We start from the raw sequence: 57671 nt of genomic DNA, 5'->3' as shown, positions 1-57671 counted from the left end.
TTCCAGCCAGATCTTTTCCGAACCCCAGTAGACGTCGTCCGGCTCCCACGTGTCGACGCGGCCGCCGGCGAAGCCGAAGGTCTTGAAGCCCATCGATTCGAGCGCGACGTTGCCGGTCAGGATCATCAGGTCGGCCCACGAGATGTTGCGGCCGTATTTCTGCTTGATCGGCCACAGCAGCCGGCGCGCCTTGTCGAGGTTGCCGTTGTCCGGCCAGCTGTTCAGCGGGGCGAAGCGCTGTTGCCCGCCGCCCGCGCCGCCACGGCCGTCGGCGGTCCGGTACGTGCCGGCGCTATGCCAGGCCATCCGGATGAACAGGCCGCCGTAGTGACCGAAGTCGGCCGGCCACCAGTCCTGCGACGTCGTCATCAGCGCCTGCAGGTCGCGCTTCACCGCCGCGAGGTCGAGCTTCTTGAACGCTTCCGCGTAGTCGAAATCCTTGTCCATCGGATCGGACAACGCCGAGTGCCGGTGCAGGATGTTGAGATTGAGCTGGTTCGGCCACCAGTCCTTGTTCGACGTGCCGCCGGCCGCCGTGTGGTTGAACGGACATTTCGATTCGGTCGACATGCTTTTTTCTCCTTTACTTGCTCGTAAGCCCCCACTTGCCGGGCGCGGTTCGTGGAGCATTGCAGGGGGATGAAACGGAACAGGTTGGTCCTGTCGTACTACGGGGTGTCAGGCGGCGTTGCCTTCGATGCGGGCTGCGGGACTTCGGACATGCAATGCTCCCTCATGGCTGAATGGCGGTGAGTCGGGGGAACCCGGAACCGGGATGCCGCGGCAGTCATCCGCCATACACACGGTCCGCCAGATACGCGAACGCAATCGGGCGCAGGCTACGGGCCGCGGCCCTCGCGCGATTTACGACCTCGTCGCGCGACGGGATGTTCCGCTGCGCGTGCTGCAATACCGACCGCATCATGACATCCTCCTTTGACATCTGCATTCAGTGTGTAAATCGGACCGCCGATCCAGCGCAATCCATGGAAATGATTCTATTTATTTCTATCATTAATTTGAATTTGATAAATTTCATCTATTCGATAGGCAAAAATAAACGGGGTCGCTAGACCCCGTCCCTTGCCTGCCTCAGATGCACCGCCCCCTGCTCAATTCATCGTCGCCGGCATGTCGAGCTTCGCGACGCCCGGCAGGTCGCACGCGGCGATCGCCTCGCTGATCGCGTCGATCGCCGGCATCCGCGTAAAGCTCTTGCGCCACACCAGCACGACGCGACGATCCGGCACCGGTTCGTTGAACGGCACGTACGACAGCAACTCGGCGTCGGGGCCGTTCGCGCGCGGGCCGACTTCGGCGACCGACATCCGCGGCAGCACCGTGATGCCGACACCGCTCGCGACCATATGGCGGATCGTTTCGAGCGACGAGCCCTCGAAGGTCTTCTGGATACCGTCGGCCGTCTGCGAAAAGCGCATCAGCTCCGGGCACACGCCGAGCACATGGTCGCGGAAGCAGTGACCGTTGCCGAGCAGCAGCATGGTTTCCTGCTTCAGGTCCTCGGCGTCGATCTCGTGACGCTTCTCCCACGGATGGCCGGCCGGCAGCGCGACGACGAACGGCTCGTCGTACAGCGGGCGCACCATCAGGCCGGTTTCCGGGAACGGCAGCGCCATGATCGCGGCGTCGATTTCGCCCTGCTTCAGCAGTTCGAGCAGCTTCAGCGTGTAATTCTCCTGCAGCATCAGCGGCATCTGCGGCACGCGCTGGATCATCTGCTTGACGAGCGTCGGCAGCAGGTACGGCCCGATCGTGTAGATCACGCCGAGACGGAACGGGCCGACGAGCGGGTCCTTGCCCTGCTTCGCGATCTCCTTGATCGCGAAGGTCTGCTCGAGCACGCGCTGCGCCTGCGTGACGATCTGGTCGCCGATCGGGGTCACGCTCACTTCGCTCGCGCCGCGCTCGAAAATCTGCACGTTGAGCTCGTCTTCCAGCTTCTTGATGGCCACCGATAGAGTCGGCTGGCTCACGAAGCATGCTTCGGCCGCGCGACCGAAATGCCGTTCGCGCGCGACCGCGACGATGTACTTCAATTCAGTCAGGGTCATTGTGGGTCAATCAGGGTTATACAGGCGATAGGTTTAATTTATACACCCGTTGGCACCGGTTCGCCAAGTTTCTCTGCATCGCGATGCGCCGATTCACCGCTGAATGACGGTTTCGTATCCGTCCCTGAATGCGCGAATCAGGCCTTCAGATACTGCTCCCGCCCGCCGAGCCAGCGAGCGAGGTGCTGCGTGACCACGTCGGGATACGCGGCGATCAGCCGCGCTGCCGCATCGCGGGCCGGGTCGATCAGCCAGCCGTCGGTCTCGAGGTTCGCGAAGCGCAGCATCGCGGCGCCGGACTGGCGCGCGCCGAGAAATTCGCCGGGGCCGCGAATTTCGAGGTCGCGCCGCGCGATCTCGAAGCCGTCGGTCGTCTCGCGCATCGTCTTCAGCCGCTCACGGCCGGTCAGCGACAGCGGGCCCGAGTACAGCAGCACGCACACCGACGCCGCGGTGCCGCGCCCGACGCGGCCGCGCAGCTGATGCAGCTGCGCGAGGCCGAAGCGCTCCGCGTGCTCGATCACCATCAGGGACGCGTTCGGCACGTCGACGCCGACCTCGATCACGGTCGTCGCAACGAGCAACTGCACGTCGTTGCGCGTGAAGGCTTCCATCACGGCCGCCTTGTCGGCCGGCGACAGCCGCCCGTGCACGAGCCCGACCTTCAGTTCGGGCAGCGCCGCGGCCAGCGTCTCGTAGGTCTCCACGGCCGTCTGCAGCTGCAGCGTCTCGCTCTCCTCGATCAGCGGACACACCCAATAGACCTGGCGGCCGGTCAGCGCGGCCTCGCGCACGCGGGCAATCACCTCTTCGCGCCGCGCATCGCCGACGAGGCGCGTCAGCACCGGCGTGCGGCCCGGCGGCAACTCGTCGATCGTCGACACCTCGAGATCCGCGTAATACGTCATCGCGAGCGTGCGCGGAATCGGCGTGGCCGACATCATCAGCTGGTGCGGCTGGAAATCGCGCGCGCCGTTGGCCGCGTTCGCGGCCTTCGCGCGCAGCGCGAGACGCTGCTCGACGCCGAAGCGGTGCTGCTCGTCGACGATCACGAGGCCGAGCCGCGCGAATTCGACCGTGTCCTGGATGATCGCGTGCGTGCCGATCACGAGCTGCGCGGTGCCGAGCGCCGCGGCCTCGATCGCCGCGCGCTTCTCCTTCGCCTTCAGGCTGCCCGCGAGCCAGGCGACCGATACGCCGAGCGGTTCGAGCCATGCGCGCAGCTTGCGCGCGTGCTGCTCCGCGAGGATTTCGGTCGGCGCCATCAGCGCGGCCTGGTAGCCGGCGTCGATCGCCTGCGTGGCCGCCAGCGCCGCGACGACCGTCTTGCCGCTACCGACGTCGCCCTGCAGCAGCCGCTGCATCGGATGCGCGAGCGTGAGGTCATGCGCGATCTCGTCGACGACGCGCGACTGCGCGCCCGTCAGCGTGAACGGCAGCGCCGCGTAGAGACGCGTCGTCAGCGCGTCGGCATCGGTCGCGGCGCGGCGCGGCATCGCTGGCGCCGCGCGCGTGCGGCGCTCCTCGTGCGCACGCTTGAGCGACAGCTGCTGCGCGAGCAGTTCCTCGAACTTGATGCGCGTCCACGCCGGATGCGAGCCGTCCATCAGCGCGGCTTCATCGGAATCGACGCCCGGGTGGTGCAGGATGCGCACGGCCTGCGCGAGCGTCGGCACGCCGAGCGGCTTCAGGTAGTCGCGTTCGATCTCGGGCGGCAGCAGCTCGGGCAGCGGCGTGCGCTCGACCGCGTTCTCGATCGCCTTGCGCAGATAGGCCTGCGACACGCCGGCCGTGCTCGGATAGACGGGCGTGAGCACCTGCGGCAGCGGCGCATCGGCTTCGACGACGCGCACGGCCGGATGCACCATCTCCATCCCGAAGAAGCCGCCGCGCACGTCGCCGCGCACGCGCAGCCGCTGGCCGACCGCCATCTGCTTGACCTGCGAGCCGTAGAAATTGAGAAAGCGCAGCACGAGCTGCTCGCCGTCGTCGTCCTGGATCTTCACGACGAGTTGGCGCCGCGGCCGGTATGCGACTTCGTTGTCGAACACCACGCCCTCGGTCTGCGCGACGCCGCCCGGCAGCAGTTCGCCGATCGGCGTGAGCGTGGTTTCGTCCTCGTAGCGCATCGGCAGATGCAGCACGAGATCGATCGAGCGTGTGAGGCCGAGCTTCGCAAGCTTGTCGGCGGTCTTCACGGGCTTGTCGGCGGCCAGCTTCTTCTTGCGCTTCGCGCCGGGCGTACCGGCTGCCCCCGCGTCGTCGCTGCCCGCGCCCGGTTCGACGTCGGGCGCGGCGGCGGCCGGCTGCGCGAGCCGCCCGTCGGCGCCGCGCTTCGGGCCCGCGCGGCGCGGCGCGGCACCGCGCGGTTCCACACTTTGCGCGTGTAACGCGGCATCGTCCGCGTCGAACGGATCGGCGGAATCGGCAACAGCGGCAGAGGAACGGCGTGGTGACACAGGCATCGGATCGTCTGGGTGCTTCGCAAGGCAAGTACAATAGCGGCTTTCACGTCGTCCGAACGAACGACGCCGGCCAGGCCGCGCATCCCGCCATCATAGCGGCTTGCGCGCCCCATTCATGCGTTTCCGCCCTGTCGGCGGCGCCCGCCGGCCGTTTCGAACCAGCCCGCATGTTCACGCTTTCCGATTTCGATTTCAATCTGCCCCCCGAGCTGATTGCGCAAACCGCACTGCCCGACCGCACCGCGAGCCGCCTGCTCGAGGTCGATGGCACCGTCGACCCCACGCGCCTCGTCGACCGCCGCTTCGCCGAGCTGCCGTCGTGCATCGCACCCGGCGACCTGCTCGTGTTCAACGATACCAAGGTGCTGAAGGCGCGCTTCTTCGGCCAGAAGGCCAGTGGCGGCAAGATCGAGGTGCTGATCGAGCGCGTGACCGGCACGCACACCGCGCTCGCGCAGATCCGCGCGAGCAAGTCGCCGGGCGCCGGCACGACGCTGCGCCTCGCCGACGCGTTCGACGTGACGGTCGGCGAGCGCGTCGAGCCGTTCTTCACGCTGCATTTCCCGGAGCCGTGCCTCACGCTGATCGAGCAGCACGGCCGCCTGCCGCTGCCGCCGTACATCGAGCACGACGCCGACGCGAACGACGAGACGCGCTACCAGACCGTCTATGCGAGCAAGCCGGGCGCGGTCGCGGCGCCCACGGCCGGGCTCCATTTCGACCAGCCGCTGCTCGACAAGCTCGACGCGATGGGCGTCGAGCGCGCGACGCTGACGCTGCACGTGGGCGCCGGAACGTTCCAGCCGGTGCGCGTCGAGAACATCGCCGAGCACCGGATGCACAGCGAGTGGTACGACCTGCCGCAATCACTCGTCGACAAGATCGCCGCGACCCGCGCGCGCGGCGGCAACGTGATCGCGGTCGGCACGACGTCGATGCGCGCGCTCGAAGCCGCGGCGCGCAGCGCCGACGAAGCGGGCCACCCGCTCGCGGCGACGCAGGCCGAGACCGACATCTTCATCACGCCGGGCTACCGTTTCCGCGTCGTCGACCGGCTCGTCACGAACTTCCACCTGCCGAAGTCGACCCTGCTGATGCTGGTGTCCGCGTTCGCGGGCGTCGAGACGATCCGCGCCGCGTACCGGCACGCGATCGACGAACGCTACCGCTTCTTCAGCTACGGCGATGCGATGCTGCTCACGCGGCGCGACACGCCGGAGGCGCCGCGCGCGTAAGCGCGGCAGGTGCGAAGACGCACGGGCCCGCGACCGCGCAGCCGCCGTGGCTCCCGTTGTCCCGCTGCGCGCGCTCTGATGGCGCGCGCCCGCTTTTCCCCACCGCCGGCTTGCCGGCGGCGTTTCCAACATGCGCCGGACTGTTCTCCGGTGGCAAGGAGAATGACGCGATGACCGAAGGTTCATCCCACGATACGCACGCTCCCGTGCAGGACCGCCCGGCCAACGGGCTCGAATTCGAACTGCTGACGACCGACGGCCATGCGCGCCGCGGCCGCGTGAAGCTCAACCACGGCGTGGTCGAGACGCCGATCTTCATGCCGGTCGGCACGTATGGCACCGTCAAGGCGATCCAGCCGCGCGAGTTGCACGAGATCAAGGCGCAGATCATTCTCGGCAACACGTTCCACCTGTGGCTGCGCCCCGGCCTCGAGACGATCGACGCGCACGGCGGCCTGCACGGCTTCATGGGCTGGAACAAGCCGATCCTGACCGACTCGGGCGGCTTCCAGGTGTTCTCGCTCGGCGACCTGCGCAAGATCACCGAGGATGGCGTGACGTTCGCGTCGCCGATCAACGGCGACAAGCTGTTCCTGTCGCCGGAAGTGTCGATGCAGATCCAGAAGGTGCTGAACTCCGACATCGTGATGCAGTTCGACGAATGCACGCCGTACGCGACCAACGGCGTGCCGACCACGCACAAGGAAGCGGCCGACTCGATGCGCATGTCGCTGCGCTGGGCGAAACGCTCGCTCGACGAGTTCGACCGGCTCGGCAACCCGAACGCGCTGTTCGGGATCGTCCAGGGCGGGATGTTCGAAGACCTGCGCGACGAATCGCTCGCGGGCCTGTCGGAGCTCGGCTTCCACGGCCTCGCGATCGGCGGGCTGTCGGTCGGCGAGCCGAAGGAAGACATGATGCGCGTGCTGCGGCACGTCGGCCCGAAGCTGCCGGCCAACAAGCCGCACTACCTGATGGGCGTCGGCACGCCGGAGGATCTGGTCGAGGGCGTCGCGAACGGCGTCGACATGTTCGACTGCGTGATGCCGACCCGCAACGCACGCAACGGGTGGCTCTTCACGCGCTTCGGCGACGTGAAGATCCGCAACGCGACGCACAAGAATTCGCTGAAGCCGCTCGACGCGAGCTGCACGTGCTACACGTGCCAGAACTTCTCGCGCGGCTACCTGCACCACCTGCACCGCGTCGGCGAAATTCTCGGCGCGCAGCTCAACACGATCCACAACCTGCACTACTACCTGAAGCTGATGAGCGAGATCCGCGACGCGATCGAGACCCATACGTTCGACGCATTCCGCCAGCGCTTCGCGGAGGATCGCGCGAGAGGGGTCGACTGACCGGCCGGCGGGCCGCGTGGCTGTGCACCGCCGCCCGCACCGCGCCACGTCACATGGGACGTGTACTAAATATCGCGTCCCGGCCGCCAGTTGTGGCCGCCGAATATTACAATTGCCTTTCCAAACGCGTCGCGACGGTGCCGGTTCATGCTTTAACAGCTTGATCCGAAAGCGCATTTGCTGCGCCGTTTGCACATGGGGCCGGTGGTAGAATAACCGGCTTAATTTTCGATCTTCCCCTACGGAGAGACCAACGTGCCGTTCATTTCCAATGCCTTCGCGCAAGGTGCCGGTGGCGCCGAATCGAGCCTGATGAGCTTCCTGCCGCTCATCCTGATGTTCGCGGTGCTGTACTTCATCATGATCCGTCCGCAGATGAAGCGCCAGAAGGAACACCGCAACATGCTCGCGGCCATGGCGAAGGGTGACGAAGTCGTCACGAGCGGCGGCCTCGTCGGCAAGGTGACGAAGGTCACCGAAGGCTACATCGGCGTCGAAATCGCCGAAGGCACCGAAATCACCGTGCAGAAGGCTGCCGTCACGACCATTCTGCCGAAGGGCACGATCAAGTCGCTGTAAGGCTTTCACCGAGCGTCCGGCTCCCCGCGTCGTGCCCGCCTGAGAGAGCGGGCCGCCGCGGCGCCGGACGCGACGCTTTCACGCCAACCACCCGTTCGGCCCCCTCATGAATCGTTATCCACTCTGGAAATATGTCGTGATGGTCGTGGCGCTCGCCATCGGCCTTCTGTACACATTGCCCAACTTCTTCGGCGAAGCGCCGGCGGTGCAGGTGTCGAGCGGCAAGGCCACGGTCAAGCTCGACTCGACCACGCTGACCCAGGTCGAATCCGCGCTCGCCTCCGCGCAGATCACGCCGGACGACGTCACCTTCGAGAACACGGCGTCCAACGCGAACATCCGCGTGCGCCTGAAGGACACCGATACGCAGCTGCGCGTCAAGGACCTGCTGCAGAAGTCGCTGAACGCCGATCCGAACGATCCGCAGTACGTCGTCGCACTGAACCTGCAAAGCGCGTCGCCGCGCTGGCTGACCGCGCTGCACGCACTGCCGATGTATCTCGGCCTCGACCTGCGCGGCGGTGTCCACTTCCTGCTCCAGGTCGACATGACGGGCGCGCTCACGAAGAAGCTCGACTCCGACGCGTCCGACGCGCGCACGCTGCTGCGCGACAAGAACATCCGCGACGGCGGCGTGAGCCGCGTCGACCAGTCCGTCGTCGTCAACTTCAGCGACGCGCAGACGGCGGAAGACGCCCGCAAGGTGCTCGCCGCGTCGGTCACCGAACTGCAATGGGCGACCCAGCCCGGCGGCGGCGGCACGCAAGTCGTCGGCACGTTCACGCCGGCCGTGCAGAAGTCCGTCGAGGACGCCGCGCTCAAGCAGAACCTGACGACGCTCCACAACCGCGTGAACGAACTCGGCGTGTCCGAGCCGATCCTGCAACAGCAAGGCAGCGACCGCATCGTCGTCGAACTACCGGGCGTGCAGGACACCGCGAAGGCGAAGGACATCATCGGCCGCACCGCGACGCTCGAGGCGCGCCTCGCCGATCCGATCAACACGCATCCGAACCCGAACGACCCCGTGCCTCCGGGCGAGGAGCTGTTCACGCAGGGCAACCAGGCGCCCGTTCTGCTGAAGAAGGAAGTGATCTTCACCGGCGACCGCATCATCGATGCGTCGGCCGGCTTCGACGAACACCAGCGTCCGTCGGTCAACATCCGCCTCGACTCGGCGGGCGGCCGCTCGGTGCGCGCGGTGTCGCGCGAGAACATCGGCAAGCCGATGGCAATGGTGCTGTTCGAGAAGGGCAAGGGCGAGGTGCTGACGGTCGCGACGATCCAGTCCGAACTCGGCGACCGCTTCCAGATCACGGGCCAGCCGACGCCGCAGGCGGCGGCAGACCTCGCGCTGCTGCTGCGCGCCGGTTCGCTCGCCGCACCGATGGACATCATCGAGGAACGCACGATCGGCCCGAGCCTCGGCGCGGACAACATCAAGATGGGCGTCCACTCGGTGATCTGGGGCTTCTGCGCGATCGCCGTGTTCATGATCGCGTACTACATGCTGTTCGGCGTGATCTCGGTGATCGGCCTGTCCGTGAACCTGCTGCTGCTCGTCGCGGTGCTGTCGCTGATGCAGGCGACGCTGACGCTGCCCGGTATCGCGGCAATCGCGCTCGCGCTCGGCATGGCGATCGACTCGAACGTGCTGATCAACGAGCGCGTGCGTGAAGAACTGCGCGCCGGCCAGCCGCCGCAGATCGCGATCCAGGCCGGCTACGCGCACGCGTGGGCGACGATTCTCGACTCGAACGTCACGACGCTGATCGCCGGCCTCGCGCTGCTCGCATTCGGCTCGGGCCCGGTTCGCGCGTTCGCGATCGTGCACTGCCTCGGCATCCTGACGTCGATGTTCTCCGCGGTGTTCTTCTCGCGCGGGATCGTCAACCTCTGGTACGGCGGCCGCAAGAAGCTGAAGTCGCTCGCGATCGGCCAGGTGTGGAGGCCGGAAGGCGCCACGGCCGGCGCGTCGTTCGCCGCGGCCGACGAATCGACCGACACCGCGCGCGCCGCGAAGCTCGCCGCACCCGCGAAGGGCAACGCACCGCGCGCCGGCAAGCCGCAACTGCGCAACCGCGCGCAGCAAGGCGTGTCGCCGAAGAAACCGGGCTCGACCCAATAAGGCCCCGGAGACGAAGCCATGGAATTTTTCCGCATCCGTAAAGACATTCCGTTCATGCGGCACGCGCTGGTGTTCAACGTGATCTCGCTGGTCACGTTCCTCGCCGCCGTGTTCTTCCTGTTCCACCGCGGGCTGCACCTGTCCGTCGAATTCACCGGCGGCACGGTGATCGAGGTGCAGTATCAGCAGGCCGCGCAGCTCGAGCCCGTGCGCGACACGCTCGGCAAGCTCGGCTACGCCGACGCGCAGGTGCAGAACTTCGGCACGTCGCGCAACGTGCTGATCCGCCTGCAGCTGAAGGAAGGCCTCACGTCCGCGCAGCAGAGCGACCAGGTGATGACCGCGCTGAAGGCGCAGAGCCCGGACGTGACGCTGCAGCGCGTCGAGTTCGTCGGCCCGCAGGTCGGCCGCGAACTCGCGACCGACGGTCTCCTCGCGCTCGCGTGCGTGGTGATCGGCATCGTGATCTACCTGTCGATCCGCTTCGAATGGAAGTACGCGGTCGCCGGCATCATTGCGAACCTGCACGACGTCGTGATCATTCTCGGCTTCTTCGCGTTCTTCCAGTGGGAGTTCTCGCTGGCGGTGCTCGCGGCGATTCTCGCGGTGCTCGGCTACTCGGTCAACGAGTCGGTCGTCATCTTCGACCGGATCCGCGAAACGTTCCGCCGCGAACGCAAGATGAGCGTGTCGGAGGTGATCAACCACGCGATCACGACCACGATGTCGCGGACGATCATCACGCACACGTCGACGGAAATGATGGTGTTGTCGATGTTCTTCTTCGGCGGCCCGACCCTCCACTACTTCGCGCTCGCGCTGACGGTCGGCATCATGTTCGGCATCTACTCGTCGGTGTTCGTCGCGGGCTCGCTCGCGATGTGGCTCGGCATCAAGCGCGAAGACCTCATCAAGGAAAAGAAGACGGCACACGATCCGGACGATCCGAACGCAGGCGCGCAGGTTTAAACACCGCGTCGTTTCGGCGGATACCAGAAGGCCGGCCCTGTTGGACCGGCCTTTTTTCATGCGCGAGCCGCGCCCGCTTCCTCCGGCGCGACCGCACGGACCGTCGGCTACAATCGCTTCACCATCCCGCCCAGCCACCCGTCCAAGCCGCGGTCCTCATGATGCCTGCCACGCGTGTCGTTCATCGCATCGTCGCCTGGAGTACCGGTGCCGCCGCCGCGGCTGCGTTCGTTGCATGCGCATCGGCCGCCCGCGCGCAATCCGCGTCCGCCCCGCCCGCCGCTGCTGCTGCCGCGGCCTCACAACCGTCACCCTGCCCGCCCGACTGGGAACCGCAGCTCTGCGAGCTGAAGGCCGCGGTCGAAGTGCTGAAGAAGCAGCACCTGACCGACGTCGACATCGGCGCGTTGCTCGACGCCACCGTGCACGACGGAATCAAGACGCTGCCGTACGCGCGCTTCTTCAACGCAAAGGAGGAACAGGAACGGCGCGACGACGAGCGCCGCGCACGCGACGGCACGCCGGGCATCGGCATCGTGTTCGAGACGCGGCCCGACGGGCTGCACATCATCGACGTGATCCCGGACGCGCCCGCCGAACAGGCCGGCGTGCGGCCCGACGATCTCGTCGTCGCGATGAACGACCGGAGCGTCGTCGGGCTCGACAGCAGCGAGGTCGTGAATCTCGCGAAGGGCGACGCGGGCGTGCCGCTGAAGCTCACGATCCGGCGTGGCCCTGACCATGCGACGCTGACCCTCGCGCCGGTGCGCGCAATCGTCCGGCCACACCCGGCGACCGCCAAGCGGCTCGCCGGCGACATCCTGTACACGCGGCTGTCGAGCTTCCCGGAGCCCGCGGTCGGCAACTATATCGACGCGGTGCAGGCCGCGCGCCGCGCGGGGCCGCCCGTGAAAGGCGTGATCTTCGACCTGCGCATCAACGGCGGCGGCGCACTGAATGCGGCGATCGGCATCACCGCGCTGTTCGCCGGGCGCGACCGCACCGCGATGGTGACGCTCGAGCGCGACGGCACGAAGCGCCGCCGCTTCACGACCAACTGGCCCGACTACGAACTGCCGGTCATGCACGGCCAGGATCCGCTCGCACCGCTGCAGGCAGACGACTGGTGGCGCACCGTGCCGCTCGTCGTGCTCGTCGACGGACAGAGCGCGTCGGCCGCCGAAGCGACAGCGGCGGCACTGAAGGATCTCGGCCGCGCGCGGCTGCTCGGGATGCCAACCTACGGAAAGGGGCTCGCGCAAACCGGCGTCGACCTGATCGACGGCACGCGCATCAGTTTCACGTTCGCGCGCAACCTGCGGCCGAACGGCTGCCCGATGGACGGTTACGGCGTCGTGCCGGACTGGCTCGTGCCGCCGCGCCACGACTCGGACGTCGATGGCGTGCTGCTGTGGTACCGCGAAGTCGATCTCGCCCGCGCGCCGTATGCGGACCGGCTGGCACCCGATCCGTTCGCCCTGACACGCAAGGCACGGCAGAAACTGCGCGAAGCGCGCGTGCGCGAGAAAATCGATACGTCGAAGAGCGCGGCGCTGCCGCAGCGGGAATTCGGCACGGAGGCCGACTGGCAGCTCCGGCAGGCGCTTGACGCACTCGCCGGCCGGCCGGTGCAGACCGTCGCCGCGCCCGCGCAACTGATGCCGGCGCAGCCGGTATGTGAGCACGGCAGCGACTGACGCGCCGCCGCGCCCCCCGCGTCACCGGAACCCGAACCGCCGGCGCAGCACGATCAGCGCCGCGAGGCTCAGCACGGCCGCGAACATCAGGTAGAAGCTCGGCGCGGTCTTCATCCCGGTGGCGCGGATCAGCCACGCGATGATGAACGGCCCGAAGCCACCGAAGATCGTCACCGCGACGTTATACGCAAGCGACATCCCGGTCGTGCGCGTCTGCACCGGAAACACTTCGGACAGCAGCCCGGGCAGCGCCGCGAAATAGCCGGTCATCAGGAACGCGAGCAGCACCTGCAGCGCGATCAGCGTGCCGAAGCCCGGATGGGCGACCAGGTACGCGAACGCCGGATAGATCAGCACGAGGATGCCGACGGCCGGCGCGAGCATCACGCGCACGCGTCCGTAACGATCCGACCAGTGGCCGACGAGCGGTGCGAACGCCATCTGGATCACGCCGACGACGAGGATCGCGGCAAACGCGGCCGACGGCGCAAGGCCGAGCTGCTTCACGCCGTAGGTCGGCATGAACAGCACGAGATAGGTCGCGACGGTGCCGAGCACCACCACGCCCATCGCGGCGACGAGCCGTGCCTTGTGCGACGCGAGCGTGTCGCGCAGCGGGCTCGCGGTGCTTTCGGCGGCGAGGAATTCGGGCGTCTCGTCGACCTTCGAGCGGATGTAGTACGCGACGGGCCCGAGCAGCAGCCCGAAGAAGAACGGGATACGCCATCCCCACACGGCCATCTGGTCGGCCGTGAGCTGTGCGTTCAGCACGGTGCCGAAGCCGGCGGCGAGCAGCGTCGTGAGCCCCTGGCTCGCGACCTGCCAGCTCGCGAAAAAGCCGCGCCGGCCCGGCACGTGCTCGGCCAGGAACGCGGTCGCGCTGCCGAATTCGCCGCCGGCGGAGAAACCCTGCATCAGCCGCGCGGCGACGAGGATCAGCGGCGCCGCGACGCCGATCGTCTGGTAGGTCGGCAGCACCGCGATCACCAGCGTGCCGGCCATCATCAGCAGGATCGACAGCGTAAGCGCGGCCTTGCGGCCCGCGCGGTCGGCGTACGCGCCGAGCACGATCGCGCCGAGCGGGCGCATGAAGAACGACACGCCGAACGTGCCGAGCGTGAGCAACAGCGACACGGTGTCGTTGCCGGCCGGAAAGAACAGCTTCGAGATCGTCACCGCGAAGAAGCCGTAGACGACGAGGTCGAACCACTCGAGCGCGTTACCGATCGACGCGGCGACCACCGCGCGCCACACGCGCGGCGACGAGGCAATGGAGCTGGACTGCGTGACGGCATGCATCGGCGATCTCCTTGTCGTTGTACGTTGTGTCCGGCGCGCCGATTCTCGCGCCGCGCGCTGCGCCGACGATTATAGGCGCGTAAAAAAAGCCGCCGCGCCCCCTGAAAACGGGAGCGCGGCGGCTGGCTCGCGACGGGCCGGCGGCGTAACGCGGCGGCCAGCCCGGCCGCGCGCGTTACTGCTGCTTGACGGCTTCGGCCGTGATCAGCAGCTTCGTCTTCATCTTGAAGCCGTACTGCTTGCCGTAGTCGAGGCCAAAATCGTCGCGGCTGAATTCGCCGACCGCGTCGACGCCGCACACTTCGCGCTTGAGCATCGGATGCGGCATGCACTTGAACGAATCGATCTTCAGCGTGACCGGCTTCGTGACGCCGTGCATCGTCAGGTTACCGACCACCGACACCGGCTTGTCGCCGTCGAACTTGATGGTGCCCTTGTAGTTCGCCTGCGGGAACTTGGAGACGTCGAAGAACTCAGCCGTCTGCAGGTGCTCGTCGAGCTTCGCGCTGCCCGTGTGGATCGACGCGATGTCGGTCGTCACGTCGACCGTACCGGTCTTCGCCGCGCGGTCGAGCGTCACGGTGCCGCTCGACTTGTCGAACTTGCCGCGCCAGACCGACAGGCCGCCGAAGTGGTCGGCCTCGAAGCTCGGGTACGTGTGGCTCGGGTCGAACTGGTACGTCGCGCTGTCAGCGAATGCCGAGAACGACAGCGAAGCGGCCAGCGCGCCCGCGGCGATGATCAGATGCTTTTTCAAACGCTTTCTCCTTGAAACAGCGCCGCGCCCTCGCGCGGCATTCGGGGTGATGCGACAACCCGCCGCTTACTTCGTGGCGACGAGATGAAACTTGATCTGCACTTCGTCGGCGACGATCGACGTGTCCTTCCACTCGCCGGTGCCGACGTTGAACGCCGAACGCTTGATCGGCAGCACGCCGTCGAAGGTCTGCGTCGAGCCGCTCTGCGTGACCGTGACGGGCACCGTGACGGTCTCGGACTTGCCCTTGATCGTCAGCTTGCCGGTCACGTTGTATTTGTTGCCGCCCGCCGGCGCGATCGCCGACGACGCGAAGGTCGCCTGCGGATACGTCTTTGCGTCGAACCAGTCCTTGCCCGCGACCTGGTCGTTGTACATCTTGTCGCCGAGGTCGAAGCTCGCGACGTCGATCGTCATTTGCGCGCTGCCCTGCGCGGCCTTGGCCGGGTCGAACTTAACCTGCGCGGAGAACTTCCTGAATGCGCCTTCGGTCGGCACGTTCATCTGCTTCGACACGGCGGACACCTTGCTCTTCGCGAGATCGACGTCGGCGTGCGCCGCGGCCGACGCGAGAAGTGACACCGCAGCGAACGCGGTCAGCATGGAGCGGGAGAAAGACACTTTCATGGGATCCTTCATTTGGCAAAGGGATGCATCCGCGACAGCAGGCCGTCGCGGTCCAACAACTGGTGCTTGAGCGCCGCGAGCACATGCATGGCGACGAGCGCAAGCAGAATGTAATTCAATGACACGTGCAGCGTCTTGAAGGTTTCCTTCAGCACAGGATCGGGATCGATCAGGCGCGGCAGCGGCACGATGCCGAGATAGACGACCGGAATGTTCGACGCGGAGCTATACAGGTAGCCCGTCACCGGAATCACGATCATCAGCACGTACAGCAGCATGTGCACGCCGTGCGACACCGCACGCTGCCACGCCGGCGTGCCGCCCGGCAGCGGCGGCGGCCGGTGGGTCGCGCGCCACAGCACGCGCACGACGGCGAGCGCGAACACCGTCACGCCGATCCACTTGTGCCACGAGAAGTACTTGAGCTTCGTCGGCGTGAAACCGGGAATGTCGGTCATCACCCAGCCGAGTGCGAAGCCGCAGACGATCAGGAGCGCGATCAGCCAGTGCAGCGCGATCGCGGTGTGACCGTAGCGTGCCGGCGAGGCCGGCGGCGATTTCGATGCCATCATGGATTCCTCAGTTGAGCGAACGGCTGCGCCGGTAAATTCGTCCGACGCTTGTCAAGGGCGCCATGCTACCGCAACCTTTTGTCTCGCGCGGACTCCGAGGACAGGCGAGTCATCCTGCTGCCAGGTTTGCGTTATGTTACCGCCCAGTCACGCGGTAACGGGGCGTTGACACGCCGAAAAAGCTGTTTTGGTAAGATTGGCGCGGGTTCCGGCCCCGTCGACGCGTTCCCCGCCCGTCGCACAACCGCCTTTTCCATGCAACGACACGACCTGATTGCCTGCCACGAATGCGACGCACTGTTGCATAAACCGCGCCTGAGCGGTCGCGAAATCGCGCGCTGCCCGCGCTGCGACGCACTGCTCTATCGCAACAGCACCACGCAGATCGAGCGCATCAGCGCGCTTGCGGTCGCGGCACTCGTCACGTTCGTCATCGCGCAGGCGTTCCCGATCCTCGAAATGGACCTGAACGGCACCCGCGTGCAGACGACACTGATTGGCGCGATCGACGCGCTGTGGCATCAGGACATGGAGATCGTCGGCGTGATGGTGTTCTGCTCGACCGTGCTGTTCCCGCTCGTCGAGATGGCCGCACTGCTTTACGTGCTGCTGCCGATCCGGCGTGGCGTCGTGCCGCCGGGCCTCAATTTCGTGCTGCGCACGATCCAGTTCGTGCGGCCGTGGGGGATGATCGAGGTGTTCATGCTCGGGATCGTCGTGACGATCGTGAAGATGGTGAGCCTCGCGCGCGTCGTGCCCGACGCGGCGCTGTTCGCGTTCGGCGCCCTCACGCTGATGACCGCCGTCGTGCTGATGTTCGATCCACGCACGCTGTGGGACATCGCCGACGACCTGCGCGCCGGGCGCACGCCCGCCACATCCGCCACATCCGCCACGCCCGACGGCACCGCGCCGCCGCAAGCGCCCCGCCAATGACGATGCCGACCGCCGCCCGCGAGGGCTACGCCAGCTGCCACGCATGCGGGCTCGTGCAGACGATCGACCATCCGCACGCGCATTGCGCGCGCTGCGGCAGCACGCTTCACTTCCGCACGCCGAACAGCATCATGCGCACCTGGGCGCTGCTGATCGCGGCCGCGATCCTCTATATTCCGGCGAACCTGCTGCCGATCTTGCGCACGTCGTCGATCGTCGGCTCGCAGGACGACACGATCATGAGCGGCGTCATCTATTTCTGGACGTCCGGCGACTGGCCGCTCGCGGTCGTCGTATTCGTCGCCAGCGTCCTCGTGCCGATGCTCAAGCTCGGCGTGCTGACGATCCTCGTCGGCACCGCGCAGCGGCGCACCGTGTGGCGGCCGCTGCAGCGCACGCTCCTGTACCGGATCGTCGAGCGGATCGGCCGCTGGTCGATGCTCGACATCTTCGTCGTGACGCTCACCGTCGCGCTCGTCCATTTCCGTTCGCTCGCCGTCATCACGGCCGGCCCCGGCGCGCTCGCGTTCGGCTCGGTCGTGATCCTGACGATGCTCGCGTCGATGCAGTTCGATCCCCGCCTGATCTGGGATCCAGTCGAAACCTCAGGGAAACACCATGAATAGTCCGCAAGGCCCGCAACAAGACGCGTCCCGGCCGCCCGATCCGGCGATCTCGACGAAAAGCGGCTGGCTGCCGTCGCTCGTCTGGCTCGTGCCGCTGATCGCCGCGCTGATCGGTATCGGCCTCGTGATCAAGTCGGTGCGCGAGCGCGGCCCGGAAATCTCGATCAGCTTCCACAGCGCGGAAGGGCTCGAGCCGGGCAAGACGCAGGTGAAGTACAAGGACGTCGAGATCGGCATGGTCAAGACGATCAAGCTGTCGAAGGACCTGTCGCGCGTGCTCGTCCAGGTGCAACTGAAGAAGGAAGCCGAGGACTTCGCGGTCAAGGGCTCGCGCTTCTGGATCGTGCGTCCGCGCGTCGGCGCGACCGGCGTGTCGGGGCTCGGCACGCTGCTGTCGGGCGCGTACATCGGCGTCGATGCCGGCCACGGGCAGGACACGCAGACCGACTTCACCGGCCTCGAGACGCCGCCGGCCGTGACCGGCGACCAGAAGGGCACGCAATACGTGCTGCGCGGCGATTCCCTCGGCTCGGTCGACATCGGCTCGCCCGTCTACTACCGCCGCGTGCAGGTCGGCCAGGTGGTCGGCTTCTCGCTCGACAAGGACGGCACGGGCGTCACGTTCAACGTGTTCGTGAACGCGCCGTACGACCAGTACGTCGGCGTGAACTCGCGCTGGTGGCAGGCGAGCGGCGTCGACCTGCGGCTCGATTCGAGCGGCCTGAAGCTGAACACGCAGTCGCTCGCGACCGTGATCCTCGGCGGCATCGCGTTCCAGACGCCGCCGAACCAGGGCAGCGGCGCGACGGCGCCGAACAACACGACCTTCCGCCTCGGCTCCGACGAGGCAGACGCGATGCGCGATCCGGACGGCCAGCCGCTGCAGGTCGTGATGAACTTCAACCAGTCGCTGCGAGGGCTCGCGGTGGGCGCGCCGGTCGACTTCCGCGGCATCGTGCTCGGCGAAGTGACGAACATCGGCATCGACTTCGATCCGAAGACCAAGAACTTCCTGATGCCGGTGACGATGAACGTGTATCCGGAGCGGCTCGGCCCGCGCTTCCGCGAAACGATCGAGAGCAAGGGCGAACCGGGCCGCCGCGAGATCGTCACGCGCCTCGTCAGGCACGGGCTGCGCGGCCAGCTGCGCACCGGCAACCTGCTGACGAGCCAGCTTTATGTCGCGCTCGACTTCTTCCCGAAGGCACCGGTCGTGGAGATCGACGCGGCACGCCAGCCGCTCGAGCTGCCGACCGTGCCGAACACGCTCGACGAACTGCAGCTGCAGGTCGCCGACATCGCGAAGAAGCTCGACAAGGTGCCGTTCGACCAGATCGGCGCGAACCTGAACAGCGCGCTGTCGAACGCCGACAAGCTGTTCAAGCAGCTCGACACGCAGGTCGCTCCGGAAGCGCGCGACACGCTGTCGGCCGCGAAGCAGACCTTCTCGACCGCCGAAGCGACGCTGCAGCAGGATTCGCCGCTGCAGTCCGACGTGCGCGGCGCACTGAAGGAACTCACGCGCACGCTGCAATCGCTGAACGCGCTCGCCGACTATCTGGAGCGCCATCCCGAATCGCTGCTCAAGGGCAAGCCAGGAGATCAACAATGACGACGACACGCGCGAACATCGTCGCGAGCGGCGCGGCGGCAGTCTTCGCCGCGCTTGCACTCGCCGCGTGCAGCTCGCCGCCCGCGCGGTTCTATACACTGAGCCCGGCCGACGCAGCCGCGCCCGTGCGTAGCGCGCCCGCCAACCCGTCGTTCCTGATCGAGGTGCCGTCCGTCGGCGTGCCCGAGCAGGTCGCGAAGAACCAGCTCGTCGTGCAGAAGAACGCCGCGCAGGTCGACGTGCTCGAACAGGAGCGCTGGGCCGCGCCGCCCGCCGACGAAATCCGCCGCGCGTTGTCCGACGACCTCGCCGCGCAGCTCGGCACGATCGACGTCGCGAATTCCGCGTATCCGGCCGGCGTGCCCGTCTATCGGATCAGCGTGAACGTGCAGCGCTTCGAGTCGTGGCCCGGCAAACGCGCGGCGATCGATGCGGTGTGGAGCGTGCGCGCGCTCGGCACGCAGGCCGTGATGACGTGTCGCACGAGCGTCGCGGAGCCGGTCGCCGATGGCTACGACGCGCTCGTCGCGGGCCACCGGCGCGCGCTCGACGTGATCGCATCGCAGGCCGCGTCCGGCGTGCGCGCGATGGCTGCGCGGCGCGGAGCCGCGGCTGCGTCGGCCACCCCGACGACCACGTCCGGCAAGGCGACGGCCGCCGCGCCCGTCGTGCCTTGCCCGGCCAGTCCGACGCCCGGCGACAACGCGGGCGCGACCGGCAAGCCGGGCGCGTAAGCGCGACACGCGGGCCGGCGTCCGATGCATGCCGCGGTACGGCTGCATTCGGCACACACCGCCCGACACACGCCGCCCGATAATCATCGTCGGCATCGATCCGCGTGCGCGTGCAACCGCGCACGCGTACCTGCCGCCCTCGCCGCCACTGCCCACGCCGCCCACGCCGCTCTGCATCCATCGGCCGGACGGCGGCTTTGCATTGTTTGTCAAAATCCGCCGGAACCGGCACCATGCAACGCGGTCGGCTTGCGTTTTCGCGCCCGATTGACGATCCTACGCACTTTCCGGCTCGCGCCGCTCGTCGTGCGCGCACGCCGGCGGCGATCCGCCAGGCGCGTCCGGTCCGATCGCCGCGTCTGCCGGGGCGCGCATGCGATCCGCGTGGTCCGCACCGGGGCAGCCGCATCGCGGGTCGCCGCGCATCGTCCGCGGCACCCGACCAGCCTCACCGTTCTCCCCGGCGCCGTGCCGTGTTCCGGCCGGCATCCCGAACCCGCCCGTCCAGGGCTTTCGCTATTCCGTTTATGTTTCGTTCCCTGACGACCCTGATCAAGAAGTGGCGCGCGTCGCGCAATGCGGGCCACCAGCTCGATGCGCTGCTTGCGCATGCCGACGCGGACGCGTCGTACGCCGAACGCAGCGAATGGCTGATCGAACTCGCGCACTGGCTGCGCCGCAACGGCGCGATGCAGGTCGCGCACGACACGCCGGCCGAACGCGACGCCGACGCGCGCGCGTATCCGGCGCACGCGCGGCTGCGCTACCTGTTCCACGTGCTCGACCGCAATCCCGCATGGAAATCGCACGCCGCGCGCATCCTGCGCGGGATCCTGCGCGAATGCGACGGCATCTCGTTGCTGTGCGACGCGGGGATGCCCGTGCATTCCGGTTTCTTCGGCGCGCTGTTCGAGCGCATCGACGCGTCGCTGATCCCGCCCGCGCCGAACCGCCGCGAACTGACGGCGCTGTTCACGCTGATGTTCCCGGCACCCGATGACGCGCAATGGATCGAGGCGCTGCCCGACGATCTGCTCGCGCGCCTCGCCGAGCTGTTCTCGTTCGACGTCACCGACGAAGAGCGCCACGAGCCCGGCTCGTTCTCGCGCGACCTGCTGGCCGCGCTGCACAACCTGACCTGCCAGATCAGCTCTACCGGCCTGTCGCAGACGGTGCGCAGCCGCCTGTCCGACGACGACGCGCGCAAGCCGCTCGAAACGCAGCCGTTCTATCGGCTCACGCGCGCGATGCTCGCGGTCGAGACCGCGCACGCGGCCGTGGAGGACGGCGGCGACCCGAGCAAGCTGCTTCATGAGGTGAACTACCTGCGCGTGCTGCTCGACGAATGCCGGATCGCCGTCGACGATGTGTTCGCGCACCTGTACCGCAACGGCGTGTCGGTCGACATCGTGTTCCAGGTCGAACGGATGCGCATGCGCATCCTGCGCGCGGAAATGCTGCTCAACGCGTGGATGGCACGCGAAGACCTGCACGGGATGGCGCGCCTGACGGCCGAACTCGTCGACGCGAACCAGAACAGCCAGAGCGTGGCGCACCTCATGCGCAGCAACTTCTCGCTGTTCGCGCGCAAGCTCGTCGAGACCAACGCGGACACCGGCGAGCACTACATCTCGCGCGGCCGCGCCGAGTACCTGAAGATGCTGCGGATGGCCGCGGGCGGCGGGCTCGTCACCGTCGTGACCGTGTGCGTGAAGTTCGCGATCACCGGCGCGCACCTGCAGTCGATGCTCGAAGGGTTGCTCGCGGGCGTCAACTACGCGGCGAGCTTCATGCTGATGCACTTCCTGCATTTCACGCTCGCGACCAAGCAGCCCGCGATGACCGCGCCGACGCTCGCGCGCGAGCTCGACGACACCGGTCACGAGGAAGGCGTGAAGGCGTTCGTCGCGTCGGTGATCGCGCTGATCCGCACGCAGGCCGCGGCGATTTCCGGCAACGTGCTCGTCGTGCTGCCCGTGTGCCTGCTCGTGCAGTTGTGCGCCGGCAACCTGCTGCACGCGAACCTGATCTCGCCAGAGAAGGCGCACGCGACGCTGCACTCGTTCTCGCTGCTGGGCCCGACGCCATTCTATGCGGCGCTCACGGGCGTGCTGCTGTGGGCGTCGAGCCTGCTCGCGGGCTGGGCCGACAACTGGTTCGTGCTGCATCGGGTCGGCGACGCGCTCACGTACAACCGGCGGCTGCGGCTCACGCTCGGCGCGTCGGGTGCCGCGAAACTCGCGCACTTCTGTCGCTCGAACGTCGCGGGCGTCGTCGCCAACGTGGGTCTCGGCCTGATGCTCGGCCTGATCCCGGCGATCGTCACCGTGTTCCTGTTCCCGTTCGAGGTGCGCCACGTGACGCTGTCGGCCGGGTCGATCGGGATCGCGCTCGGCGTGCTCGGCAAGGGCGCGCTCGGCACGCCCGAGCTGTGGTGGGCCTGCGCCGGCGTCCTGAGCATGGCGATCCTCAACGTGCTCGTGAGCTTCGCGCTCGCATTCACGATGGCCGTGCGCTCGCGCAGCCTGCGCCGCACCAAGGTGCGCGCGCTGGTCGGCGCGATCGTCCGCACGGTGCTGTCGAAGCCGTCCGCGCTGTTCTGGCCGGCCGGCGCGCCGGCCGCGCGGGCCGGCCAGCCAGGCGCTCACTGACCGTCCGACGGCGGCGCGCAGCCCGAGGCATGCGTCGCCGCGCGGGCCTGCCGGCTCGCCGTCAGGCCCGGCGCACCGGCACCGGCGTCCCGAATCGGATGCAACGCCGGCTCCGGCCGCTCGCGCCGCGTACAATAGTGGACTTTTGCACGTCCTCACCCGCCTTTATGTCCTCGCCCACCCTGTACGAATTCTTCGCTCCCTGCCCGCGCGGCCTCGAAGCGGCGCTTGCCGCCGAGCTGGCCGAAATCGCCGGCCGACATCTGGACGGCGCGCCGTTCACCGCGGGCGCGCAGGTGCCGGGCGGCGTGCATTTCCGCGGCGGCTGGACCGCCGGCATGGCCGCAAACCTCCATTCGCGAATCGCGAGCCGGATCCTGCTGAAGATCGCGCACCGCGCGTACCGCAACGAACAGGACGTCTACGCGCTCGCGCTCGAGCAGCCATGGGAGCGCTGGTTCGCATCGACGCAGACGCTGCGCGTCGACATCACCGCGATCAAGTCGCCGCTGAAGAGCCTCGAATTCGCGACGCTGCGCGTGAAGGACGCGATCTGCGACCGGATGCGCGACAAGACCGGCGCACGCCCGAGCATCGACACCGGCGCGCCGGACGTGCGCGTGTTCGCGTTCCTGACGGCCAACGAATGCACGCTGTACCTCGACACGTCGGGCGAGCCGCTGTTCAAGCGCGGCTGGCGCCTCGACAAGGGCGCGGCGCCGCTGCGCGAGAACCTCGCGGCCGGCATCTTGCGCCTGACGGGCTGGACGCCCGGCACGCCGCTGTATGACCCGATGTGCGGCAGCGGCACCTTCCTCGCGGAAGCCGCGCAGATCGCGCTCGGCGTCGCACCGGGCGTCGAGCGCCGGTTCGGCTTCGAAAAGCTCAAGCAGTACGACATCACCGCATGGCAGGGCCTGAAGGTCGCGGCGCTCGACGCGAAGCGCGCGGCGCGCGGCAAGCGCGATTCGCTCGGCGTGTACGGCAGCGACATCTCGGGCGACATGCTCGAGAAGGCGCGCGCAAACCTCGAGCGCGCGGGCGTGCCGTCGGTGTGGCTCAAGCAGGTCGATGCGCGCGGGATGACGCCGCCGTGCGACGGCCCGGGCATCATCCTCGCGAACCCGCCGTACGGCGAGCGGATCGAGGTGCGCGGCCGCAGCGCGCGCGGCGAGGTGCGCGAGACGGGCCGCAACCGCGGCAACGACGACGCATTCCGCCGCACGCACACCGACGCACCGGACAGCGAATTCTTCAACGCGCTCGGCGATGCGCTCAAGCAGCGCTTCACGGGCTGGCAGGCATTCCTGCTGACGTCGGACCGGTCGCTGCCGGGCCAGCTGCGCCTGCGCGAATCGGCGAAGACGCCGCTGTTCAACGGCGCGCTCGAATGCCGGCTGTTCCGCTTCGACCTGATCGCCGGCAGCGTGAAGGCACGCCCCGCCGCGCCGGAAGGCGACGCCTGACACGCGAGCCGGCCGCCGCGGCCGCCTGCTGGCACCCAGACGACGCCCGGCCTGAGCCGGGCGTTTTTCTTTCCACCGCCCCCACGCGGGCAGTGCCCGCGCGCCGCGCCGCCACCCGCGCGCCGATGCGGCTCGCGCACCGCCCTTGCCCGCCGAAGCCGTCAGCCCCCTCCCTTTTGTCAGCACCGCCACGACTACTGACAGCACGCTGTCAGCAGCCCGCGATCACACTGCAATCCCGGCGCAATGCAAGGCTGGTTTCCATCAAGAACCCGAACAACAAGGAGCTCGTCATGACGTCCGCAACTGCAGCAGCAACCGAATCCGCAACCCTGGAACGCGCGATCGCGTGGTTCGACATCCCGTCCCTCGATTTCGACCGGGCGATCCGTTTCTACGAAACCGTGCTGCAGACGACGCTGCAGCGCGAAGTCATCGGCGGCGTGCCGATGGCCGTGTTCGATCACGAAGCGTCGAGCACGGGCGGCAGCATCGTGTTCGATCCGCAGCAGATGAAGCCGAGCGCGAACGGCGTGCTCGTGTACCTGAACGCCGGCGAATCGGTCGTCGCGGCGCTCGAGCGCGCGAAACGCGCAGGCGGCGTCGTGCAGGGCTCGGTCGTCGAGTTGCCGAACAACTACGGTTACATCGGCTACCTGATCGATACCGAAGGCAACCGCGTCGGCCTGCACGCACCGAAATGCCACTGAGCGCGTCTACGATCCGGCCGGCGCGGCGCTATCATCGCGAAGTCCCCGTAGCCGTTGGAGTCGAGGTTCAGCCATGACGCGCCGTGCCGACCGCCTGTTCCAGATCGCCGAGCTGCTGCGCGGGCGTCGTCTCACGACCGCGCAGCAGCTCGCCGACTGGCTGTCGGTGTCGCCGCGCACGGTCTATCGCGACGTGCGCGACCTGCAACTGTCAGGGGTGCCGATCGAAGGCGAAGCCGGCATCGGCTACCGGCTGAACCGCAACGCGAGCCTGCCGCCGCTCACGTTCACCGCCGAGGAGCTCGCGGCACTCGCGGCCGGCGCGCGGATGCTCGAGACCTGGGGCGGCGCGCGCTTCGCGGGCGGCGCGCGTTCGGCGCTCGCGAAGATCGCGTCGGCGATGCCAGCCGACAAGCGCACCGCGCTCGATCGCCTGCCGGTGTTCGCGCCCTCGTTCCACATCGACGAGACATTCTGCGCGAAGGTCGACGCGATCCACCAGGCGGTCGACACGCATCACGTCGTCAGCTTCGACTACCGCGACCGGCTCGGCGCGCACACGAAGCGCCGCGTGTGGCCGCTCGGGCTCGTCTACTGGGGCGGACGCTGGACGATCGGCGCGTGGTGCGAGCTGCGCGACGACTTCCGCACCTTCGACATCGCGCGGATGGGCGACATCACCGTGCACGAGCAGTTTCCGGACATGGAAGGCCGGCGCATCGCCGACTACATGCGGATCGCGGAAGCGCCGATGCGCTGACGCGCGCCGCCGCCGTTCGCATGCCGCGGGCGTCCGCGCCCCGGCAACGCCCGTCATTCCCCGAACACGACTGACCGCTTCGGCCGCTCGTCGACGTGCAGCGAAAACACGTCGGGGCGCGCATAGTGTCCGACCACGTCGAAGTCGTAACGCGCACGCACGAGCTCGTCCGTGTCGATACGCGCGGTCACGAGCCCGGCCTCGCCGATCAGCGGCTCCGTCAGCAGGTCGCCGAGCGGCCCGACGATCACGCTGCCGCCGCGGATCAGCGGCCGCTCGGGATCCCAGCCCGGCACGTCGATGCCGAGTGCACGCGGCGACGGCTGCACCTGGCAGGCGCTCACGACGAAGCAGCGCCCTTCGTGCGCGATGTGCCGCATCGAGATTTGCCACAGGTCGCGCTCGTCGACGGTCGGCGCGCACCAGATCTGCACGCCTTTCGCATACATCGCGCAGCGCAGGAGCGGCATGTGGTTCTCCCAGCAGATCGCGGCGCCCGCACGGCCCGCGGCCGTGTCGACCACCGGCAGTGTCGAGCCGTCGCCCTGCCCCCAGATCAGCCGCTCGGTGCCGGTCGGCATCAGCTTGCGGTGCTTCGCGACGAGCCCGTCGCACGGATCGAAGAACAGCGCAGTGCAGTACAGCGTGCTGCCGCCGCGCTCGATCACGCCGACCACCAGGCTCGCGCCCGTGCGCTGCGACAGCGCGGCCAGCTCGTCGGTTTCCGGGCCCGGCACGTCGATCGCCTGCGCGGCGTAGCGCGCATACGCGTCGCGGCCCTCGGGCAGCCGGTAGCCGAGCCGCGTGCCGAAGATCTCGCCCTTCGGATAGCCGCCGAGCACGGCCTCCGGCAGCACGACGAGCGACGCGCCGCTGTCGCGGATCGCGGCTTCGTAGCCGAGGATCGTGTCGAGCGTGGCGCGCGTGCCGGCGGGCGATGCGCCGATCTGCAGCGCGGCGATAACTGAGGTGGACATGAAAGCGTCTCCGGTGACTGGGTGACGCCATCTTTATCGATATCATTTCATCGATCAAATCGATAAAACGATAACTGACATGAATGCGGATGATATCGTCGGGCTCGACCTGAACCTGCTGAAGGTGTTCGAGGCGCTGTACGAGGAAGGCGGCGCGAGCCGCGCGGCGCTGCGGCTCGGCCTCACGCAATCGGCGGCGAGCGCGGCGCTCGCGCGGCTGCGCGTGATCTACGCCGATCCGCTGTTCGTGCGCACCGGCCGCGGGCTCGCGCCGACGCCGCGCGCGGACGAACTGAAGCCGATCCTCTCCGATGCGCTCGACCGCTGCCGCGCAAGCCTCGCGATCGCGGCCGACGGCGGCGAACGGGTCGGCCGTACGATCTCGATCGGCCTGTCGGACGACTTCGAGATCGCGCTCGGCCGCGCGCTGATCGACGCAGTCGCACGCGAAGCCCCGGGCATCCGGCTGATCTTTCGGCAGACGCACAGCGGTATCGCCGGCGACGCGCTGCTGCGGCACGGCGTCGATCTCGCGATCGCGTCGGGCGGCTTCTCGGCGAACGGGCTGAGCCGGCGCGCGGTCGCGACGGGCGGCTACGCGTGCCTCATCGATCCGGCCGGCCGCGCGCACGCGCCGCGCACGCTCGCGCTCGCCGATTTCGTGCAACGCGATCACCTGCTCGTGTCGTCGGGCGGCGTGATCGGGATCGTCGACGAAGCCCTGGCCGCGCTCGGCCACAAACGGCGCGTCGCGGCGTCAACCACGCATTTCGCGGCGCTGCCGTACCTGCTCGCCGGCTCCGACGCGGTGGCGACGATACCGGCGCATGCGGCTCGCGCGATCGCGCAGTCGACGTCGCTGCGCGCGCTCGCGTGCCCGGTCGAGCTGCCGGTCTACCCGGTGGAAATCGGCTGGCGCACGAGCACGCAGCGCGACCCGGCGATCGTGCGCGTGCGGGACACGATCGCCGCCTGCGTCGCGACGATCGTCGCGCCGTGAAAAACGGGGCGTGATTCGACACGTGACGATCGGACCTTCCGCCCCTCGGCGGGCCGCCAACCGAGGCGGGCGGCGCCGATGCGCATCGCGGCAATCGGGAAGACCTGTTGCCGCCGCATAGAACGACCGGGGTCGGATTCGTCTAACCTGACGGCCGGCAGCGTCCGGGCGCAACCGGTAAAATGCCGAACCATGAAACCCGAAATCTGGACCCCGCATGTGACCGTCGCGGCGCTCGTCGAGCGCGCCGGTCGCTTTCTCGTGATCGAGGAAGAAACCTCGACGGGCCTGCGCATCAACCAGCCGGCCGGCCATCTCGAAGCCGGCGAGACACTCGCCGACGCCGTGATCCGCGAAACGCTCGAGGAAACCGCGCATCCGTTCGTACCGGACGCGCTCGTCGGCGTCTATCTCGCGCACTACGAGCGCCCCGACAGCGCCGGCGCGACCTACCTGCGCTTCACGTTCTGCGGCACGGCGGGCGAGCCGCTGCAGGGCCACATGCTCGACCACGGCATCGTCCGTACGCTGTGGATGAGCGCGGACGAACTGCGCGCGTGCAGCGAGCGCCATCGCTCGCCGGCGGTGATGCGCTGCGTCGACGACTATCTCGCCGGGCGGCGCATTCCGCTCGATTTCGTGCACACGCATTCGGTCGCGCCGCGCCCGGAAGCATTCGACCGTCAGGCGGTAAACAAATGAGCAAGCGCCGTGTAGTAGTGGGCATGTCGGGCGGCGTCGATTCGTCGGTGACCGCGTGGCTGCTGAAGGAACAGGGATACGACGTGGTCGGCCTGTTCATGAAGAACTGGGAAGACGACGACGACGGCGAATACTGCTCGACGCGCCAGGACTGGATCGACGTGGTGTCGGTGGCCGACCTGATCGGCATCGACGTGGAAGCCGTGAACTTCGCGGCCGAATACAAGGACCGCGTGTTCGCCGAATTCCTGCGCGAATACTCGGCCGGCCGCACGCCGAACCCGGACGTGCTGTGCAACGCCGAGATCAAGTTCAAGGCGTTCCTCGACCACGCGATGTCGCTCGACGCGGAAATGATCGCGACCGGCCACTACGCGCGCGTGCGCGAGCGCGACGGTCGCTTCGAACTGCTGAAGGCATTCGATCACACGAAAGACCAGTCGTACTTCCTGCACCGGCTGAACCAGGCGCAGCTGTCGAAGACGATGTTCCCGCTCGGCGAGATCCCGAAGACGAAGGTGCGCGAGATCGCCGCGCAGATCGGCCTGCCGAACGCGAAGAAGAAGGACTCGACCGGCATCTGCTTCATCGGCGAACGGCCGTTCCGCGACTTCCTGAACCGCTATCTTCCGACGAAACCCGGCCCGATGAAGACGCCCGACGGCAAGGTGGTCGGCGAGCACATCGGCCTCGCGTTCTACACGTTCGGCCAGCGCAAGGGCATCGGCCTCGGCGGCAGCAAGGACGGCAGCGGCGAACCGTGGTTCGTCGCGGCGAAGGACATCGCGTCGAACACGCTGTACGTCGTACAGGGCCACGACCACCCGTGGCTGCTGTCGCGCGAGCTCGTCGCCGGCAACGTGAGCTGGGTCGCGGGCGAGCCGCCGGCCGAAGGCTTCTCGTGCGGGGCGAAGACGCGCTATCGGCAGGCCGATGCGGCCTGCACGTTTAGCCGGGCCGCGCTCGGCCGGGCCGCGCTCGGCGGGGCCGACGGCGAGCGCTTCTCGCTCGCGTTCGACGACGCGCAATGGGCGGTCACGCCCGGCCAGTCGGCCGTGCTGTACGACGGCCAGATCTGCCTCGGCGGGGGCATCATCGAGTTCGCGGCCACCGGCCAGCCCGGCCAGGCCGTGCCGGCGGCAGCCCACGCGAGCGCGTTCGCCGACGCACGCTGACATCCATTCGGTTTAGACTTGCGGCACGCCGCGCCCGACGGAACACGATTCCGTCGCGGCCGGTGCGCCGCCGCGCAGCGTACGCATGGCGGCATTTCAAGATTCTTGCGGAGCCCCCCATGCTTTCCAGACGCTACCTCGCGATGTGGTGCGCCGTGCTGCTGCTCGTTGCCGTGGCCGCACTCGCGTCGATTCACATGCTTTCCTGGCTGTGGATCATCATCCCCGCCGCCCTCGTCGCCCTCGGCCTGTACGACCTGAACCAGGACCGTCACGCGATCCTGCGCAATTACCCGCTCTGGGGTCATTTCCGCTTCCTGTTCGAGTTCATCCGCCCCGAGATCCGCCAGTATTTCGTCGAGGACGACACCGACGAGAAGCCGTTCTCCCGCGCCCAGCGCAGCCTCGTCTACCAGCGCGCGAAGAACGTCGCCGACAACCGCCCGTACGGCACCGAGCTGAACGTGAAGGCCGTCGCGCACGAATGGATCAGCCACTCGCTCGCGCCGACGAAGCTGCCGAGCCATGACTTCCGCATCCGGGTCGGCGCGAACCGCGCGCAGCCGTACGACATTTCGATCTTCAACATCTCGGCGATGAGCTTCGGCTCGCTGTCGGCGAACGCGATCCGCTCGCTGAACCTCGGCGCGAAGAAAGGCGGATTCGCGCACGACACCGGCGAAGGCTCGCTGTCGAAGTACCACCGCGAGCACGGCGGCGACATCATCTGGGAAATCGCATCCGGCTACTTCGGCTGCCGCAACGACGACGGCACGTTCAACCCGGACAAGTTCGCGAAGCAGGCGGCCGATCCGCAGGTGAAGATGATCGAGATCAAGCTGTCGCAAGGCGCGAAGCCGGGCCACGGCGGCGTGCTGCCGGCCGCGAAGATCACACCCGAGATCGCCGAGACGCGCGGCGTGCCGATGGGCAAGGACTGCATCTCGCCCGCGACGCACTCGGAATTCTCGACGCCGCGCGGTCTGCTTGAATTCGTCGAGCGGCTGCGCACGCTGTCGGGAGGCAAGCCGACCGGCTTCAAGCTGTGCATCGGCCATCCGTGGGAATTCTTCGGGATCGCGAAGGCGATGATCGAGACGGGCATCGTGCCCGACTTCATCGTCGTCGACGGCGCGGAAGGCGGCACCGGTGCGGCGCCGCTCGAATTCACCGACCATGTCGGCGTGCCGCTGCAGGAAGGGCTGCTGCTGGTGCACAACACGCTCGTCGGGATCGGCGTGCGCGACCGCGTGAAGATCGGCGCGAGCGGCAAGATCATCACCGCGTTCGACATCGCGCGCACGCTCGCGATCGGCGCGGACTGGGTGAATTCGGCGCGTGGCTTCATGTTCGCGGTCGGCTGCATCCAGGCGCAGCACTGCCACACCGACCGCTGCCCGACCGGCGTCGCCACGCAGGACCCGGTGCGCCAGCGCGCCATCGTCGTGCCCGACAAGGCCGAGCGCGTATACAACTTCCATCGCAATACGCTGCATGCGCTGCAGGAACTCGTGCAGGCGGCCGGCCTGGGCCATCCGTCCGAGCTGCGCGCGCATCACATCGTGCAGCGGGTCGCGCCGCACGAGGTGCGGCTGATGTCGCAGTTGCTGAAATACCTGAAGCCCGGCGCGCTGCTCGACGGCCAGACCTGCGGCTATACGCTGTACGACAAATGGTGGCCGATCGCGCGCAGCGATTCGTTCGTGCTCGGCGAAACCGTTTACACCTCGATCGAGTAACGCGCGATCGCCCGCCGCCGGGCGCCGCGCCAAAAGGAAAGCGCCCCGCGGGGCGCTTTCCTTGGTCTGTCCGATTCGCCGCCGGCGGCCGGTCAGCCTTGCGGCAGCGTGTCGACGAACGTCTGCCGCTGCGACAGCTTCGCGAAATGCTTGTCGAGGTTCGGATGGCGATCACGCCAGTCGAGTTCGGGCATCCGGAAGTCGAGGTAGCCGAGCGCGCAGCCGAGTGCGATGTCGGCGAGCGTGTAATGATTACCGACGCACCACGTCTTGCCGCCGAGGCCCTGCGACATCGCGACGAGCGCGTCGTCGATCTTGCGCTGTTGGCGCGCGATCCAGCTCGCGCTGCGCTGCGCTTCGTCGCGCAGCGTGTGTTCGAGACGAATCGCCACGGCCGCGTCGAGCACGCCGTCACCCAGCGCTTCCCAGCAACGCACTTCGACCCGCTCACGCCCCGACGGCGGAATCAGCTTGCCGACCGGCGACAGCGTATCGACGTATTCGCAGATCACGCGGGAATCGAACACCGCGGCACCATCCTCCATCACGAGACACGGGACCTTGCCGAGCGGATTCGCTGCATGAATGTCCGTCTCCGGCGCCCACACGTTCTCGAGCTCCAGCTTGTAGTCGATCTTCTTTTCAGCAAGCACGATCCGCGCCTTTCGGACGAACGGGCTGCTGAGCGAACCGATTAATTTCATCATCTGCCTTTTTAAGGGAACTGCCGAGAGTATACGTTGTCGCCGATCATAACCGGCCGGCGTGGCCGGGCAGAAAATCGCCCGGCCGGCCTGTGGATGGTTTGCAACAGCCGTCGCCGAGCCCCGTCCGGCGCGGCTTGCTGCCGCGCCTCTCACGCGCCGCGTCCGGCGGCGCTACAATCGCACGATGAATGCGCCCCTCGATACCGCCATCGCCGTCGACGTCTACCGCCAGCGCCGCGAGCGCGTGCTTGCCGCACTGCGCGCAGCGGGCGGCGGCGTCGCCATCGTTCCCACCGCGCCGGAAATGCTGCGCAACCGCGATACGGCCTTCCCGTACCGGCACGACAGCTACTTTTACTACCTGACGGGCTTCACCGAGCCGGATGCCGTGCTCGTGCTGAACGCGGCCGGGTCGCACGGCGCGCCGGAATCGGTCCTGTTCTGCCGCGCGAAGAATGCCGATCGCGAGATCTGGGAAGGTTTCCATTACGGGCCCGAGGCCGCGCGCGATGCATTCGGCTTCGACGCGGCCTACGCGGTCGACGTGATCGACACCGAAATGCCGCGCCTGCTCGCCGATGCGGGCACCGTGCACTACCGGTTCGGTGCGTCGGCCGAGTTCGACCGCCAGCTCGCCGGCTGGATCGATGCGGTGCGCGCGCAAGCACGCACGGGTGTCGCCGCGCCGGACGCGCTGCTCGACCTCACGCCGCTCGTCGACGACATGCGGCTCGTGAAGGACGAACACGAACTCGCGATCATGATGCGTGCCGCGCACATCTCCGCGCTCGCGCACCGTCGCGCGATGCAGGTGTGCCGCCCGGGGATCCGCGAATACGAACTCGAGGCCGAGCTGCTGTATACGTTTCGCAAGCATGGCGCGCAGGCGCCCGCATACGGCTCGATCGTCGCGGCCGGCGCGAACGCATGCGTGCTGCACTACCCGGCCGGCAACGCGACCGCGCGGGACGGCGATCTGATCCTGATCGATGCCGCGTGCGAACTCGACGGCTACGCGTCGGACATCACGCGCACGTTTCCGGCCAACGGGCGCTTCTCGCCCGCGCAGCGCACGCTGTACGACATCGTGCTCGGCGCGCAGCAGGCTGCGATCGATGCGACGCGCGCGGGCGTACCGTTCGAGGCGCCGCACGACGCGGCCGTGCGCGTGCTGGCGCAAGGGCTGCTCGATACGGGCATCATCCCGAAGACGCGCTTCTCGAACGTCGACGACGTGATCGCCGAGCGCGCATACGCACGCTTCTACATGCACCGCACTGGCCACTGGATCGGCATGGACGTGCACGATTGCGGCGACTACCGCGAGCGGCTCGCCGCGCGCGACGCCGACGGCGCGTTGCCGTGGCGCACGCTGAAACCCGGCATGACGCTGACCGTCGAGCCGGGCCTGTACGTGCGGGCGGCCGACGACGTGCCGTCCGAATACTGGAACATCGGCATCCGCATCGAGGACGACGCGATCGTGCGCGAGCACGGTTGCGAGCTGATCACACGCGACGTGCCGGTGGCGGCTGCCGAGATCGAGGCGCTGATGCGCGCGGGCGCGGCGCACGGCGCGTGAGCGTGCCGCAGGTTGCCATCGCCCCGCTGTCGAGCCACCGTCGACTCGCTGTTGATTCGCTGTTGACCCGCCGTTGACCGTTACCCCGTTTCACGAACACTGATGACGACCGCTTCCTCCCCGGCCACGCCGGACTACGATCTCGCCATCGTCGGCGCGGGCCCCGTCGGGCTCGCGCTCGCCGGCTGGCTCGGCCGACGCAGCGCGACGCAGCACGCGTCGATCGCGCTGATCGACGCTCGCGAGCCGGCCGCGAGCGCGAACGACCCGCGCGCGATCGCCGTATCGCACGGCAGCCGCGTGCTGCTCGACACGCTCGGATGGCCGGGCGACGCGACGCCGATCGAACACATCCACGTGTCGCAGCGCGGCCATTTCGGCCGCACGCTGATCGACCGCGACGAGCACGACCTCGCCGCGCTCGGCTACGTCGTGCGCTACGGCTCGATCGTGCAGGCGCTCGCGCAGGCCGTGCGCGCCACGCGCGTCGACTGGCTCACGTCGACCACCGCACGCACGCCGCAACAGGACGCCGACGGCGTCACGCTGACACTCGACGGCCCGCAAGGCGAGCGCACGCTGCGCGCGCGCATCGTCGTCAACGCCGAAGGCGGGCTGTTCCACGAACAGCAGGCCGATACCGGCAAGCATCGCCGCGACTACGGTCAGACCGCGATCGTCGGCACGGTCACGGTCTCGGCGCCGCGCCCGAACGTCGCATGGGAACGCTTCACGCACGAAGGCCCGCTCGCGCTGCTGCCGCTCGGCGGCCCGCGCCAGGCCGAGTATTCACTCGTGTGGTGCTGCACGCCCGACGAAGCGGCCCGCCGCGCCGCCCTTCCCGACGACGCGTTCCTGCGCGAACTCGGCGCTTCCTTTGGCGAGCGGATGGGGCAGTTCGTTGCGATCGCGGGGCGCGCATCGTTCCCGCTCGGGCTGAACGCGGCACAAACGCTCGTCAACGGGCGCATCGCGATCGTCGGCAACGCCGCGCAAACGCTGCATCCGGTCGCCGGCCAGGGGCTCAACCTCGGGCTGCGCGACGCGCATACGCTCGTCGACGCGCTGTCCACGCAAGGCTTCGAAGCGACCGCGCTCGCAACCTTCAACGCGCGGCGCGCGCTCGACCGGCGCTTCACGATCGGCGCGACCGACACGCTCGCGCGGCTGTTCACGGTCGACACCGGCCCCGTTCCGCTGTTGCGCGGCGCGGCGCTCACCGCGCTCGAATTCGTACCGCCGCTCAAGAAGGCGATCGCGCGCCAGATGATGTTCGGCCAGCGCAACTGACGCGCGGCGGCGCGGCGCGCGTTGCGCGCCATCAGCGCCATCAGCGCCGTGCAAACCGGGTCAAATCGGCTGGGCATGGGAATACGGTAAAATGCGCGTTTTCCCTCCGCCCTTTTTTGCCCGCGACGCCCGGCGCTCGCGGGCGGTGCCATTGCAATGCCCGTTATCGGCCCTCACGTATTGCGTAACAACCTGTTCGTCGCCCCGATGGCCGGGGTGACGGATCGCCCGTTCCGCCAGCTGTGCAAGCGGCTGGGGGCCGGATACGCCGTGTCCGAGATGGTCGCGTCCAATGCGCAGCTGTGGAAGAGCGCGAAGACGATGCGGCGGGCGAACCACGAAGGCGAAGTCGAGCCGATCGCGGTGCAGATCGCCGGCGCCGATCCGGCGATGATGGCCGAAGCCGCCCGCTACAACGTCGACAACGGCGCGCAGATCATCGACATCAACATGGGCTGCCCGGCGAAGAAGGTCTGCAACGTCGCGGCCGGCTCCGCGCTGCTGCAGAACGAACCGCTCGTGCAGCGGATCGTCGAGGCCGTCGTCGCGGCGGTCGGCACGGGGCCGGATGCGGTGCCCGTCACGCTGAAGATCCGCACCGGCTGGGATCGCGAGCACAAGAACGCGATCACGATCGCGCGCCTCGCCGAGGCGGCCGGCATCTCGATGCTGACCGTGCACGGCCGCACGCGCGCCGACCTCTACCGCGGCGACGCGGAGTACGACACCATCGCGGCCGTGAAGACGGCCGTGCGCATCCCGGTCGTCGCGAACGGCGACATCACGTCGCCGGCGAAAGCGAAGGCCGTGCTCGACGCAACCGGCGCCGACGCTCTGATGATCGGTCGTGCCGCGCAAGGCCGGCCATGGCTGTTCCGTGAAATCGATCATTTCCTGCAAACCGGCGAGCTGCTGCCCCCGCCGCGGATCGACGAGATCCAGCACGTGATGAACGAACACCTGGAAGACCATTACGCGTTCTATGGTGAATTCACCGGCGTCCGTACTGCGCGCAAGCACATCGGCTGGTACACTCGCGGCCTTTCCGGTGCCAACGGGTTCCGGCACAGGATGAACACGCTCGATTCCACCCGCGAGCAGCTCGCCGCCGTCAATGCATTCTTCGAGGCGCAAAAAGCGCTGTCGGACCACCTCGTCTACGTCGATGACGAAGAGGAAAACGGCCAGGGCGAGCGGGGCGACCATAACCAGTTAGCAGCATGAGCAAGCACAACATCGAACAATGTGTCCGCGAGAGCCTGGACGTGTATTTCCGGGATCTAGACGGCTCCAATCCGCACGACGTCTATGAAATGGTGATGTCCTGCGTCGAAAAGCCGATGCTCGAGGTCGTGCTCGTACAGGCAGGCGGCAACCAGTCGCTCGCCGCGGAGTACCTCGGCATCAATCGCAATACGCTGCGCAAGAAGCTGCAGCAGCACGGCCTGCTGTAGGCGGCCGTCCCGTCCCCGTTTCCCTGGCTATTGGTGGTTCCATCATGATCAAGCAAGCGCTCATTTCCGTTTCCGACAAGACCGGCATCGTCGACTTCGCGAAGTCGCTGTCCGACCTCGGCGTCAAGCTGCTGTCGACGGGCGGCACTGCGAAACTGCTCGCCGACGCGGGCCTGCCCGTTACCGAAGTGGCTGATTACACGGGCTTCCCGGAAATGCTCGATGGGCGCGTGAAGACGCTCCACCCGAAAGTGCACGGCGGCATCCTGGCCCGCCGCGACCTGCCCGAGCACATGCAGGCGCTGGAGCAGCACGGCATCCCGACGATCGACCTGCTCGTCGTGAACCTGTACCCGTTCGTCGCGACCATCGCGAAGGACGACTGCACGCTCGCCGACGCGATCGAGAACATCGACATCGGCGGCCCGACGATGCTGCGCTCCGCCGCGAAGAACCACCGCGACGTGACGGTCGTCGTCGATCCGGCCGATTACGCGGTCGTGCTCGACGAAATGAAGGCGAACGGCAATGCGGTCGGCTACGCGACCAACTTCCGCCTCGCGACGAAGGTGTTCGCGCACACCGCGCAATACGACGGCGCGATCACGAACTACCTGACGAGCCTCACCGACGAGCTGCAGCACGCATCGCGCAGCGCGTACCCGGCAACACTGAACATGGCGTTCAACAAGGTGCAGGACCTGCGCTACGGCGAGAACCCGCACCAGAGCGCGGCGTTCTACCGCGATCTGGCGACGCCGGCCGGCGCGCTCGCGAACTACCGCCAGCTGCAGGGCAAGGAACTCTCGTACAACAACATCGCGGATTCGGACGCAGCGTGGGAATGCGTGAAGACGTTCGACGCACCGGCCTGCGTGATCATCAAGCATGCGAACCCGTGCGGCGTCGCAGTCGGCAACGATTCGGCCGACGCATACGCGAAGGCATTCCAGACCGACCCGACCTCGGCCTTCGGCGGCATCATCGCGTTCAACCGCGAAGTCGACGAGACGGCCGCGCAGGCGGTGGCGAAGCAGTTCGTCGAAGTGCTGATCGCGCCTTCGTTCTCGGACGCCGCGAAGCAGGTGTTCGCCGCGAAGCAGAACGTGCGCCTGCTCGAAATCGCGCTCGGCGACGGTCATAACGCGTTCGACCTGAAGCGCGTGGGCGGCGGCCTGCTCGTGCAGTCGCTCGATTCGAAGAACGTGCAGCCGAGCGAGCTGCGCGTCGTCACGAAGCGTCAACCGACCGCGAAGGAAATGGACGACCTGCTGTTCGCATGGCGCGTCGCGAAGTACGTGAAGTCGAACGCGATCGTGTTCTGCGGCAACGGCATGACGCTGGGCGTCGGCGCCGGCCAGATGAGCCGCGTCGATTCCGCGCGCATCGCGAGCATCAAGGCACAGAACGCGGGCCTTACGCTGGCCGGCTCGGCCGTCGCGTCGGATGCGTTCTTCCCGTTCCGCGACGGTCTCGACGTCGTCGTGGCGGCAGGCGCGACCTGCGTGATCCAGCCGGGCGGCTCGATGCGCGACGACGAAGTGATCGCAGCGGCCGACGAGCACGGCATTGCGATGATCCTGACGGGCGTGCGTCACTTCCGTCACTGATCGCATGCGGCCCGCGCGGCCGCTGCATGCAAACCCGGCGGCATCGCACCCGCCGGGTTTTTTATTGTGCGGCGCCGACGCACACGACCGTGCGCCCGGCACCGCACACCGTTCGTTGTAGTATCGCTGCATCAGGTTTTTCTCCTCACTCATGCGAATTCTCGGCATCGACCCTGGCCTGCGTGTCACCGGCTTCGGCATCATCGACGTCAGCGGCCACCGGCTCGCCTATGTCGCAAGCGGCGTGATCCGCACGCCAACGGCCGACCTGGCCACCCGACTCGGCACGATCTTCCAGGGCGTATCGACGCTCGTGCGCGAACACGCGCCCGACCAGGCCGCGATCGAACAGGTGTTCGTCAACGTGAACCCGCAGTCGACACTGCTGCTCGGCCAGGCGCGCGGCGCCGCGATCTGCGGGCTCGTCGCCGGCGGCTTGCCGGTGGCCGAATACACCGCGCTGCAACTGAAGCAGGCCGTCGTCGGTTACGGCCGCGCGACCAAGTCGCAGATGCAGGAGATGGTCACGCGGCTGCTCAACCTCACGGGCCAGCCCGGCAGCGACGCGGCCGATGCGCTTGGGATGGCGATCTGCCACGCACACAGCGGTAATACGCTCGGCACGATCAGCGGCCTCGCGCCAGCGCTCGCGAAAAAGGGACTGCGGGTGCGGCGCGGACGGCTCGTCGGCTGACGCACCGGCACGCACATCCAAGGCGCGCGGCACGCGTTGCGCCTGCAACCGCTCTATCCGCCTACCCGCCTGCCAGCCTGATCGCCCCCCCGCCACGCCAACCTGACGGCCAATCCATCGGCATCGCGCCGCACCTGCGCTACACTCGCGCTTTCTTCCTCGCTTCCCGCCATCCATGATCGGTCGCATCGCCGGCATCCTGCTCGAAAAGAACCCGCCCCACCTGCTCGTCGACTGCAACGGCGTCGGCTACGAGATCGACGTGCCGATGAGCACCTTCTACAACCTGCCGCAGACGGGCGAGCGCGTCGTGCTGCTCACGCAGCAGATCGTGCGCGAGGACGCGCACCTGCTGTACGGCTTCCTGACGCCGCAGGAGCGCACGACCTTCCGCGAACTGCTGAAGATCACCGGTATCGGCGCGCGCATGGCGCTGGCCGTGCTGTCCGGCATGAGCGTGCAAGAGCTCGCGCAGGCGGTGACGATGCAGGACGCCGCACGTCTCACGCGCCTGCCCGGCATCGGCAAGAAGACCGCCGAGCGCCTGCTGCTCGAGCTGAAGGGCAAGCTCGGCGCGGACCTCGGTGCGCTCGCCGGTGCCGCATCCCAGTCCGATCACGCGACCGACATCCTCAACGCGCTGCTCGCGCTCGGCTACTCGGAAAAGGAAGGCCTCGCCGCGATCAAGAACGTGCCGGCCGGCACCGGCGTGTCCGAGGGCATCAAGCTCGCGCTCAAGGCATTGTCGAAGGCATAACACCTGCCCGAACCGGCTGTCGCAGCCAGTGTCGCGCCACCGAGCGGCGCGCGCCAGTCGGCCGTTCGGCCAGTTCGACCGCGTGACCGCGCGCGGTACAATGGCCGCATGATTGAAACCGACAAACTCGCCGCCGAGCGGATCATCGCCGCCACGCCCGCCTCGTCGCACGAGGAGGTGTTCGAACGCGCGCTGCGGCCGCGCCAGCTCGACGACTACGTCGGCCAGGAAAAGGTGCGCGGCCAGCTCGAGATCTTCATCGAGGCCGCGAAGCGCCGCTCCGAGCCGCTCGATCACGTGCTGCTGTTCGGGCCGCCGGGCCTCGGCAAGACCACCCTCGCGCACATCATCGCGCGCGAGATGGGCGTGAACCTGCGCCAGACGTCGGGCCCCGTGCTCGAGCGCGCGGGCGATCTCGCCGCGCTGCTGACCAACCTCGAAGCCAACGACGTCCTGTTCATCGACGAAATCCACCGGCTGTCGCCGGTCGTCGAGGAAATCCTGTATCCGGCACTCGAGGATTACCAGATCGACATCATGATCGGCGAAGGACCGGCCGCACGCAGCGTGAAGCTCGACCTGCAGCCCTTCACGCTGGTCGGCGCAACCACGCGCGCGGGAATGCTGACCAACCCGCTGCGCGATCGCTTCGGGATCGTTGCGCGCCTCGAGTTCTACAATGCCGAGCAACTGTCGCGCATCGTGCGGCGCTCGGCGTCGCTGCTGAACGCGCAGATCGATCCGAATGGCGCGCTGGAAATCGCGAAGCGCTCGCGCGGCACGCCGCGGATCGCGAACCGGCTGCTGCGCCGCGTGCGCGACTATGCGGAAGTGAAGGCCGACGGCCAGATCACCGCGGCCGTGGCCGACGCCGCGCTCGCGATGCTCGACGTCGATCCGGTCGGCTTCGACCTGATGGACCGCAAGCTGCTCGAGGCGATCCTGCACAAGTTCGACGGCGGCCCGGTCGGTATCGACAACCTCGCGGCGGCGATCGGCGAGGAGCGCGACACGATCGAGGACGTGCTCGAACCGTACCTGATCCAGCAGGGCTTCCTGCAGCGCACGCCGCGCGGGCGCGTCGCGACGCTGCTCACGTACCGCCACTTCGGGCTCTCCGCGCCCGATGCCGGCAACACCGAACGCGGGATGTGGGATACCGCCGACGGGAAGTAACCCGCCGCCCGCGCCGCGCCTGCCATGACCACGCCGCCCAGCCCGCACCCCGCCACGCCCACGCCGGGCCCGCGTTGGATCGAACCGATCCGCAAGCGGCTCGTGGCCGGCGTCACGCACCTGACGACAGGTGGCGGCGGTCCGTCGATCGATCTGTCGTCGCCCCCCGGAGACCCGGGGCTGTTCGGCCCCGACGCCATCTGCTGGCGCGTGCATGCCGATTTCACGTCGATGATGACGGGCGGCATTGCCGCGCTGCTGCTGCAGGCGCTCCATCCGCTCGCGCTCGCGGGCGTCTGGGATCACTCGTCGTTTCGCACCGACATCCTCGGCCGCTTGCGGCGCACCGCCACGTTCATCACGGGCACGACGTTCGGCAGCCGCGCGGACGCACTCACGCTGATCGAGCGCGTAAAAACGATTCACGCGCGCGTATCGGGTACCGCGCCCGACGGCAGGCCGTACCGAGCCGACGATCCGGCGTTGCTGACCTGGGTGCATGTCGCGGAAGTATCGAGCTTCCTCGCCGCACATTTGCGCTATGTGAATCCGTCGCTGTCGGGCGAGCAGCAGGACGGCTACTACGCTGAGACGGCGTTGGTCGCCGAGCTGCTCGGCGCCCGGGATGTTCCCCGTTCGCGTGCGGAAGTCGCGGCCTATTTCACGCGCCTGCAGCCCGAACTCGAAGCCGGGCCACGCACCTTCGACGTCATGGACATCCTGCTGAATGTGCCGGTCTCTACGCCCGCGCTGCGGCCGGCTGCGTCACTGATCATGCATGCGGGCATCGACCTGCTGCCGAACTGGGCACAGCGCATGCTCGGCGTGTCGACGTTCGCGCCGCTGCGACGCGCGGTAGTCCGGCCCGGTGTCAGGGCAGTCGCCCCCGTGCTGCGCTGGGCGCTCGTCAACGGCGCGTCGAAACGCGCACGCCGCCGCGCAACCGCGACACCGCCCGACGGCAGCCCGCACGCCTGACGATCCGTCTCTTCGGATCATTTCAATTTGCCGTCAAATTCCCGTGACCGCCGCGCCGATGCGATCCATGGCGGGAAGAAGCACACGAAAGGAGAATTCGACGCGCTGCGCCGGCCGATTACGGCCGACAAGCCCGGCAGGATCGCGTACACGCTCGACTACGGAACGCGCCAAGCACCGCCGCACCAAGCCTGACATGGAAGGCGGCCCCCGGTCGGTCACGCCGGCGTAGCCGGCATGCCCGCATCAAAGTACCTTGCGATACCCGTCGTCGTCGCTCGCGGTATCCAGATGCGATACGTCGGCCCATTGCACGACTTGCGCACGGCCATCGGCGTAATCGACGACGTTGATGCTGGTGTTGAGCAACTGATAGCTGCGCGGCGCCGACAGGTCGAGACCGTTTGCAAAGCGATACACGCAATCAAGCACGCCGCCGTGCGCGACGCATGCGATGCGCCCGCCCTGATGCGCGGCGACGATCGGCTCGAGCGCATGCAGCACGCGATGATAGAACTCGCGCTGCGACTCGCCGCCGTCGGGCGCGAAACCCGGGTCGCGCGTCTGCCACGCGGCGTAGGCATCCGGAAACAGCGTCTCGATCTCGGTGCTGTCATGCCCCTGGAACACGCCGTACGCGCGTTCGCGCAGCCCTTCGCGCAACCGCAGCGGCAGCCCAAGCGCATCGGCAAAGGGTTGCGCGGTCTGCTGCGCGCGCATCAGGTCGCTCGAATAGATCGCGTCGATCCGCTGCCCTTCGTGCGCTTCCCGCGCGAGCCGGACGGCCAGCCGCTGCGCCTGCGCAAGCCCCGTGTCGGCGAGCGGAATATCGATATGGCCCTGAATGCGCTTGATGCGGTTCCAGGCGGTCTCGCCATGGCGAATGAAGAGAATCTGCGTGGTGGTCATCGCGGCGCGTCTCCGGGAAAGAATCAGGGCCGCACTTGCAGCCAGAACGTCACGGGACCGTCGTTGACGAGCGACACCTGCATGTCCGCGCCGAATTCGCCCGTCTCGACGACCGGATGACGCTCCCGCGCGGCCGCGACGAAATAGTCGAACAGGCGCGCGCCTTCGTCGGGCGGCGCGGCCGGCGTGAAGCTCGGCCGCAGCCCGCTATTGGTATCGGCGGCGAGCGTGAACTGCGACACGAGCAGCAGACCGCCGGCGCCGCCCGCGCCGTCGATGTTCGACACCGGCAGGTTCATCTTGCCGGCCGCGTCGCTGAATACGCGATAGCCGAGCAGCTTCGCGAGCAGCTTGTCGGCCGCGGCCTCGGTGTCGCCGCGCTCCGCGCAGACGAGCGCGAGCAGCCCTGCGCCGATCTCGCCCGTCGTGCGGTCGCCGACACGCACGTCGGCGCGCTTCACGCGCTGGATCAGCGCGATCATGCCGTCAGCGTGACGCGCGCGAAGCGGCGCTTGCCGACCTGGACGACGAACTCGCCGGCCTCGACCTTCAGGCCCTTGTCGGACACCGTCGCACCGTCGATCTTCACGCCACCTTGCTCGATGTTGCGCAGTGCTTCGCTCGTTGACGGCACGAGGCCCGCCTGCTTCAGCAGCTGACCGATCGCGAGCGGCGCGCCCGCGAGCGTGACCGACGGGATGTCGTCCGGCACGCCGCCCTTCGCGCGGTGATTGAAATCTTCGAGCGCACGCTCGGCGTCGGCCTGCGAGTGGAAGCGCGCGACGATCTCCTGCGCGAGCAGCACCTTGAAGTCGCGCGGATTGCGGCCGCCTTCGGCGTCGCGCTTGAAACCGGCGATTTCGTCGAGGCTGCGGAACGACAGCAGTTCGAAGTAACGCCACATCAGCGTGTCCGAGATGCTCATCAGCTTGCCGAACATGTCGGTCGGCTTCTCGCTGATGCCGACGTAGTTGCCCTTCGACTTCGACATCTTCTCGACGCCGTCGAGGCCTTCGAGCAGCGGCATCGTCAGGATGCATTGCTGTTCCTGGCCGTACTGCTTCTGCAGTTCGCGGCCGACGAGCAGGTTGAACTTCTGGTCGGTGCCGCCGAGTTCGAGGTCGGCGTTCAGCGCGACCGAGTCGTAACCCTGCATCAGCGGGTACAGGAATTCGTGGATCGAGATCGGCACGCCGCTCTGGAAGCGCTTCGTGAAATCCTCGCGCTCGAGGATCCGCGCGACCGTGTAGCGCGACGCGAGCTTGATCATCCCGTCCGCGCCGAGCGGCATCGACCATTCGCTGTTGTAGCGAATTTCGGTCTTTGCGCGGTCGAGCACGAGCGCGGCCTGTTCGAAGTAGGTCTTCGCGTTCGACTCGATCTGTTCGCGCGTGAGCGGCGGACGCGTCGCGTTGCGGCCCGACGGGTCGCCGATCAGCGACGTGAAATCACCGATCAGGAAGATCACGGTGTGGCCGAGATCCTGCAGCTGACGCATCTTGTTCAGCACGACCGTATGGCCGATGTGGATGTCGGGCGCGGTCGGATCAAGGCCGAGCTTGATGCGCAGCGGCGTGCCGGTAGCCGCGCTGCGCGCGAGCTTCTGCGCGAACTCTTCCTCGATCAGCAGTTCGTCGACACCGCGCTTCGTGACGGCGAGCGCATGGCGGACTTCGTCGGTAATCGGGAAAACAGGCTTGGAACTGGGTTCGGTGCTCATCGGTGCCGGGAAGAATGTCGCAAAGACAGGGATTTTCCCATAACTTGCGCGTGCATCGCTTAACGATGCGTCAGGTTGCGCGGATAATCGGGCGCAAGGCGCGTGGCACCGGCCCGCGCCGCTCGATCCAGGAGAACCCATCGTGCCGCAACGACATCCGCAACCCGCCAATCCGGCCGACGGCATCTACTTCGGACTGATGTCGGGAACCAGCATGGACGGCGTCGACGGCGTCGCCGTGCGTTTCGAGACCGGCCGCGCGCCGGTCGTGCTCGCGGAAGCGTTCGTCGGCTTCGCGCAATCGCTGCGCGACGCGCTGTTCGCGCTGCAGCAGCCCGGCGACAACGAGATCGATCGCGAATCGGTCGCGGCGAACGCGCTCGTCGCACGCTACGCGGTGTGCTGTCACGAGTTGCAGCGCACCGCCGGCCTGTCGCGCGACGAGATCCGCGCGATCGGCGTGCATGGCCAGACGGTCCGGCACCGTCCCGAGCGCGGCTACACGCGCCAGCTCAACAATCCGGCACTGCTCGCGGAGCTTGCCCATATCGACGTGATCGCCGATTTCCGGAGCCGCGACGTCGCGGCCGGCGGCCACGGCGCGCCGCTCGCGCCTGCGTTCCATGCGACGATGTTCGGCGCGCCGGGCGAGACGCGGGTCGTCTGCAACCTCGGCGGCATCAGCAACATCACGATCCTGCCCGGTGATGGCGGCGACGTGCGCGGCTTCGACTGCGGGCCCGCGAACGCGCTGCTCGACGCATGGGCGACGCGCCACCTCGGCAAGCCGTACGACGACGGCGGCAAGTTCGCCGCGCGCGGCACCGTGCACGCGCCGCTGCTCGACGCGCTGCTCGACGAGCCTTACTTCGCCGCGCTGCCGCCGAAAAGCACCGGCCGCGACCTGTTCAATCCCGCGTGGCTCGACGCGAAGCTCGCCGCGTTCGCGCAGGTCGCGCCGGAACACGTGCAGGCGACGCTGACGGCGCTCACCGCCATCTCGGTCGCCCGCGAAGTCGCGCAGCATGCGACGGATTGCAGGGCCGTGTTCGTCTGCGGCGGCGGCGCCCGCAATCCGGTGCTGCTCGCCGCGCTCGCGGATGCACTGCGCGAGGCTGGCGTGCCGGCAACGGTGGATACGACCGCTGCGCTCGGCGTGCCGCCGCAGCAGGTCGAAGCGCTCGCGTTCGCTTGGCTCGCGTATCGCTTCACCGCGCGCCAGCCCGGCAACCTCGCGAGCGTGACGGGTGCCGCGGACGCGCGCGTACTCGGCGCGCTTTATCCGCGCTGAGGGATGGCCCAGGATGCGATGACACGCAGGCCGCTCGGTTCGGCGGTTCGCGCCGCCCATGGGCACAAAAAACGGGGCATGAAGCCCCGTTTTTCATTCCGGCGAACCGGACAGGTTCCGTCGTGCGCTCAGACCGAGAACGACGAGCCGCACCCGCAGGTGGTCGTTGCGTTCGGGTTCTTGATCACGAACTGGGCGCCGTTGAGGTCGTCCTTGTAGTCGATCTCGGCGCCGACCAGGTACTGGTAGCTCATTGAGTCGATCAGGAGCTGGACGCCGTTCTTGTTCATCACGGTGTCGTCCTCGTTGACTTCCTCGTCGAACGTGAAGCCATACTGGAAGCCCGAGCAGCCGCCACCCTGCACGAATACGCGCAGCTTCAGGTCGGGATTGCCCTCTTCGTCGATCAGTTGCTTGACCTTGTCGGCCGCGGCGTCAGTGAAGACGAACGGTACCGGCATTTCGGCGGTCGTTGCTGCGGATTCGGTAACAGCGTTCATGCGAACTCTCCAAAAAGCTTTAGCCGCTATTGTAGGGCCGATCAGAAGATCGTGCTGATGTCCATGAAATCAATAGGTTCTTGTTGATTTCCGTAAAGGAAACCGCCCGCGGGGCACCGCCGCGCGGGCATAAAAAAACCGCCAGCGCGAAAACTGGCGGTTTTTCCGGCGAACGCCGCCCGGAAGCGGCGCGGCCATGAAGCAGAATTAACGCTTCGAGAACTGCTTTGCGCGACGTGCCTTGCGCAGACCAACCTTCTTACGCTCGACTTCACGTGCATCGCGCGTGACGAAACCTGCGTTCGACAGCGACGGCTTCAGCGTCGCATCGTAGTCGATCAGCGCGCGGGTGATGCCGTGGCGCACTGCGCCTGCCTGACCCGTTTCGCCGCCGCCATTGACGTTCACCTTGATGTCGAACGTCTGGCCGTGGTTCGTGAGTTCCAGCGGTTGACGCACGATCATCAGCGACGTTTCGCGCGAGAAGTAGTCAGCGATGGGCTTGCCGTTGACGATGATGTCGCCCTTGCCAGCCTTGATGAAGACACGTGCGACTGCGCTCTTGCGGCGGCCCGTACCGTAGTTCCAGTTACCGATCATGTGGGCTCCCCTTAGATCTCGAGCGCTTTCGGCTGTTGAGCCGAGTGCGGATGCGTCGCTTCAGCGTAGACCTTCAGCTTCTTGATCATCGCGTAGCCGAGCGGGCCCTTCGGCAGCATGCCCTTGACCGCCTTCTCGAGCGCACGGCCCGGGAAGCGTTCTTGCATCTTGCCGAACGTCGTTTCATAGATACCGCCCGGGTAGCCCGAGTGACGGTAGTACTTCTTGTCCAGAGTCTTGTTGCCCGTGACCTTCAACTTGCTTGCGTTGATGATGATGATGAAATCACCAGTGTCGACGTGCGGGGTGAACTCAGGCTTGTGCTTGCCGCGCAGACGGCGTGCCACTTCGCTGGCAACACGGCCGAGAACCTTATCCGTCGCGTCAATCACGTACCATTCACGCGTCACCTCATGGGCTTTTGCGGAAAACGTCTTCATGATCGATCCAAAAAAAATGCTTTGCCCGATGTGTTCTTCCTGCTTGTCTGTGTGCGCTTCGAGGCGCGGTGCAGGCTCTCCCTGTTCTTTTTCCGTGGGCATGAATGCGGAAAAGCCCTGAATTATAAAGGAAATACGGTAGCGCGGTCAAAAAGAATCCACGTCCCGTGCCGGCGGCACCCGAAATGGGCCAAAATCCGGTCGTGCCCCGATATGCCAGGCGAACCGAGCGCCCGGGGAGGCACCCATCGACGCGCGGTACCTGACCTTGCCGCGCCAGACCGGCCGACAACGGAAAAACAACAAGCAAGCATGATGAATCAACGACTTACGCCCCTTCTCGCGGCCGCGCTGCTGGCCGCCGCCGCGCCCGCCGTCGCGGCCCGGGCCGGCTGCGAGGCCAAGCTCGACGCACTCGACACCCGTATCGCCGACGCTCGCGGCGCCCATGCCGAAGATCGCATCGCCCGCCTGCGCGCGGTACGCGAACGCGTACGCCACTTCTGCGCGCGCGGTCATGGACACGCATCGGCCGCGCAGGTCCCGCCGCCTTCCGCCGGTTCGACCGACACGCCAACCGGCGCGGCATCGCAGGCAGTCGCACGACAGCCCGCGTAACGGCGTCAACGACACGCATCGGAGCGTGCAAACTGCGCGCCGATGCTTGCATGGGACGAAAAAAAGCCCGAACGGCTGGTTCGGGCTTAATCCACCTTAGGAGGAGGGTGGAGGAGACATGCGGAGGTTGCCGCCGCGCGACAACCAATGAGGCTCATTATACGAACGCACCGCCGACATCACAAGAAAATTTGCATTACGAAATCTCACACCATGATGCGAAATGTGACGAACTTCACGAACGAGCGCGCTTTCTCTTTTAAAATCAATACATTGGGGAAAATAGCGCAACCGGAAACCCGGTGCATCTAGAGTAATACCCCTAAAACCAGCCAGGAAATTGGCGTTCGGCGCCCCGCCAGGCGCCGTGTGCGGCGGCGCGACGTTGCGCGTCGTGCAGCGCATCAGCCGACTATTGCACCGCGGGCTACAATGCGTGATCGAATCCGAATCAGGCAACGCTGGAGTGCAAGCATGGAATGCAAAGTAAGCTGGATGGGTCAGGACGGCATGGCGTTTTCCGCCCAGACCGGAAGCGGGCACCTCGTCGCGATGGACGGCGCACCGGAAGGTGGCGGCCATAATCTCGCGCCGCGCCCGATGGAAATGGTGCTGGTCGGCACCGGCGGCTGCACCGCGTACGACGTCGTGCTGATCCTGAAGAAGAGCCGCCAGGAAGTCACCGGCTGCTCGGTCACGCTGAAGGCCGAGCGCGCGAGCGAAGATCCGAAGGTGTTCACGAAGGTCCACTTCCACTTCACCGTTACGGGCCGCAACCTGAACCCGGCGACGGTCGAGCGCGCGATCAACCTGTCACACGACAAGTACTGCTCCGCGTCGATCATGATCGCGAAGACGGCCGAGCTCACGCATTCGTTCGACATCGTCGCGGCCTGAACGCCCGGCAGCCACGCATGAAAAAAAGGGCCGGCGCTCCTGACGGAGCGCCGGCCCTTTCGCATTCGAGCGGCAAAGCAGGCCGATAAGCCGGATTCTGTGCACGCTGCGCGCCGAAGCGCACAGCGCGTGGCAGCCATTCCTCTAGGCGCGCCATTGCTGACGCGCTCAAGCTTCCTACCCGCAGACGAGACGGGGGCCCCGTCCTGCATCCGAAAATGCGCGCCTGCCTACTTGGAATTGCTCCGGGTGGAGGTTACCGTGCCGGCGAACGTCGCCGTCGCCGCGGTGCGCTCTTACCGCACCGTTTCACCCTTACCTGATCCCGGCTTGCGCCGGGCCATCGGCGGTTTGCTTTCTGTTGCCCTGTTCCGCGTGTCGCCACGGATGGCCGTTAGCCATCACCCTGCCCTGTGGAGTCCGGACTTTCCTCGCCCTCGCCTGCCCGAAGGCGGCGAGGCCGCGACTGCCTGGCCTGCTTTGCGACGCGCATTCTAGCACTGCGCGCCGCCGCCGGCAGCGCGCGAACGGCGGCCGCTGCGGAAAACCGCCGGATCGTCGTAGAACGCGGGCGCGGCATTCGCGTCACACCAGCCCGGCACGCCGAGCACCGGGAGCGGCGCGAAATCACGGCTCGTCAGGTCACGGGTCGCGAATTCGCCGGCGATCCGCTCATCGACATGCGCGGCACGCTGCGCGTCGGGCCACGAGAAATAGTCGTCGCTCACTTCGACGATCCACGTGTGCGCGGTGCAGGACTTGTACGGCGTGACGAGCTTCTCGAGCAGCGCATGGCCGACGAGCCGCGCCTCGCAGCGCGTGCCCCACGCGTCGCGCGCCGCCACCAGCAGCAGCTGCCAGTTGAAGCCGCGCAGCGCGTCGGCGAGCGCGCGGTCGGACGTCACGAACAGCGCGGCGTTCTCGTCGAACAGCGTGAGCGCATCGCGCAGCGTGCCGCGCACGGGACCGACACCGCCCGCGGCGTCGATCGCCGCGGCCTGGCGTGCGTTCAGCGCGGCCTTGGTGCGCGGATACGCGAACCAGACGAGCGCATTGAAGAAGTCATGAAGATTGTGGCGGGTCGGGACGCCGCCCGTGTCGGCGATATGCGTTTCGTATGCGATGCCTGGCGGCAGCTCCGCCTGCGGCACGAAGCGCAGCGGCCGGCCGCGGCCGCTCGCCCGCGTACCGCCGCGCAGCGCACCGTTCAACGCGTCGAGCAACGCGGTCTCGCCCGTGATCGCAGCCGCCTGCAGCGCACGACCGGGCGCCGCGTAAGGCGCGAGCCACGGCGCTGACCAGTCGATCTGCGCGAATACCGCCGCCCCGCCGCCGGCCGTCAGGCCGGCCCCGCGCGGCGGCGTGCCGGTCACGCGAACTTCCAGCCGATCGTTTCGCCGGCGCGCAGCGGCACGACCGGCGTATCGCCCGCGAAGACCTCGCGCGGCAGTTCCCACGTCTCGCGGCGCAGCGTGATCGTCTCGGTGCTGTGCGGCAGCCCGTAGAAATCGGCGCCGAAACGGCTCGCGAAATTCTCCAGCTTGTCGAGCGCGCCGGCCTGGTCGAACGCTTCCGCATACAGCTCGAGCGCGTGTAATGCCGTGTAGCAGCCCGCGCACCCGCACGCGGTTTCCTTCGCGTCGCGCGCGTGCGGCGCGCTGTCGGTGCCGAGGAAGAAGCGCGGGTTGCCCGACGTCGCGGCTTCGACGAGCGCGACGCGGTGCGTTTCGCGCTTCAGCACCGGCAGGCAGTAGTAATGCGGGCGAATCCCGCCGACGAACAGCGCGTTGCGGCTGTACAGCATGTGCTGCGGCGTGATCGTCGCGCCGAGCAGGCCCGGCGCCGCGTCGGCGTCGCGCACGTAGTCGGCCGCGTCCTTCGTCGTGATGTGCTCGAACACGACCTTCAGGCCAGGGAAATCGCGCCGCAGCGGCGTCATCACGCGGTCGATGAACACCTTCTCGCGATCGAACATGTCGATCGCCGGATCGGTCACCTCGCCATGCACGAGCAGCGGCATGCCGGTTTCCTGCATGACCTCGAGCGTCTTCGCGCACTTCGCGAGATCGCTGACGCCATGGTCGGAGTTCGTCGTCGCGCCGGCCGGATACAGCTTCACGCCATGCACGAAGCCGCTGTCGCGCGCGCGGATGATTTCGTCGGGCGCCGTGTTGTCGGTCAGGTACAGCGTCATCAGCGGCTCGAACGCCATGCCCGCCGGCAGCGCGGCCAGGATTCGCTCGCGATACGCCTGTGCCTGCGCGGTGGTCGTGACGGGCGGCTTCAGGTTCGGCATGACGATCGCGCGGGCGAACTGGCGCGCCGTGTGCGGCAGCACCGCGGCCAGCATGTCGCCGTCGCGCAGGTGCAAGTGCAGGTCGTCGGGACGGGCGAGCGTGAGCGTCGCCGGAGAGGAAGCGTTCGAGGCAGTCATAGGAGGCGTTGTAGGAACGGGCTGGCCATCTGCGGGGCCGGAACGCACGTGCGCGGCCCGACTGACGGCAAACCGCAACACGAGGCCTTCGGCCGGCGGAATCCGCTTTTTTCCGCTCAAGGCTCGGTGATATGCTAGAAGCCACATTGTACCGGGGTTCACCCGGTTGGTTACCCAGCTTCCGCCCCCGCCCCAAGTAAAATGTGCCAACTTCTAGGAATGAACTGCGCCGCGCCGACGGACGTCACATTCTCCTTCACAGGTTTCGCGGCCCGGGGCGGCCTCACCGATCACCATGCCGACGGCTGGGGGATCGCGTTCTTCGAGGACAAGGCGTGTCGCCTGTTCATCGACCAGCAGGCGTCGGCCACGTCGCCGATCGCCGAAATGGTGAAGCGCTACCCGATCAAGTCCAAGAACACGATCGCGCACATCCGCAAGGCCACACAGGGTCACATCCTGCTCGAGAACAGCCACCCGTTCATGCGCGAGCTGTGGGGGCGGCACTGGATCTTCGCGCATAACGGCGATCTGCAGGACTACGAACCCGACCTCGACGGCAGCGTCTACCATCCGGTCGGCACGACCGACAGCGAGAAGGCGTTCTGCGTGCTGATGCAGGGGCTGCGCGAAGCGTTCCCCGGCGCGCAGCCGCCGTTGCCGGAGCTGTTCGAGCGCGTCGGCGAGCTGACGCGCGGCATCACCGATCACGGCGTGTTCAACTTCCTGATGTCGAACGGCCAGGCGCTCTTCGCGCACTGCTCGACGCGGCTGCACTACATCGTGCGGCGCTGGCCGTTCTCGACCGCGCATCTGGTCGACGAAGACCTGTCAATCGACTTTGCGAAATACACGACGCCCGAGGATCGCGTCGCGGTGATCGCCACGCAGCCGTTGACCGACAACGAAATCTGGACCTCGTTCGAACCGGGCGAGCTGATCATGTTCCAGTGCGGCGACGTCACCGCGCGGATGCAGATTCCGGTGCCCGAACGCGTGCTCGAGAAGCTGCGCAACCCGGCGCTCGACGCATCGGCGTCGGCCCCGTGCGGCGGTGTGCGGCGCGAGGCGGTGGCGGCCAGCACCGCGGACGACGCCGACGACCCGATCGACTACTGAGCGCGCCGCGCTCCCGGGCGCCCGCCCTTCCCGCCTTCCGCTTGTGCGCGCGCATCACTGCCGGTGATCACCGGCAATGAAAGTCTCCGCCCGGCGACGTTTCGCGTTTCATTCAGATCACCATTGGATGCACGCGATCATCGCCACACAACATCCGCTTTTATTTTATTAATTTTCAAGCGAAAATAATTAACCGATAAAAAACAAGATAAAAGCGGTCTAAAACGGATAATCCGGAAGCCGTAGTTTAAAGCACGAGCCCGATACTGACCGTGCGTTATCCCACCGACCTGGCGATTCCGCCCGGTCTATAGGAAAGCCAACCAAACCCTTCCCCACCAAGGCTTTCAGTTCGATTAACCACACAATCCATAAATACCACTCCATACCGTTACCATCCCCACATATCTTGATTTTTCGAAAATCGACCATCCCGTCGATTAGTAGACTCGCTCCATCTTCGGTGTAACGAATCCTGATTGGCACTCGACGCAGCCATGGCTGCCGCACGCCCATTCGAAACACACATCACCGTGGAATGCGCATTCGCCGCAGACGGCGAATACCACTTCAAAAGAAGAAAGAGGGGCTTGTCGTGAATCACTCATTTCGATCGATATGGAGCGAAACCGCCGGCTGCTGGGTCGCGGTTGCGGAAACGGCCCGGGCGCGCGGCAAGCGTTCGGGCAACCAATCGGCCGCAAGCCGCCGTGACGGCCGCACGGCGATCCGCCGCTCGCCGCTGCGCGTCGCCGCGCTCGGGGCCGCGCTGGCCGCGCTGTCGGCCGGCTCCGCGTACGCATCGACCTGCGGTGACGGTTCGGCGGTCGCGAGCGGCGGCAGTTGCGCGCTCGGCAGCGTCAGCCCAACCGTCAACGACAACCTGGCCGGCGCCACGACCGTGTCGGGCGGCGACACGGTCGGCGTGACGGGTGCATGGACGGGTGCCGCCGGCGACCCCGGCTATACGCTCACGCCGATCGGCAATACGTCCATCGTGTCGGGCAACCCGAACCAGCCGCTGCTGTCACTCGGCGGCAAGACGCAGAGCGTCAGCACGCCCGACACGATTACGGGCACCCATACGTCGATCGCCACGTACAGCTCGTCCGCATTCGCTGCGTCGACGGCCGGCTCGAACGAGGTGCCCGTCTACCATGACGTGAACGGGAACCAGTACGTGAACCTGCGGATCGGCACCGTCGACAACACCGGCGGCACGTTGAACGTGTCGATCGGCAATCCCGCGAATGCGCCAGACGCGGCCGGCAACGCGATCTCGATCGCGCCGAAGCAGACCGACCTGACCTTCGCGGACGGCGCCGGCTCAGCAAAAAGCGTCGTCAACTGGAATTCGCGCAACCAGGTCTGGCTCGGCACCGGCGACTATCTCGCGAGCGGCGGTGCCGTTGGCAATCTCCAGGTCGACGTCCCGGCCTACGCGGGCACCTTCACCGCATTCGACGGCAGCACGTGGACCGTCACCGACGCCGCGTCGCTCGCCGCGTACAACGACTTTCTCGTGCGCTCGGTGCAAAGCGGCGCGCTCGGCTCGCAGGCCGCCTACGACAGCGCGTTCGGCCAGGCCGTCACGTTCTCGCAGCAAACCTTCCAGTATCAGAACAACGTATCGTCGGGCGACAAGAACACGCTGCCGATCGATCATCTGTCGGCGATGCACGGCACGGGCGCGAACGCGACACTGCAAATCGGCAAGGACGGCCAGATCGACTTCCGCGGCACCAATACGATCGTCTCGAGTTCGGCCGTCCTCGCGGAAAACGGCGCGCACTTCGTCAACGACGGCCGCCTGTCGGGCGACTTCACGCTGGTGCGCCTGCTGAGCGGCGCGAGCGGCGTCAACAGCGGCACGATCTCGTCCGGCTATGCGTCCGGCGACAATTTCGACACGAGCAGCAGCGCGCCGCCCGACAACTTCGGCTTCCACGCGTACACCGAGGGCAATGGCGTGTACGCAAGCGGCACCGGTACCTCGTTCGTCAACAACGGGGTGATGAACGTCGGCGCATGGACGCTCGACGGCAACCGCCCCGACCTGCAGAACTACGCGGTGGCCGTGACGAACGGTGCGAACGCGTCGAACGCCGGCACGATCAACGTCGGCGTCAACGCGACGACGCTCGACAGCCAGGTGATCGGCGGCTTCGTGGCCGGCGGCGCCTTCACGAACGCGGCCGGCGGCACGATCTATCTCGGCCGTGCGGCACAATACGGACCAGGGGCAGCGGCGAACGACGTCGCGCTGTCCGCGCATTCCTACGGGCTCCTGCTCGGCGCATCGGGCACCGCCAGCAACCTCGGCTCGATCGTGATCGGCTCGCAGACGCAAAACGGCGCCGGGATGGCGAGCATCGGTTCGTCGTCCGGCACGCTGCGCAACGCGGGCACGATCATCGTGAACGGTGCGGCACCCGGTACGCCGTTCGCCAACGTCGGCATGCTCGCGGCCAATACGGCCGCGACCGTGACCAACACGGGCACGATCACGCTGAACGGCGTGAACGGCATCGGCATCATGGTGGTCGGCACCGGTTCGACCGCGACGGCCGCGACGTCGACCGGCACGATCAACGTGGCCGGCGGGCTCGATTCGGCGTCGGACACGCGCAACTATGGCGTGTGGGCCGAAGGGCCGCGCGCGAAGGCCACGGTCGACGGCGCGCTCAACCTGACCGGTAACGGCGCGATCGGCGTCCACGCGCGCTCGGGCGCGACGATCAACGTCGACGCCAACGCCGTGCCCGCCTTCATGTCCGGCACGAACCAGATCGGTTTCTACGCATACGGCGCTGGCTCGAAGATCAACGTCGCCGCGCAGCACCTGAGCGTCGATACCGACGATTCGACGCTGTTCCGCATCGCGGGCGGCGCGGCCTATACGGGCGCGTCGGCGGCCGGCACGCTGACGACCGACGTGAACGGCCAGCGCGCGCGCGGCGTGCTCGCCACGGGTGCCGGCACGACGCTGTCCACGGGCCACGCCACCTACAACGTCAACGGCGCGGACGGCATCGCGGTCGCAGTCGAAGGCGGCGCGGAGGGCACGATCGACTCGGGCGCGACCATCGACCTGAATGCGGCCGGCGCGATCGCGGGCACCGTCGACGGCCAGGCACACGCCCTTACCGGAGCGAACGCCGGAACGCCGGTCGCGACGACGCTGACCAACAACGCGGCGGTCGCGTCGTCGACGGCCGGCGTGACCGGCTTCGTCGCGCAAAACCTCGGCACGCTCGAGAACCGCAATACGGTGCTGCTGACCGGCGCCGGCTCGACGGGGGTTGTCATCGGCACGCTCGGCACGGTGAACAACGCGTCGGCGATCCGCGTATCGAACGGCACCGGTGCGCTCGTGCAGGGCGCGTCGGCAACGCTTGCCAACGCGGGCACGATCGAGGCGGACGACGGCATCGCCGGCGTTCACCTGACGGGTACCGGCGCGTCGGTCGCCCTGTCGGGCGCGGGCACCGTCGTCGCGAAGGGCAGCGCCGACGGCGTGCTGATCGACTCGACCGTGTCGGGCGGCGGGATCGCAGCCGGCGCGACGTCGATCGCGGTGGGGGGCGTGGGCAACGGCATCGACAACCTCGGCTCGAACACGACGATCGTGCTGTCAGGTACGCAGATCGGCACGACCGGCGCCGGCGCCGACGGACTGTCGTCGACGGGCGCCGGCGCGCGCATCGCGACCGATGCGGCGACCGTCGTGCGCACCGTCGGCGACGACGCGCGCGGCCTCTTCGTGACGGGCCCGGATTCGACGCTCGCGGCCGACGGTACGACCGTCACGACGACGGGTGCCGGCGCGCACGCGATCGTGGCGGGCGGCGGCGCGACCGCACTGCTGTCGGGCGCGAAGGTCTCCACGGCGGGCACGGCAGCCGACGGCCTCGTCGTACGGAACGGCGGCCGCATCGGCGACACGGGTTCGTCGATCACGAGCGCGGCCGGCAACGGCGCGACGGTCGACGGCGGCGGCGTGCTCGCGCTGACCGGCACGACGCTCAAGGGCGCGACGGCCGGCGTGCTGAGCACCGACACGCTCGCGACCGGCGCGACGAGCGCAGTGCTCGTCGACGGCGGCAGCGTCGCGTCCGTCGCCGGGCCGGCGTTCGCGGCGCGCGGCGGCACGGTCGATATCGCGGTGCGCAACGGCACCGTCGTGACGGCCGGCAACGGCACACTGCTGGACCTCGCGAACGGGAGCACCGCGACCTTCAACGCATCGGCCGTGAATCTCGCTGGCGACATCGTGTCGGACGCGTCGAGCACCGGCAACGTGTTCCTGACGAACGGCACGACCCTCACCGGCAAGATCGATCCGGTCGCGCTCACCGTGGACGGCACGAGCACGTGGCACATGACCGGCAGCTCCGTGCTGAGCAGCCTGAACAACGCGGGTCTGGTTGCATTCGCCGCGCCGTCCGGCGCGCCGACGGCGGCAGGCAGCTACCGGACGCTGACGACCGGCAGTTACGTCGGCAACGGCGGCACGATCGCGCTGAACACCTATCTCGGCGCCGATGCCTCGCCGACCGACCGGCTGATCGTGAACGGCGGTGCCGCGACCGGCACGACGGGGCTGAAGATCGCGAACACAGGCGGCACCGGCGCGCAGACGACGGGCGAAGGGATTCCGGTGGTCGTCACGGCCAACGGCGGCACGACCTCCGCATCGGCGTTCCATCTCGCTGGCCCGGTGCAGGCCGGCGCATACGAATACCGGCTCTACCGAGGCGGACAGAGCGATGCGAACGGCTGGTATCTGCGCTCGCAACTCGACCCGACGGACCCGGGCGATCCGGTCGGCCCGAACGTCATCAAAGGCGGCGGCAATCTCGCGTACCGTCCGGGCGTCGCAGGCTATGCGATGACGCCGCTGCTGAACGCGGACTACGGCTTCTCGACGCTCGGCAAGCTGCACGAGCGCGTCGGCGACATCTACAACCTCGAGAAGCAGGCGTCGGGCAACCGCGACGGTGTGTGGGGCCGCATCGGCGGACAGAGCCTCGATGCGAACGCGGGCCGCTTCGCGGCCGACGAGCGCACGTTCTTCGCGCAGTTCGGCAAGGACTGGACGCTCGATCAGGCACCCGGCGGCGGCAGCACGCATGCGGGCGTGACGGCGAGCATCGGCGTCGCGAACGCGAGCTTCAGCGACATGGCACGCGCCGACGCAGCGGGCCTGTCGACGTCGACGGGCTCGGTCGAGATGCACGCGCAGAGCATCGGCGGCTACTGGACGCGCTACCTGTCCGACGGCACCTACTTCGACAGCGTCGGCCAGGTCACGCACTACGGCAACCGCTATCGCGACAGCTACGGCAACGAGGCATCGCAGAACGGCTTCGGCATCGCACTGTCGCAGGAGGTCGGCAAGCCGTTCGGGATCGGCGGCACACCGATCGCGGTCGAGCCGCAGGCGCAGCTGATGTACCAGTACCTGAAGCTGAACGGGTTCGACGACAATGTGTCGGCCGTGTCGGGCACGACGACCAGTGCGTTGCGCGGACGCGTCGGCGTGCGCATCTTCCGGCCAAACCTCGACGCGAACGCGGGTGGCGGCGCCGCGACGCCGTACTTCACGGCCGACGTGCTGCACGACTTCCTGTCGCCAGGCCAGACCGTCGTCGGCGGCACGCCGTTCGCGACGCACCTGGGCCGCACGTGGTACGAGCTCGGCCTTGGCGTGACCGCGGGCTTCGGCAAGTCGGGCGAGTTGTACGCGAACGTGAAATATGCGCGCAACATCGGCGGCGATTACCGGCGCGGCATCACCGGGCAGGTTGGCTACCGCTACAGCTGGTAACGCCGGGGGCCGGAATCCGTTCGTCGCCAGCGGCGGGCGACGGACGGCAGGCGAAAAAAAACCGCCCGGCGTTCGGCCGGGCGGTTTGCGCTTTCCGCGCGCACGAAGCGCGCGACGCACGCGTGCTCAGTGCAGGATTTTCGCGAGGAAGTCCTTCGCGCGATCCGACTTCGGATTCGAGAAGAAATCGTCCTTGCGGTCGTCCTCGACGATCGCGCC

The 57671-nt window shown here is 67.6% G+C and carries 49 protein-coding genes, 1 other RNA gene and 2 pseudogenes (1 of these 52 running past the window's edge); 33 read left to right on the top strand and 19 right to left on the bottom strand.

The genetic code is table 11. The features are described 5' to 3' along the window. The 3 genes from katG to recG form a co-directional block, all read right to left on the bottom strand. A protein-coding gene (katG, locus tag WS75_RS15395; protein WP_059681247.1) for a catalase/peroxidase HPI crosses the window boundary here: on the bottom strand, positions 1-570 show its start. It extends 1617 nt beyond the left edge of the window; the window shows 570 of its 2187 coding nt (coding positions 1-570); it begins with the start codon at positions 568-570; its stop codon lies beyond the left edge, outside the window. A 542-nt stretch (positions 571-1112) separates the two neighbouring features. Further along, positions 1113-2072: a hydrogen peroxide-inducible genes activator gene (locus tag WS75_RS15390; protein ID WP_059681246.1), complete on the bottom strand. Its 960-nt coding sequence runs from the start codon at positions 2070-2072 to the stop codon at positions 1113-1115. Positions 2073-2209: 137 nt separating this feature from the next. Continuing rightward, positions 2210-4537: an ATP-dependent DNA helicase RecG gene (gene recG, locus WS75_RS15385; protein WP_059681245.1), complete on the bottom strand. Its 2328-nt coding sequence runs from the start codon at positions 4535-4537 to the stop codon at positions 2210-2212. A gap of 167 nt (positions 4538-4704) precedes the next feature. On the opposite strand from recG, the gene queA reads away from it, so the two are divergent. From queA to WS75_RS15355, 6 genes are all read left to right on the top strand, one after another. Further along, positions 4705-5772, top strand: coding sequence for a tRNA preQ1(34) S-adenosylmethionine ribosyltransferase-isomerase QueA (gene queA, locus WS75_RS15380; protein ID WP_059681244.1), 1068 nt, complete (start codon positions 4705-4707; stop codon positions 5770-5772). Between the two features lie 170 nt (positions 5773-5942). Then, complete coding sequence (gene tgt, locus WS75_RS15375; protein ID WP_059681243.1) at positions 5943-7130, top strand: tRNA guanosine(34) transglycosylase Tgt; 1188 nt, start codon at positions 5943-5945, stop codon at positions 7128-7130. A gap of 255 nt (positions 7131-7385) precedes the next feature. Continuing rightward, entirely contained in the window at positions 7386-7709 is a 324-nt protein-coding gene (gene yajC, locus WS75_RS15370; protein WP_006476868.1) for a preprotein translocase subunit YajC, read from the top strand. 106 nt (positions 7710-7815) lie between these two features. Next, positions 7816-9837: a protein translocase subunit SecD gene (secD, locus tag WS75_RS15365; protein WP_059681242.1), complete on the top strand. Its 2022-nt coding sequence runs from the start codon at positions 7816-7818 to the stop codon at positions 9835-9837. 18 nt (positions 9838-9855) lie between these two features. Beyond that, positions 9856-10806 (top strand): protein translocase subunit SecF, encoded by a 951-nt coding sequence (gene secF / locus WS75_RS15360; RefSeq protein ID WP_059465429.1) that lies wholly within the window; start codon positions 9856-9858, stop codon positions 10804-10806. Positions 10807-10964: 158 nt separating this feature from the next. Beyond that, a complete protein-coding gene (locus WS75_RS15355) occupies positions 10965-12503 on the top strand; it encodes a S41 family peptidase (protein ID WP_082729605.1) in 1539 nt (512 codons plus the stop codon). A gap of 21 nt (positions 12504-12524) precedes the next feature. Here the strand turns inward: WS75_RS15355 and WS75_RS15350 are convergent, their stop codons facing one another. The 4 genes from WS75_RS15350 to WS75_RS15335 all read right to left on the bottom strand — a co-directional run bounded on the left by WS75_RS15350 (position 12525) and on the right by WS75_RS15335 (position 15755). Next, positions 12525-13802, bottom strand: coding sequence for an MFS transporter (locus WS75_RS15350; RefSeq protein WP_059681241.1), 1278 nt, complete (start codon positions 13800-13802; stop codon positions 12525-12527). Between the two features lie 175 nt (positions 13803-13977). After that, a complete protein-coding gene (locus WS75_RS15345) occupies positions 13978-14559 on the bottom strand; it encodes a YceI family protein (protein ID WP_059681240.1) in 582 nt (193 codons plus the stop codon). A 66-nt stretch (positions 14560-14625) separates the two neighbouring features. Further along, entirely contained in the window at positions 14626-15186 is a 561-nt protein-coding gene (locus tag WS75_RS15340; RefSeq protein WP_059681302.1) for a YceI family protein, read from the bottom strand. An 8-nt stretch (positions 15187-15194) separates the two neighbouring features. Continuing rightward, positions 15195-15755 carry a cytochrome b gene (locus WS75_RS15335; RefSeq protein ID WP_059681239.1) on the bottom strand — a complete coding sequence of 187 codons (561 nt, stop codon included), beginning with the start codon at positions 15753-15755 and terminating at the stop codon, positions 15195-15197. Positions 15756-16013: 258 nt separating this feature from the next. On the opposite strand from WS75_RS15335, the gene WS75_RS15330 reads away from it, so the two are divergent. The 8 genes from WS75_RS15330 (at position 16014) to WS75_RS15295 (ending at position 25253) form a co-directional block, all read left to right on the top strand. Further along, positions 16014-16694, top strand: coding sequence for a paraquat-inducible protein A (locus WS75_RS15330; RefSeq protein ID WP_059681238.1), 681 nt, complete (start codon positions 16014-16016; stop codon positions 16692-16694). Then, complete coding sequence (locus tag WS75_RS15325) at positions 16691-17320, top strand: paraquat-inducible protein A (protein ID WP_059681237.1); 630 nt, start codon at positions 16691-16693, stop codon at positions 17318-17320. The genes WS75_RS15330 and WS75_RS15325 overlap by 4 nt, the downstream gene beginning before the upstream one ends. Continuing rightward, positions 17313-18932, top strand: coding sequence for a PqiB family protein (locus WS75_RS15320; RefSeq protein WP_059681236.1), 1620 nt, complete (start codon positions 17313-17315; stop codon positions 18930-18932). Before WS75_RS15325 ends, WS75_RS15320 begins: the two co-directional genes overlap by 8 nt. Further along, positions 18929-19666, top strand: a complete 738-nt coding sequence (locus WS75_RS15315; protein ID WP_059681235.1) for a PqiC family protein — start codon at positions 18929-18931, stop codon at positions 19664-19666. The genes WS75_RS15320 and WS75_RS15315 overlap by 4 nt, the downstream gene beginning before the upstream one ends. Before the next feature lie 527 nt (positions 19667-20193). Then, on the top strand, positions 20194-22317 hold the full coding sequence (locus WS75_RS15310) for a site-specific recombinase (RefSeq protein ID WP_059681234.1): 2124 nt from the start codon (positions 20194-20196) through the stop codon (positions 22315-22317). A 167-nt stretch (positions 22318-22484) separates the two neighbouring features. Continuing rightward, positions 22485-23783, top strand: a complete 1299-nt coding sequence (locus WS75_RS15305) for a THUMP domain-containing class I SAM-dependent RNA methyltransferase (protein ID WP_059681233.1) — start codon at positions 22485-22487, stop codon at positions 23781-23783. 293 nt (positions 23784-24076) lie between these two features. After that, entirely contained in the window at positions 24077-24493 is a 417-nt protein-coding gene (locus WS75_RS15300; protein ID WP_059681232.1) for a VOC family protein, read from the top strand. Positions 24494-24566: 73 nt separating this feature from the next. Continuing rightward, a complete protein-coding gene (locus tag WS75_RS15295; protein WP_059465418.1) occupies positions 24567-25253 on the top strand; it encodes a helix-turn-helix transcriptional regulator in 687 nt (228 codons plus the stop codon). 53 nt (positions 25254-25306) lie between these two features. On the opposite strand, the gene WS75_RS15290 is transcribed toward WS75_RS15295, so the two are convergent. After that, positions 25307-26230: a carbon-nitrogen hydrolase family protein gene (locus tag WS75_RS15290; RefSeq protein ID WP_059681231.1), complete on the bottom strand. Its 924-nt coding sequence runs from the start codon at positions 26228-26230 to the stop codon at positions 25307-25309. 79 nt (positions 26231-26309) lie between these two features. On the opposite strand from WS75_RS15290, the gene WS75_RS15285 reads away from it, so the two are divergent. The 4 genes from WS75_RS15285 (at position 26310) to WS75_RS15270 (ending at position 30846) form a co-directional block, all read left to right on the top strand. After that, entirely contained in the window at positions 26310-27230 is a 921-nt protein-coding gene (locus tag WS75_RS15285) for a LysR family transcriptional regulator (protein ID WP_059681230.1), read from the top strand. Between the two features lie 192 nt (positions 27231-27422). Continuing rightward, positions 27423-27932 (top strand): NUDIX hydrolase, encoded by a 510-nt coding sequence (locus WS75_RS15280; protein ID WP_059681229.1) that lies wholly within the window; start codon positions 27423-27425, stop codon positions 27930-27932. Beyond that, positions 27929-29107 (top strand): tRNA 2-thiouridine(34) synthase MnmA, encoded by a 1179-nt coding sequence (gene mnmA, locus WS75_RS15275; RefSeq protein WP_059681228.1) that lies wholly within the window; start codon positions 27929-27931, stop codon positions 29105-29107. Before WS75_RS15280 ends, mnmA begins: the two co-directional genes overlap by 4 nt. Positions 29108-29226: 119 nt before the next feature. After that, a complete protein-coding gene (locus WS75_RS15270; RefSeq protein ID WP_059681227.1) occupies positions 29227-30846 on the top strand; it encodes an FMN-binding glutamate synthase family protein in 1620 nt (539 codons plus the stop codon). 92 nt (positions 30847-30938) lie between these two features. Here WS75_RS15270 and WS75_RS15265 read toward each other — a convergent pair whose 3' ends face one another. Continuing rightward, entirely contained in the window at positions 30939-31553 is a 615-nt protein-coding gene (locus tag WS75_RS15265) for a glutathione S-transferase family protein (RefSeq protein WP_059681226.1), read from the bottom strand. A gap of 184 nt (positions 31554-31737) precedes the next feature. On the opposite strand from WS75_RS15265, the gene WS75_RS15260 reads away from it, so the two are divergent. The 10 genes and pseudogenes from WS75_RS15260 to WS75_RS34135 all read left to right on the top strand — a co-directional run. After that, complete coding sequence (locus WS75_RS15260) at positions 31738-33135, top strand: aminopeptidase P N-terminal domain-containing protein (RefSeq protein ID WP_059681225.1); 1398 nt, start codon at positions 31738-31740, stop codon at positions 33133-33135. A 102-nt stretch (positions 33136-33237) separates the two neighbouring features. Next, positions 33238-34425: a UbiH/UbiF/VisC/COQ6 family ubiquinone biosynthesis hydroxylase gene (locus WS75_RS15255; RefSeq protein ID WP_059681224.1), complete on the top strand. Its 1188-nt coding sequence runs from the start codon at positions 33238-33240 to the stop codon at positions 34423-34425. Between the two features lie 156 nt (positions 34426-34581). After that, positions 34582-35649 (top strand): tRNA dihydrouridine synthase DusB, encoded by a 1068-nt coding sequence (dusB, locus tag WS75_RS15250; protein WP_059681223.1) that lies wholly within the window; start codon positions 34582-34584, stop codon positions 35647-35649. Beyond that, complete coding sequence (locus WS75_RS15245) at positions 35646-35879, top strand: Fis family transcriptional regulator (RefSeq protein WP_006476892.1); 234 nt, start codon at positions 35646-35648, stop codon at positions 35877-35879. The genes dusB and WS75_RS15245 overlap by 4 nt, the downstream gene beginning before the upstream one ends. Before the next feature lie 44 nt (positions 35880-35923). Next, a complete protein-coding gene (gene purH, locus WS75_RS15240; protein ID WP_059681222.1) occupies positions 35924-37489 on the top strand; it encodes a bifunctional phosphoribosylaminoimidazolecarboxamide formyltransferase/IMP cyclohydrolase in 1566 nt (521 codons plus the stop codon). A 151-nt stretch (positions 37490-37640) separates the two neighbouring features. Continuing rightward, entirely contained in the window at positions 37641-38183 is a 543-nt protein-coding gene (gene ruvC / locus WS75_RS15235) for a crossover junction endodeoxyribonuclease RuvC (protein WP_059465409.1), read from the top strand. Between the two features lie 175 nt (positions 38184-38358). Next, the gene (gene ruvA / locus WS75_RS15230; RefSeq protein ID WP_059451998.1) at positions 38359-38940 is read left to right on the top strand and encodes a Holliday junction branch migration protein RuvA; all 582 of its coding nucleotides are present in this window, start codon (positions 38359-38361) and stop codon (positions 38938-38940) included. A gap of 108 nt (positions 38941-39048) precedes the next feature. After that, positions 39049-40116: a Holliday junction branch migration DNA helicase RuvB gene (gene ruvB / locus WS75_RS15225; protein ID WP_059681221.1), complete on the top strand. Its 1068-nt coding sequence runs from the start codon at positions 39049-39051 to the stop codon at positions 40114-40116. A gap of 24 nt (positions 40117-40140) precedes the next feature. Further along, entirely contained in the window at positions 40141-41094 is a 954-nt protein-coding gene (locus WS75_RS15220) for an oxygenase MpaB family protein (protein WP_059681220.1), read from the top strand. A gap of 51 nt (positions 41095-41145) precedes the next feature. After that, a pseudogene (locus tag WS75_RS34135) lies at positions 41146-41289 on the top strand (ParB/Srx family N-terminal domain-containing protein); the annotation flags it as partial. Between the two features lie 51 nt (positions 41290-41340). Here WS75_RS34135 and WS75_RS15215 read toward each other — a convergent pair. Genes WS75_RS15215 through tyrS form a run of 3 tightly spaced genes read right to left on the bottom strand, consistent with a single transcriptional unit; the run spans position 41341 to position 43723 of the window. After that, the gene (locus tag WS75_RS15215) at positions 41341-42003 is read right to left on the bottom strand and encodes a histidine phosphatase family protein (protein ID WP_059681219.1); all 663 of its coding nucleotides are present in this window, start codon (positions 42001-42003) and stop codon (positions 41341-41343) included. A gap of 23 nt (positions 42004-42026) precedes the next feature. After that, the gene (dtd, locus tag WS75_RS15210) at positions 42027-42485 is read right to left on the bottom strand and encodes a D-aminoacyl-tRNA deacylase (RefSeq protein WP_006751891.1); all 459 of its coding nucleotides are present in this window, start codon (positions 42483-42485) and stop codon (positions 42027-42029) included. Further along, positions 42482-43723, bottom strand: a complete 1242-nt coding sequence (gene tyrS / locus WS75_RS15205) for a tyrosine--tRNA ligase (RefSeq protein ID WP_059681218.1) — start codon at positions 43721-43723, stop codon at positions 42482-42484. Before tyrS ends, dtd begins: the two co-directional genes overlap by 4 nt. 142 nt (positions 43724-43865) lie before the next feature. On the opposite strand from tyrS, the gene WS75_RS15200 reads away from it, so the two are divergent. Beyond that, complete coding sequence (locus tag WS75_RS15200) at positions 43866-45014, top strand: anhydro-N-acetylmuramic acid kinase (RefSeq protein ID WP_059681217.1); 1149 nt, start codon at positions 43866-43868, stop codon at positions 45012-45014. A gap of 128 nt (positions 45015-45142) precedes the next feature. On the opposite strand, the gene erpA is transcribed toward WS75_RS15200, so the two are convergent. The 3 genes from erpA to rplM form a co-directional block, all read right to left on the bottom strand. After that, positions 45143-45514: an iron-sulfur cluster insertion protein ErpA gene (erpA, locus tag WS75_RS15195; protein WP_006751888.1), complete on the bottom strand. Its 372-nt coding sequence runs from the start codon at positions 45512-45514 to the stop codon at positions 45143-45145. Between the two features lie 207 nt (positions 45515-45721). After that, complete coding sequence (gene rpsI, locus WS75_RS15190) at positions 45722-46114, bottom strand: 30S ribosomal protein S9 (RefSeq protein WP_011883283.1); 393 nt, start codon at positions 46112-46114, stop codon at positions 45722-45724. An 11-nt stretch (positions 46115-46125) separates the two neighbouring features. Then, on the bottom strand, positions 46126-46554 hold the full coding sequence (gene rplM, locus WS75_RS15185) for a 50S ribosomal protein L13 (RefSeq protein WP_009687896.1): 429 nt from the start codon (positions 46552-46554) through the stop codon (positions 46126-46128). Between the two features lie 312 nt (positions 46555-46866). Here rplM and WS75_RS34585 point away from each other — a divergent pair, with 312 nt between their 5' ends. Together WS75_RS34585 and WS75_RS15175 are read left to right on the top strand one after the other, a co-directional pair. Continuing rightward, positions 46867-47172 carry a DUF1090 family protein gene (locus WS75_RS34585; RefSeq protein WP_059681216.1) on the top strand — a complete coding sequence of 102 codons (306 nt, stop codon included), beginning with the start codon at positions 46867-46869 and terminating at the stop codon, positions 47170-47172. A 432-nt stretch (positions 47173-47604) separates the two neighbouring features. Beyond that, positions 47605-48069, top strand: coding sequence for an OsmC family protein (locus WS75_RS15175; protein ID WP_081060216.1), 465 nt, complete (start codon positions 47605-47607; stop codon positions 48067-48069). Between the two features lie 70 nt (positions 48070-48139). Here the strand turns inward: WS75_RS15175 and rnpB are convergent. The 3 genes from rnpB to pyrC form a co-directional block, all read right to left on the bottom strand. Beyond that, an RNA gene (gene rnpB / locus WS75_RS15170) (RNase P RNA component class A) lies at positions 48140-48551 on the bottom strand. Between the two features lie 12 nt (positions 48552-48563). Next, positions 48564-49442, bottom strand: coding sequence for a DUF3025 domain-containing protein (locus WS75_RS15165; RefSeq protein WP_059681215.1), 879 nt, complete (start codon positions 49440-49442; stop codon positions 48564-48566). Next, positions 49439-50503 (bottom strand): dihydroorotase, encoded by a 1065-nt coding sequence (gene pyrC, locus WS75_RS15160; RefSeq protein WP_059681214.1) that lies wholly within the window; start codon positions 50501-50503, stop codon positions 49439-49441. Before pyrC ends, WS75_RS15165 begins: the two co-directional genes overlap by 4 nt. 201 nt (positions 50504-50704) lie before the next feature. On the opposite strand from pyrC, the gene WS75_RS15155 reads away from it, so the two are divergent. Together WS75_RS15155 and WS75_RS15150 are read left to right on the top strand one after the other, a co-directional pair. Then, entirely contained in the window at positions 50705-51622 is a 918-nt protein-coding gene (locus tag WS75_RS15155) for a class II glutamine amidotransferase (RefSeq protein WP_059681213.1), read from the top strand. A 595-nt stretch (positions 51623-52217) separates the two neighbouring features. Continuing rightward, positions 52218-57452 carry an autotransporter outer membrane beta-barrel domain-containing protein gene (locus WS75_RS15150; protein ID WP_059681212.1) on the top strand — a complete coding sequence of 1745 codons (5235 nt, stop codon included), beginning with the start codon at positions 52218-52220 and terminating at the stop codon, positions 57450-57452. 126 nt (positions 57453-57578) lie between these two features. Here the strand turns inward: WS75_RS15150 and WS75_RS32155 are convergent. Further along, positions 57579-57671: pseudogene (locus tag WS75_RS32155) on the bottom strand (amino acid ABC transporter ATP-binding protein); the annotation flags it as partial.

It is taken from the genome of Burkholderia sp. FL-7-2-10-S1-D7, from assembly GCF_001524185.1.
Taxonomy (GTDB): domain Bacteria; phylum Pseudomonadota; class Gammaproteobacteria; order Burkholderiales; family Burkholderiaceae; genus Burkholderia; species Burkholderia diffusa.
Note: the sequence above shows the minus strand (reverse complement) of the source record. Positions and strands in the feature narration are given on the sequence as shown.

Excerpts from the sequence above, each read along its gene's own strand:
- WS75_RS15390 (WP_059681246.1), bottom strand. The coding sequence starts at position 2,072 with ATGACCCTGACTGAATTGAAGTACATCGTCGCGGTCGCGCGCGAACGG.
- recG (WP_059681245.1), bottom strand. The coding sequence starts at position 4,537 with ATGCCTGTGTCACCACGCCGTTCCTCTGCCGCTGTTGCCGATTCCGCC.
- queA (WP_059681244.1), top strand. The coding sequence starts at position 4,705 with ATGTTCACGCTTTCCGATTTCGATTTCAATCTGCCCCCCGAGCTGATT.
- tgt (WP_059681243.1), top strand. The coding sequence starts at position 5,943 with ATGACCGAAGGTTCATCCCACGATACGCACGCTCCCGTGCAGGACCGC.
- secD (WP_059681242.1), top strand. The coding sequence starts at position 7,816 with ATGAATCGTTATCCACTCTGGAAATATGTCGTGATGGTCGTGGCGCTC.
- secF (WP_059465429.1), top strand. The coding sequence starts at position 9,856 with ATGGAATTTTTCCGCATCCGTAAAGACATTCCGTTCATGCGGCACGCG.
- WS75_RS15355 (WP_082729605.1), top strand. The coding sequence starts at position 10,965 with ATGATGCCTGCCACGCGTGTCGTTCATCGCATCGTCGCCTGGAGTACC.
- WS75_RS15350 (WP_059681241.1), bottom strand. The coding sequence starts at position 13,802 with ATGCATGCCGTCACGCAGTCCAGCTCCATTGCCTCGTCGCCGCGCGTG.
- WS75_RS15340 (WP_059681302.1), bottom strand. The coding sequence starts at position 15,186 with ATGAAAGTGTCTTTCTCCCGCTCCATGCTGACCGCGTTCGCTGCGGTG.
- WS75_RS15335 (WP_059681239.1), bottom strand. The coding sequence starts at position 15,755 with ATGGCATCGAAATCGCCGCCGGCCTCGCCGGCACGCTACGGTCACACC.
- WS75_RS15330 (WP_059681238.1), top strand. The coding sequence starts at position 16,014 with ATGCAACGACACGACCTGATTGCCTGCCACGAATGCGACGCACTGTTG.
- WS75_RS15325 (WP_059681237.1), top strand. The coding sequence starts at position 16,691 with ATGACGATGCCGACCGCCGCCCGCGAGGGCTACGCCAGCTGCCACGCA.
- WS75_RS15320 (WP_059681236.1), top strand. The coding sequence starts at position 17,313 with ATGAATAGTCCGCAAGGCCCGCAACAAGACGCGTCCCGGCCGCCCGAT.
- WS75_RS15315 (WP_059681235.1), top strand. The coding sequence starts at position 18,929 with ATGACGACGACACGCGCGAACATCGTCGCGAGCGGCGCGGCGGCAGTC.
- WS75_RS15310 (WP_059681234.1), top strand. The coding sequence starts at position 20,194 with ATGTTTCGTTCCCTGACGACCCTGATCAAGAAGTGGCGCGCGTCGCGC.
- WS75_RS15305 (WP_059681233.1), top strand. The coding sequence starts at position 22,485 with ATGTCCTCGCCCACCCTGTACGAATTCTTCGCTCCCTGCCCGCGCGGC.
- WS75_RS15300 (WP_059681232.1), top strand. The coding sequence starts at position 24,077 with ATGACGTCCGCAACTGCAGCAGCAACCGAATCCGCAACCCTGGAACGC.
- WS75_RS15295 (WP_059465418.1), top strand. The coding sequence starts at position 24,567 with ATGACGCGCCGTGCCGACCGCCTGTTCCAGATCGCCGAGCTGCTGCGC.
- WS75_RS15290 (WP_059681231.1), bottom strand. The coding sequence starts at position 26,230 with ATGTCCACCTCAGTTATCGCCGCGCTGCAGATCGGCGCATCGCCCGCC.
- WS75_RS15285 (WP_059681230.1), top strand. The coding sequence starts at position 26,310 with ATGAATGCGGATGATATCGTCGGGCTCGACCTGAACCTGCTGAAGGTG.
- WS75_RS15280 (WP_059681229.1), top strand. The coding sequence starts at position 27,423 with ATGAAACCCGAAATCTGGACCCCGCATGTGACCGTCGCGGCGCTCGTC.
- mnmA (WP_059681228.1), top strand. The coding sequence starts at position 27,929 with ATGAGCAAGCGCCGTGTAGTAGTGGGCATGTCGGGCGGCGTCGATTCG.
- WS75_RS15270 (WP_059681227.1), top strand. The coding sequence starts at position 29,227 with ATGCTTTCCAGACGCTACCTCGCGATGTGGTGCGCCGTGCTGCTGCTC.
- WS75_RS15265 (WP_059681226.1), bottom strand. The coding sequence starts at position 31,553 with ATGATGAAATTAATCGGTTCGCTCAGCAGCCCGTTCGTCCGAAAGGCG.
- WS75_RS15260 (WP_059681225.1), top strand. The coding sequence starts at position 31,738 with ATGAATGCGCCCCTCGATACCGCCATCGCCGTCGACGTCTACCGCCAG.
- WS75_RS15255 (WP_059681224.1), top strand. The coding sequence starts at position 33,238 with ATGACGACCGCTTCCTCCCCGGCCACGCCGGACTACGATCTCGCCATC.
- dusB (WP_059681223.1), top strand. The coding sequence starts at position 34,582 with ATGCCCGTTATCGGCCCTCACGTATTGCGTAACAACCTGTTCGTCGCC.
- WS75_RS15245 (WP_006476892.1), top strand. The coding sequence starts at position 35,646 with ATGAGCAAGCACAACATCGAACAATGTGTCCGCGAGAGCCTGGACGTG.
- purH (WP_059681222.1), top strand. The coding sequence starts at position 35,924 with ATGATCAAGCAAGCGCTCATTTCCGTTTCCGACAAGACCGGCATCGTC.
- ruvC (WP_059465409.1), top strand. The coding sequence starts at position 37,641 with ATGCGAATTCTCGGCATCGACCCTGGCCTGCGTGTCACCGGCTTCGGC.
- ruvA (WP_059451998.1), top strand. The coding sequence starts at position 38,359 with ATGATCGGTCGCATCGCCGGCATCCTGCTCGAAAAGAACCCGCCCCAC.
- ruvB (WP_059681221.1), top strand. The coding sequence starts at position 39,049 with ATGATTGAAACCGACAAACTCGCCGCCGAGCGGATCATCGCCGCCACG.
- WS75_RS15220 (WP_059681220.1), top strand. The coding sequence starts at position 40,141 with ATGACCACGCCGCCCAGCCCGCACCCCGCCACGCCCACGCCGGGCCCG.
- WS75_RS15215 (WP_059681219.1), bottom strand. The coding sequence starts at position 42,003 with ATGACCACCACGCAGATTCTCTTCATTCGCCATGGCGAGACCGCCTGG.
- dtd (WP_006751891.1), bottom strand. The coding sequence starts at position 42,485 with ATGATCGCGCTGATCCAGCGCGTGAAGCGCGCCGACGTGCGTGTCGGC.
- tyrS (WP_059681218.1), bottom strand. The coding sequence starts at position 43,723 with ATGAGCACCGAACCCAGTTCCAAGCCTGTTTTCCCGATTACCGACGAA.
- erpA (WP_006751888.1), bottom strand. The coding sequence starts at position 45,514 with ATGAACGCTGTTACCGAATCCGCAGCAACGACCGCCGAAATGCCGGTA.
- rpsI (WP_011883283.1), bottom strand. The coding sequence starts at position 46,114 with ATGATCGGTAACTGGAACTACGGTACGGGCCGCCGCAAGAGCGCAGTC.
- rplM (WP_009687896.1), bottom strand. The coding sequence starts at position 46,554 with ATGAAGACGTTTTCCGCAAAAGCCCATGAGGTGACGCGTGAATGGTAC.
- WS75_RS34585 (WP_059681216.1), top strand. The coding sequence starts at position 46,867 with ATGATGAATCAACGACTTACGCCCCTTCTCGCGGCCGCGCTGCTGGCC.
- WS75_RS15175 (WP_081060216.1), top strand. The coding sequence starts at position 47,605 with ATGCGTGATCGAATCCGAATCAGGCAACGCTGGAGTGCAAGCATGGAA.
- pyrC (WP_059681214.1), bottom strand. The coding sequence starts at position 50,503 with ATGACTGCCTCGAACGCTTCCTCTCCGGCGACGCTCACGCTCGCCCGT.
- WS75_RS15155 (WP_059681213.1), top strand. The coding sequence starts at position 50,705 with ATGTGCCAACTTCTAGGAATGAACTGCGCCGCGCCGACGGACGTCACA.